51 protein-coding genes and 2 riboswitches are annotated in these 50,205 nt (G+C 54.0%); of the genes, 22 read left to right on the top strand and 29 right to left on the bottom strand.

Annotation, left to right across the window (positions count from 1 at the left end; all coding sequences use genetic code 11):
• Window positions 1-225 precede the first annotated feature (225 nt).
• From EVJ30_RS12350 to EVJ30_RS12325, 6 genes are all read left to right on the top strand, one after another.
• Complete coding sequence (locus EVJ30_RS12350; RefSeq protein WP_131440684.1) at window positions 226-1,197, top strand: DUF2268 domain-containing putative Zn-dependent protease; 972 nt, start codon at window positions 226-228, stop codon at window positions 1,195-1,197.
• Window positions 1,198-1,402: 205 nt separating this feature from the next.
• Window positions 1,403-1,912, top strand: a complete 510-nt coding sequence (locus EVJ30_RS12345) for a DUF58 domain-containing protein (RefSeq protein WP_236636089.1) — start codon at window positions 1,403-1,405, stop codon at window positions 1,910-1,912.
• Between the two features lie 14 nt (window positions 1,913-1,926).
• On the top strand, window positions 1,927-2,631 hold the full coding sequence (locus EVJ30_RS12340) for a hypothetical protein (protein WP_131469327.1): 705 nt from the start codon (window positions 1,927-1,929) through the stop codon (window positions 2,629-2,631).
• Window positions 2,632-2,633: 2 nt separating this feature from the next.
• Window positions 2,634-3,821: a hypothetical protein gene (locus EVJ30_RS12335; RefSeq protein ID WP_161568844.1), complete on the top strand. Its 1,188-nt coding sequence runs from the start codon at window positions 2,634-2,636 to the stop codon at window positions 3,819-3,821.
• 8 nt (window positions 3,822-3,829) lie between these two features.
• The gene (locus EVJ30_RS15455) at window positions 3,830-4,123 is read left to right on the top strand and encodes an NUDIX domain-containing protein (RefSeq protein ID WP_370250964.1); all 294 of its coding nucleotides are present in this window, start codon (window positions 3,830-3,832) and stop codon (window positions 4,121-4,123) included.
• 213 nt (window positions 4,124-4,336) lie between these two features.
• On the top strand, window positions 4,337-4,891 hold the full coding sequence (locus EVJ30_RS12325) for a suppressor of fused domain protein (RefSeq protein ID WP_070327260.1): 555 nt from the start codon (window positions 4,337-4,339) through the stop codon (window positions 4,889-4,891).
• 48 nt (window positions 4,892-4,939) lie between these two features.
• On the opposite strand, the gene EVJ30_RS12320 is transcribed toward EVJ30_RS12325, so the two are convergent.
• Window positions 4,940-5,650, bottom strand: a complete 711-nt coding sequence (locus EVJ30_RS12320; RefSeq protein WP_070327925.1) for a GntR family transcriptional regulator — start codon at window positions 5,648-5,650, stop codon at window positions 4,940-4,942.
• A 157-nt stretch (window positions 5,651-5,807) separates the two neighbouring features.
• Here EVJ30_RS12320 and bglA point away from each other — a divergent pair, with 157 nt between their 5' ends.
• Both bglA and EVJ30_RS12310 read left to right on the top strand, forming a co-directional pair.
• Complete coding sequence (bglA, locus tag EVJ30_RS12315; protein ID WP_131469323.1) at window positions 5,808-7,262, top strand: 6-phospho-beta-glucosidase BglA; 1,455 nt, start codon at window positions 5,808-5,810, stop codon at window positions 7,260-7,262.
• Between the two features lie 421 nt (window positions 7,263-7,683).
• Window positions 7,684-7,947, top strand: a complete 264-nt coding sequence (locus EVJ30_RS12310; protein ID WP_016508727.1) for an excalibur calcium-binding domain-containing protein — start codon at window positions 7,684-7,686, stop codon at window positions 7,945-7,947.
• A 32-nt stretch (window positions 7,948-7,979) separates the two neighbouring features.
• Here EVJ30_RS12310 and EVJ30_RS12305 read toward each other — a convergent pair whose 3' ends face one another.
• Entirely contained in the window at window positions 7,980-8,519 is a 540-nt protein-coding gene (locus tag EVJ30_RS12305; protein WP_131469321.1) for a hypothetical protein, read from the bottom strand.
• The gene (locus EVJ30_RS12300; RefSeq protein ID WP_131469319.1) at window positions 8,509-9,375 is read right to left on the bottom strand and encodes an alpha/beta hydrolase; all 867 of its coding nucleotides are present in this window, start codon (window positions 9,373-9,375) and stop codon (window positions 8,509-8,511) included. Before EVJ30_RS12300 ends, EVJ30_RS12305 begins: the two co-directional genes overlap by 11 nt.
• A 194-nt stretch (window positions 9,376-9,569) precedes the next feature.
• Between EVJ30_RS12300 and EVJ30_RS12295 the strand changes: the two genes are divergently transcribed.
• Window positions 9,570-10,328, top strand: a complete 759-nt coding sequence (locus EVJ30_RS12295; RefSeq protein WP_131469317.1) for a glucose 1-dehydrogenase — start codon at window positions 9,570-9,572, stop codon at window positions 10,326-10,328.
• Window positions 10,329-10,357: 29 nt separating this feature from the next.
• A complete protein-coding gene (locus EVJ30_RS12290; RefSeq protein WP_131469315.1) occupies window positions 10,358-11,278 on the top strand; it encodes an NAD(P)-dependent alcohol dehydrogenase in 921 nt (306 codons plus the stop codon).
• 85 nt (window positions 11,279-11,363) lie between these two features.
• On the opposite strand, the gene EVJ30_RS12285 is transcribed toward EVJ30_RS12290, so the two are convergent.
• Complete coding sequence (locus EVJ30_RS12285) at window positions 11,364-12,176, bottom strand: helix-turn-helix domain-containing protein (protein ID WP_161568843.1); 813 nt, start codon at window positions 12,174-12,176, stop codon at window positions 11,364-11,366.
• Window positions 12,177-12,341: 165 nt separating this feature from the next.
• The gene (locus EVJ30_RS12280; protein ID WP_236636088.1) at window positions 12,342-12,602 is read right to left on the bottom strand and encodes a DUF1294 domain-containing protein; all 261 of its coding nucleotides are present in this window, start codon (window positions 12,600-12,602) and stop codon (window positions 12,342-12,344) included.
• A 208-nt stretch (window positions 12,603-12,810) separates the two neighbouring features.
• Here EVJ30_RS12280 and EVJ30_RS12275 point away from each other — a divergent pair, with 208 nt between their 5' ends.
• Window positions 12,811-13,593: a LysM peptidoglycan-binding and 3D domain-containing protein gene (locus EVJ30_RS12275; RefSeq protein ID WP_131457695.1), complete on the top strand. Its 783-nt coding sequence runs from the start codon at window positions 12,811-12,813 to the stop codon at window positions 13,591-13,593.
• 170 nt (window positions 13,594-13,763) lie between these two features.
• Entirely contained in the window at window positions 13,764-15,230 is a 1,467-nt protein-coding gene (gene cls, locus EVJ30_RS12270; protein WP_131469311.1) for a cardiolipin synthase, read from the top strand.
• A gap of 49 nt (window positions 15,231-15,279) precedes the next feature.
• Here the strand turns inward: cls and EVJ30_RS12265 are convergent, their stop codons facing one another.
• The 6 genes from EVJ30_RS12265 to EVJ30_RS12245 form a co-directional block, all read right to left on the bottom strand.
• Window positions 15,280-16,257: a hypothetical protein gene (locus tag EVJ30_RS12265; RefSeq protein ID WP_131469309.1), complete on the bottom strand. Its 978-nt coding sequence runs from the start codon at window positions 16,255-16,257 to the stop codon at window positions 15,280-15,282.
• Window positions 16,254-17,282, bottom strand: coding sequence for a DUF58 domain-containing protein (locus tag EVJ30_RS12260; RefSeq protein WP_131457698.1), 1,029 nt, complete (start codon window positions 17,280-17,282; stop codon window positions 16,254-16,256). Before EVJ30_RS12260 ends, EVJ30_RS12265 begins: the two co-directional genes overlap by 4 nt.
• 1 nt (window position 17,283) lies before the next feature.
• Entirely contained in the window at window positions 17,284-18,192 is a 909-nt protein-coding gene (locus EVJ30_RS12255) for an AAA family ATPase (protein ID WP_070327249.1), read from the bottom strand.
• 110 nt (window positions 18,193-18,302) lie between these two features.
• The gene (locus tag EVJ30_RS15200; protein ID WP_161566967.1) at window positions 18,303-18,476 is read right to left on the bottom strand and encodes a hypothetical protein; all 174 of its coding nucleotides are present in this window, start codon (window positions 18,474-18,476) and stop codon (window positions 18,303-18,305) included.
• Window positions 18,477-18,586: 110 nt separating this feature from the next.
• A complete protein-coding gene (locus EVJ30_RS12250) occupies window positions 18,587-19,282 on the bottom strand; it encodes an amino acid ABC transporter permease (protein WP_016508715.1) in 696 nt (231 codons plus the stop codon).
• 6 nt (window positions 19,283-19,288) lie between these two features.
• On the bottom strand, window positions 19,289-20,137 hold the full coding sequence (locus EVJ30_RS12245) for a transporter substrate-binding domain-containing protein (RefSeq protein WP_131457699.1): 849 nt from the start codon (window positions 20,135-20,137) through the stop codon (window positions 19,289-19,291).
• 425 nt (window positions 20,138-20,562) lie between these two features.
• Here EVJ30_RS12245 and EVJ30_RS12240 point away from each other — a divergent pair, with 425 nt between their 5' ends.
• Entirely contained in the window at window positions 20,563-21,072 is a 510-nt protein-coding gene (locus tag EVJ30_RS12240) for a flavodoxin family protein (protein WP_131469307.1), read from the top strand.
• Between the two features lie 255 nt (window positions 21,073-21,327).
• Here EVJ30_RS12240 and EVJ30_RS12235 read toward each other — a convergent pair whose 3' ends face one another.
• Genes EVJ30_RS12235 through EVJ30_RS12225 form a run of 3 tightly spaced genes read right to left on the bottom strand, consistent with a single transcriptional unit; the run spans window position 21,328 to window position 23,139 of the window.
• Window positions 21,328-21,777 (bottom strand): GNAT family N-acetyltransferase, encoded by a 450-nt coding sequence (locus EVJ30_RS12235; protein ID WP_016508735.1) that lies wholly within the window; start codon window positions 21,775-21,777, stop codon window positions 21,328-21,330.
• Between the two features lie 18 nt (window positions 21,778-21,795).
• Window positions 21,796-22,512 carry an MBL fold metallo-hydrolase gene (locus EVJ30_RS12230; protein ID WP_070327246.1) on the bottom strand — a complete coding sequence of 239 codons (717 nt, stop codon included), beginning with the start codon at window positions 22,510-22,512 and terminating at the stop codon, window positions 21,796-21,798.
• Window positions 22,513-22,527: 15 nt separating this feature from the next.
• Window positions 22,528-23,139, bottom strand: coding sequence for an NUDIX hydrolase (locus tag EVJ30_RS12225; RefSeq protein WP_131469305.1), 612 nt, complete (start codon window positions 23,137-23,139; stop codon window positions 22,528-22,530).
• A gap of 90 nt (window positions 23,140-23,229) precedes the next feature.
• Here EVJ30_RS12225 and EVJ30_RS15305 point away from each other — a divergent pair, with 90 nt between their 5' ends.
• Both EVJ30_RS15305 and EVJ30_RS15300 read left to right on the top strand, forming a co-directional pair.
• Window positions 23,230-23,394, top strand: a complete 165-nt coding sequence (locus tag EVJ30_RS15305; RefSeq protein WP_201739081.1) for a hypothetical protein — start codon at window positions 23,230-23,232, stop codon at window positions 23,392-23,394.
• A gap of 54 nt (window positions 23,395-23,448) precedes the next feature.
• Complete coding sequence (locus EVJ30_RS15300; protein ID WP_370250967.1) at window positions 23,449-23,694, top strand: DinB family protein; 246 nt, start codon at window positions 23,449-23,451, stop codon at window positions 23,692-23,694.
• A 71-nt stretch (window positions 23,695-23,765) separates the two neighbouring features.
• Here the strand turns inward: EVJ30_RS15300 and parC are convergent, their stop codons facing one another.
• The 3 genes from parC to EVJ30_RS12205 form a co-directional block, all read right to left on the bottom strand.
• Entirely contained in the window at window positions 23,766-26,171 is a 2,406-nt protein-coding gene (gene parC / locus EVJ30_RS12215; protein WP_070327244.1) for a DNA topoisomerase IV subunit A, read from the bottom strand.
• Between the two features lie 2 nt (window positions 26,172-26,173).
• The gene (gene parE / locus EVJ30_RS12210) at window positions 26,174-28,141 is read right to left on the bottom strand and encodes a DNA topoisomerase IV subunit B (protein ID WP_131469303.1); all 1,968 of its coding nucleotides are present in this window, start codon (window positions 28,139-28,141) and stop codon (window positions 26,174-26,176) included.
• A 132-nt stretch (window positions 28,142-28,273) separates the two neighbouring features.
• Window positions 28,274-28,678, bottom strand: coding sequence for a CoA-binding protein (locus tag EVJ30_RS12205; RefSeq protein WP_016508698.1), 405 nt, complete (start codon window positions 28,676-28,678; stop codon window positions 28,274-28,276).
• Window positions 28,679-29,031: 353 nt separating this feature from the next.
• Between EVJ30_RS12205 and EVJ30_RS12200 the strand changes: the two genes are divergently transcribed.
• On the top strand, window positions 29,032-30,084 hold the full coding sequence (locus EVJ30_RS12200) for a GGDEF domain-containing protein (RefSeq protein ID WP_131469301.1): 1,053 nt from the start codon (window positions 29,032-29,034) through the stop codon (window positions 30,082-30,084).
• Window positions 30,085-30,100: 16 nt separating this feature from the next.
• Window positions 30,101-31,111, top strand: coding sequence for a tyrosine-type recombinase/integrase (locus tag EVJ30_RS12195; RefSeq protein WP_070327241.1), 1,011 nt, complete (start codon window positions 30,101-30,103; stop codon window positions 31,109-31,111).
• Window positions 31,112-31,169: 58 nt separating this feature from the next.
• Here EVJ30_RS12195 and EVJ30_RS12190 read toward each other — a convergent pair whose 3' ends face one another.
• The 3 genes from EVJ30_RS12190 to EVJ30_RS12180 form a co-directional block, all read right to left on the bottom strand.
• On the bottom strand, window positions 31,170-32,309 hold the full coding sequence (locus EVJ30_RS12190; RefSeq protein ID WP_131469299.1) for a hypothetical protein: 1,140 nt from the start codon (window positions 32,307-32,309) through the stop codon (window positions 31,170-31,172).
• On the bottom strand, window positions 32,306-33,517 hold the full coding sequence (locus EVJ30_RS12185) for a hypothetical protein (protein WP_131464974.1): 1,212 nt from the start codon (window positions 33,515-33,517) through the stop codon (window positions 32,306-32,308). Before EVJ30_RS12185 ends, EVJ30_RS12190 begins: the two co-directional genes overlap by 4 nt.
• Window positions 33,518-33,587: 70 nt before the next feature.
• Window positions 33,588-34,760 carry a MalY/PatB family protein gene (locus EVJ30_RS12180; protein ID WP_131469297.1) on the bottom strand — a complete coding sequence of 391 codons (1,173 nt, stop codon included), beginning with the start codon at window positions 34,758-34,760 and terminating at the stop codon, window positions 33,588-33,590.
• A 117-nt stretch (window positions 34,761-34,877) separates the two neighbouring features.
• On the opposite strand from EVJ30_RS12180, the gene EVJ30_RS12175 reads away from it, so the two are divergent.
• A complete protein-coding gene (locus EVJ30_RS12175; RefSeq protein ID WP_131469295.1) occupies window positions 34,878-35,534 on the top strand; it encodes a M48 family metallopeptidase in 657 nt (218 codons plus the stop codon).
• Window positions 35,535-35,583: 49 nt separating this feature from the next.
• Here EVJ30_RS12175 and EVJ30_RS12170 read toward each other — a convergent pair whose 3' ends face one another.
• The 4 genes from EVJ30_RS12170 to EVJ30_RS12155 all read right to left on the bottom strand — a co-directional run bounded on the left by EVJ30_RS12170 (window position 35,584) and on the right by EVJ30_RS12155 (window position 39,907).
• Window positions 35,584-36,489: a methyl-accepting chemotaxis protein gene (locus tag EVJ30_RS12170; RefSeq protein ID WP_167615645.1), complete on the bottom strand. Its 906-nt coding sequence runs from the start codon at window positions 36,487-36,489 to the stop codon at window positions 35,584-35,586.
• A gap of 367 nt (window positions 36,490-36,856) precedes the next feature.
• A complete protein-coding gene (locus EVJ30_RS12165) occupies window positions 36,857-38,107 on the bottom strand; it encodes a hypothetical protein (RefSeq protein WP_131458880.1) in 1,251 nt (416 codons plus the stop codon).
• Window positions 38,108-38,116: 9 nt separating this feature from the next.
• The gene (locus EVJ30_RS12160) at window positions 38,117-39,418 is read right to left on the bottom strand and encodes a hypothetical protein (RefSeq protein WP_131458879.1); all 1,302 of its coding nucleotides are present in this window, start codon (window positions 39,416-39,418) and stop codon (window positions 38,117-38,119) included.
• A gap of 105 nt (window positions 39,419-39,523) precedes the next feature.
• The gene (locus EVJ30_RS12155; RefSeq protein WP_131458878.1) at window positions 39,524-39,907 is read right to left on the bottom strand and encodes a DUF302 domain-containing protein; all 384 of its coding nucleotides are present in this window, start codon (window positions 39,905-39,907) and stop codon (window positions 39,524-39,526) included.
• 172 nt (window positions 39,908-40,079) lie between these two features.
• Between EVJ30_RS12155 and EVJ30_RS12150 the strand changes: the two genes are divergently transcribed.
• Window positions 40,080-40,475 (top strand): Spx/MgsR family RNA polymerase-binding regulatory protein, encoded by a 396-nt coding sequence (locus tag EVJ30_RS12150; protein ID WP_070327923.1) that lies wholly within the window; start codon window positions 40,080-40,082, stop codon window positions 40,473-40,475.
• Window positions 40,476-40,505: 30 nt separating this feature from the next.
• Here EVJ30_RS12150 and EVJ30_RS12145 read toward each other — a convergent pair whose 3' ends face one another.
• The 5 genes from EVJ30_RS12145 to EVJ30_RS12125 form a co-directional block, all read right to left on the bottom strand.
• Window positions 40,506-41,168, bottom strand: coding sequence for a methionine ABC transporter permease (locus EVJ30_RS12145; RefSeq protein WP_131469293.1), 663 nt, complete (start codon window positions 41,166-41,168; stop codon window positions 40,506-40,508).
• Window positions 41,140-42,174, bottom strand: a complete 1,035-nt coding sequence (locus EVJ30_RS12140; protein ID WP_131463525.1) for a methionine ABC transporter ATP-binding protein — start codon at window positions 42,172-42,174, stop codon at window positions 41,140-41,142. The genes EVJ30_RS12145 and EVJ30_RS12140 overlap by 29 nt, the downstream gene beginning before the upstream one ends.
• Window positions 42,175-42,183: 9 nt before the next feature.
• Window positions 42,184-43,005 carry a MetQ/NlpA family ABC transporter substrate-binding protein gene (locus EVJ30_RS12135; protein WP_131458876.1) on the bottom strand — a complete coding sequence of 274 codons (822 nt, stop codon included), beginning with the start codon at window positions 43,003-43,005 and terminating at the stop codon, window positions 42,184-42,186.
• A 77-nt stretch (window positions 43,006-43,082) separates the two neighbouring features.
• Window positions 43,083-43,186, bottom strand: a riboswitch (SAM riboswitch).
• A 44-nt stretch (window positions 43,187-43,230) separates the two neighbouring features.
• Complete coding sequence (locus EVJ30_RS12130) at window positions 43,231-44,244, bottom strand: iron-containing alcohol dehydrogenase (RefSeq protein ID WP_131458875.1); 1,014 nt, start codon at window positions 44,242-44,244, stop codon at window positions 43,231-43,233.
• A complete protein-coding gene (locus EVJ30_RS12125) occupies window positions 44,241-45,416 on the bottom strand; it encodes an aminotransferase class I/II-fold pyridoxal phosphate-dependent enzyme (RefSeq protein WP_131458874.1) in 1,176 nt (391 codons plus the stop codon). Before EVJ30_RS12125 ends, EVJ30_RS12130 begins: the two co-directional genes overlap by 4 nt.
• Before the next feature lie 76 nt (window positions 45,417-45,492).
• Window positions 45,493-45,593, bottom strand: a riboswitch (SAM riboswitch).
• A gap of 177 nt (window positions 45,594-45,770) precedes the next feature.
• Between EVJ30_RS12125 and EVJ30_RS12120 the strand changes: the two genes are divergently transcribed.
• From EVJ30_RS12120 to EVJ30_RS12110, 3 genes are all read left to right on the top strand, one after another.
• A complete protein-coding gene (locus EVJ30_RS12120; protein WP_131458873.1) occupies window positions 45,771-46,871 on the top strand; it encodes an AI-2E family transporter in 1,101 nt (366 codons plus the stop codon).
• A gap of 259 nt (window positions 46,872-47,130) precedes the next feature.
• Window positions 47,131-48,375 carry an MDR family MFS transporter gene (locus EVJ30_RS12115; protein ID WP_131469291.1) on the top strand — a complete coding sequence of 415 codons (1,245 nt, stop codon included), beginning with the start codon at window positions 47,131-47,133 and terminating at the stop codon, window positions 48,373-48,375.
• 141 nt (window positions 48,376-48,516) lie between these two features.
• Window positions 48,517-50,010, top strand: a complete 1,494-nt coding sequence (locus EVJ30_RS12110) for a peptide MFS transporter (RefSeq protein ID WP_131458871.1) — start codon at window positions 48,517-48,519, stop codon at window positions 50,008-50,010.
• Window positions 50,011-50,205: the final 195 nt, after the last annotated feature.

The following is a 50,205-nucleotide window of genomic DNA, read 5'->3' as shown; positions in this document are numbered from 1 at the left end:
TTCCTCCAAATCCATTCCCTCCAGATAAAATAGCTTCAACTACTCTATCGGAGTTCTGTTCTGATTCTTCGGCAATAGTGTAAAATCGTATCGAGCAAAAACTGTCAATTTTATTCTAGCGTTCACAAATCTTTACTACACAGTCTTTCGAAGAGAAAAAACATCATCATGATAAAAGCTCACGATAAATGCTTGATGGTTTAAAAAGAGACGGAGGTCGTTCAGTTGAAAAGATTCACACTTCTTCTACTTTGTATTCCTTTGATTCTGTTATCGGCATGCATTGGTGACAAAGAAAATGTCGAAGCTATAAAAGAGAACGTTAACGTGCAGCCTAAGACTATAAAAATAAGCGACGATAGTGAATTAAAAATCGTGCCACTTTACACACAGTATCAAAAGTATTTGGAGGCATCTCTAGAGACGAATGATTCAGAACAGAAAAAGAAATTTTTTAGAGAATTTGTTCTCGATTACATAGGGAAGATTGGAGAAGAGGAGAAGTTCGGAACAGCGGATTTGAAAGGCAACTTTTTGATGAAATCGACATCCTATGAGCAACAACTCCTAAATCGAATCGATGTGCTGATGAGCAAACATGGTGAGATTGAAGAAACGATTATAAAAACTTACATCGCTTCCCATCAGGCACTTCCTAAAAAGAAAAGTACGATTTTTCTCGTACCAATCAATTCAGAATTTGCATTTATCGGTGAGTCACTGGGTGGGATTAGTGGAAATGCATATAAAGATACTTTTGTCTTTTATCTGAATGAAGACTTCGATAAAGATATCCTTGCTTATGCGACTGCACATGAATATCATCACTTGATTCTTCGCGACACACCAAACTTTATGGTTAGTTCGGTTTTAAATTCTGTCATATTAGAAGGGAAAGCAGATGCTTTTGCAGATCGAATTGTCAAAGGCGTCTCACCTCCTTGGCATGAACCGATGGATGAGAAGACGAAGGAGCATGTAGCCAACCTTGTTAATGATTATGAAACAACATTTAACGATTTTGTTATCGGTAATGAGCAAAAGAATCTTCCTCGCTGGAGTAACTATATTTTAGGAAAAGATATTCTCAACCATTACTTAGAATCAAATCCAAAGCTTTCGATTCAAGATTGGACATTCAAAGAAGATCATGAAATCTTAGAGGGCTACAAATATCAAGAGATTCTTCAGCAATGACGAAACAAGTCACATGATTTTCCAGTATCGCAGTCGTGATACCCGGTCCCCAATCAGTTCGCTCTATTGATTGGGGGCTTTTATTTAAAGGAAGGATTACTGAGCTGTGATTATGAAGGGTGATGTTTGACGAAAATCAGCGCGTGCATTCCCTACAACTTCGTGACGAAGCGACCTATCTACTTCCGATTCACGCCTGGTAAGGATGGGGGACCGACTCGTCAAACATTCACCGCTCCACGACCCGTTGATGATTCAAAGCTCAAAACAATATGAGCAAGAGCCGGTGAAACAAATTGACTGGGTCGCTACAGCCAAGACAGGGAAGCTACAGGCGAAAGTATATGAGCGCCAAAACCTCGATACGTTCACATTGATGCTTGACTTGAGCGGTCCGCTCGGGAATGGTCTCCACGCCCGTTACGAAGAGTTGATTCAACAGGCCGCTTATCTGGTATCCTATTTGGTGAAGGAAGAGTGTAAAGTCGAGCTGTTCATCAATCGCCTAGATGCTGATAATAAAGTCGATCACCTTCGGATGAGTGACGGTCGTAAGCAGTTGCGCCTCGCACTCGTGCGCCTGGCGTGGATTAACGAGTCGAATCGATTCGTCGCCTCAAAACGGTTTGGCCGAATCATCGAGCGCCAAAAACATCCACATGCGGAACTGATTCGGATTGATGCGTCATTCCTAAAACAAATGTCTGTCGGTTGAAAGGAGAAAGAAACATGTTCCGCCTGATCACAACATTCGCTTTAGCCGGGGTCTTCACGCTCGGTGCTACGTCGGCAGCTGCGGCGCCGACAGAACGATCCGCGGAGCGTTTCGCTGAAGAACATTTCGAGTCAATCGTCCTCGACCATATCGAAGGAGACGACCCGAGTAACTATCACTTGACGGAAAGTCGCACCGTCTCGTTCGGTCCGCTCCATGAAGTATTGATTGCCGCGCAATCCTGTTATTCGTTGGACGAAATGTGTACGTTCGTCTCGAGCAAGGAGTACGTATCAGCCGTCCTACAAGATGGGGAGCCGAGAAACGTCATCGGTACGTGGGAGCAAGAACCGGGCATTTTCGCCTTCTCCACGTTCGGGTATGGCGACGAGTTGGCCATTGCCTTAGCTGATGTGTCCGGCTCACTCGTCCATTCCGCTCAAGAGAATGCCTGGTTTGACTTAAACGGGGAGACGTTGACCGCCATGACGACCGATGCGAAACGGTTCATCGGCGGAGACACGATCACGCTCGAGATGTATCAGAAACTCTTGGTCGAAACACATTCAAACGATCAAGGTTCTGTGGAGGATGCCCCTACTGGTGGTTCAGGTGACGTTCAGACGATAGAGCCGAAATCTTTTCGGATGATTGGACTCGCGTTGTTGACGGGACTCCCGCTCGGTTATCTTTTTTACCGGAGGCGATGGAAAAGATGAATGTGAAACGTCCGTGGTTACGTGAAGTTGACGCGACCACGGCTTTATTTGTGCGTCGACACGCAGTGGACACGGATAAATTTGAACAAAAGACGGAAAGGTTATCACGTTCGAACGATGGGACGTTATGGAAAATCGACCGTTATCAATTCGACCGAGTCTATGACCAAGCGCTTGATGACGTGTATCGCTCGATTCGTCGACAAGACACTGATATCTTTTCGTTTCATTCGGATGATATACAAATCGATGAGGATTTCACGGATGCAACGATGCTACGTTACCTCGTCTTGCATCCGTTCACTCAAGACGTCTATGTAGATGTCGCACCATCTGAGGTCGTTGAGACGGTGTATGTCTGGATGCATCCGATTGAGGTGTGTAAACAGAGAGACCAAATCACCCGTGTGACGCTAGACGTCTCGGACATCGCGACATGTTTTACGGACTACGAGAAAGAGCCGGACTTGAAACTTTGTCGAATCATCTATCATCAGACAGAGAGGCTGATTTTACCGAGCCATGCATTAAAAGAGGGAGAAGCAAATCGCCTAATTTACCGACATCTCACCGACACAGAGTTCCCGTTACGCGTGGAGCGGAAAACAAAGGTACTGTTGCCAAAGAGACATCGTTTCTCGTTTGAACGCTTAGAAGAGGAGTCTGTCACATCCGGGATTGTTCGCAATCGTGAGGAGATTGCCCCATGGCTGACACTTTCCCGTGACGAACATCGCCAAGGCGTCGTCACGTTCTCAAATAAAACGGATTGGTTGGTGATCTATACCCGTGAGGGGCTGACACTCCAAGGAACGACAATTGAATCCTTTGAATCGATTGACAGAGCAGATCATGAGACGTTCTTTTACCACGTGACACGTGGTGCGTATCCAATTGAATTGACGTTCTGTCTCGGAGGAACGTTTGGACCAAAAGAGAAAGTCTATCGATTGACGCTTCATGATGACGACTGGAAGAAGTTGATTGAAGACAAACTGCTACCCCAGCTCGGCATTCCGAAAGCAAACGGGTTTTGGCAGTCCCTCTCATCCCCTACGTCTGTACAGACACTTGAAACGTTCATGGGAGAGTATCATCCTCATATCTTCGGAAACTTCGCACTGGCGCATGATGCGCACGACGTGTATCACTTTCTCGACCATGTGAACGGAGTGATTAAGCGGTTTTGAAATTCATAATGAAAAGAGGAAATGGATTGAACTACATACAAGACATGCGGGACCTCATTGGAACTAACCTATTAATGACGGTCGGTTGTGGCGTCATAATCGAGCACAATAATCAAATTTTGCTTCAGCATCGTAAAAATTATGACGTTTGGGGAATCCCGGGTGGTGTCATGGAACCTGGTGAAACATTCGAGAGCGCAGCACAACGCGAAAGATTTGAAGAAACGGGTCTTACAGTCAGTCAACTAAGCTTGTTTGGGCTTTATTCAGGAAAAGAAGGATATGCTTCTTATGAAAATTGAGATCAAGTCTTTAGTGTTCAAATCATTTTTCATGCGACGGGATTTTCAGGAGAACTTACGCAGGAAGGAGAAGAGAGTCACGAGCATCGTTTTTTCTCACGCCATGAACTTCCAACATTGAACAGCCACCAAGAGAGGTTTATTATGGATTGGATGAATAGAGAACAGGGACCCATAGTAAAGTAAGAATCTATGAGGAAAGTTGGAAACATAATGAATTATTTAGAGCATTTAGAATCCCATTGTGGAGAATTCACGAATCAATTCGAAACAGAGGATTTGTTAGAGCAGGCCGTGCAGTTCTTGCAGTTCGATGATAGCCCTATAACCGATACGTTCACGATTTCGACGCTAGGCCTTCATTGGCATACGCTACAAAACGAGGACGGGACTCATACACATCAAGAGTTACAGTTGAGTTTTAAGCAAAAACGTTCGTATGAAGATGTGCTTGAGTTGTTGTGGCAATTAACGACGCATGCACTCGAGACACATCACGCTTTCAAACTCGGTGAGTATTTTGAACTCCCCCCGAACGTCTTCAAACGATTGAAATTCTCCTCGATTTATGTGACGACACCGTTTTATTTTGATGAATCGTTTCTCGTCTATGAAGGAGACGAACAGACCGTGTTACCGGTATGGTTTATTCCAATCTTCCCATCCGAAGAAGCGTTCATCGAAGCGCATGGTTCAGAACGATTCAACGAATTGCTTTACAAAACGGATGATACGTTACTGGATTTGAAACGTAAACCGCTCATCTGAACCCCACACAAACACCGCTCCACGCAAATTCGCGTAGGAGCGGTGTTTTCACATATAAGGTCCGTTCGCCTGAACGACGAACTGCGAGTGCTCGTAATGATAGGTGATGCGGGAGTAGTCGAACGGCTTCCCGTTCGTGAGATGAAAGATCGTCTCGATGCGAAGCGTCGGGTCGTCCGCCTGCAAGCCGAGGTATCCGGCTTCCGTCGCGTTCAACCGACCGACCTGCATGTACATGTCGGAGAAGCCGATCGTGACGCCGAGCGCGCTCTGGACATAGTCGAAGATCGAGTCGGCAACGATCTCCCTGTTCAAATACGGGACGATTTGCTTCACGTAATACGACTCCTCGTGACAAAGCACCTCGCCATCGACGAAGCGGACCCGTTCGACGTGATAGACGTCGTCCGTCACGTCGATCCCGAGGTTCTGCGCAACTGTCTCGTCAGGTTTTGTGACCGAGACGTCGAGCACGTCCGACGTCAAGACGCGGTCGCCGAGATTGCTCTTGAACCCTTGCGTCGAGAACAGGCTCATGTAGCCCGGGCGGTTATGACGCCGGACGAAGATGCCGCTCCCGCGAAGTTGGAAGACTACCCCACGCCGTTCGAGCAGTTCGAGCGCTTTCGTCACCGTGCTCTTACTGACGGCATATTGGCTCATCAACTGTTCGAGCACGGGCAGTTTATCGCCTTGTTTCAAATCATGTTGATTGATGTACTGTTCGATCTCTGCTGCAATCTGTTGGTATTTTAACATGCATATTCCTCGCTTCATATTCGGTAACTCGATTGTACCACGTCACCATTCCGACGAGCATCTAAATGTATCGTACTTGTATAATTGTATCGGTACAATTATACTTGGCGTGTATGATTCGATGTTGGTGATTTAGATTAGACGAGGAGGAATAAACATGAAGACATTACCGAAAGACTTTCTATGGGGTGGCGCCCTCGCCGCCCATCAATTTGAAGGCGGCTGGGACGCCGACGGCAAAGGCCCGAGCGTCGTCGACGTCTTGACGGCCGGCGCCCACGGCGTCGCGCGCCGGATCACGGACAAGGTCGAACCGGACGAGTTTTATCCGAACCATGAAGCGATCGATTTCTATCATCGCTATAAAGAGGACGTCGCCTTGTTTGCCGAGATGGGCTTGAAATGCCTGCGGACGTCGATCGGCTGGAGCCGCATCTTCCCGAACGGTGACGACGCCGAACCGAACGAGGCCGGGCTCAAGTTTTACGATGACTTGTTCGACGAGCTGTTGAAGCATGATATCGAGCCGATCATCACGTTGTCCCACTTCGAGATGCCGCTCCACCTCGCTCGCGAATACGGCGGGTTCCGTAACCGGGCCGTCGTCGACCATTTCGTCCGCTTCGCCGAGGCCTGTTTCGACCGTTACAAAGACAAGGTCAAATATTGGATGACGTTCAACGAGATCAACAACAAGATGGACGTCAACAACCCGCTCTTCCTCTGGACGAACTCAGGCGTCATCGTCGAGGACGGCGAGAACGCCCGTGAGGTCATGTATCAGACGGGGCACCATGAGTTGATCGCGAGCGCGCTTGCCGTCGCCAAAGGGAAAGCGATCAACCCGGACTTCGAGATCGGGGCGATGGTATCGCACGTGCCGATCTATCCGTATTCGTCGAACCCGGACGACGTCATGCTCGCCGAGGAGATGATGCGCCAGCGCTACTTCTTCCCGGACGTGCAAGTACGCGGGTTCTATCCGCGCTACGCCTTGAACGAGTTCGAGCGTGAAGGCTACAACATCCCGTTCCTGGACGGGGACGACGACATCTTGAAGAACGGGACTGTCGACTACCTCGGTTTCAGCTACTACATGTCGACGACCGTGAAGAGCGACGTCGTCGCCGACAACAGCGGCGACATCGTCAACGGCGGTCTGCCAAACGGTGTCGAGAACCCATATATCAAGTCGAGCGACTGGGGTTGGGCGATCGATCCGGTCGGTCTTCGCTATGTGCTCAACCGGTTGTATGACCGCTATCAGATCCCGCTCTTCATCGTCGAGAACGGATTCGGTGCCGTCGATGAGATCGTCGACGGAAAGATTCACGACGCGGCCCGCATCGATTACTTGAAAGCCCACATCGAGCAGTTGAAACAAGCGGTCGTCCATGACGGCGTCGACTTGATCGGCTACACGCCGTGGGGCATCATCGACATCGTCTCGTTCACGACGGGCGAGATGAAGAAGCGGTATGGCATGATTTACGTCGACCGTGACAATGAAGGTAACGGCTCGATGGAGCGGATGAAGAAAGACTCGTTCGATTGGTATAAGCACGTCATCGAGACGAACGGGGAAGCGTTGGAATACGAAGCGACAAAATAATTTTCCATAAATAAACCCACCTCTTTCAAAAAAAAGAGGTGGGTTTATTCCTTCTACAGATGTTGCGGCAATAGGAATTTGCAAAAGTCACTGATTATAGCCAATGAATAACGTAAATGTGATGAGCATGACGGATGAAATCATGAGAACCACAGCGAGTGAGCTGGCGAACAGCAAAAAAAGTTTTGAGAAGTTGATCCGTTTCTTCCAAACCCCTATTAGGAATGCAAGATTCAGTACCAAGAAAAATGTGAGCACGAGCAGAGGTACTGCGCGCTCTTGCATCAATATGAATAAGTCCATAATGTAATACTTCCTTTCTTCCGTCATGACATTTCCAAAAGAGGTATATTGCTCGTAATCAACCGTATAATGATGAAAACTGCTAGACGTATCGTCTGCTAATTTGGAGGAAATAAGAATGAAGAAACTGCTTCGTGCAACTGTGGCCTGTCTCGCTTTGTTTACGCTGAGCCTTGCTCCTGCAAATCCGGCTGATGCCGCTGCCAAAAAGTTTAAAAACTGTACCGAGCTCAACAAAACCTACAAGGGTGGTGTCGCGAAAAACAAGACCATCAAAAACAAAGGCGGCAAGACGCAGTATAAGCCGCTCGTCAACGCGGCACTCTACCAAGCAAACATTGGGAAAGACCGTGATAGAGACGGGATCGCCTGTGAACGTTAAGAGATTTGGGGACTACTCCCCGAATCTCTTTTTCATTGAGGATAGCGATACACGACGTCACCCGAGGCGTCATAACCCGTGATGGCGTCAATCGATTCGATTTGGTCGACGACGACGAACCAGACGTCATTCCCGGCTTTCGTTTCCATTAATTCCGGCTCGAAGCGGTCCCCGTCCAACTCGACGACGACACGTGTCGTCGTCCCATGATTCATCCCATATAAGATATCAAACGGAACACAGTCTGGCTCATCCCCGCACGTCCGTCCGTCGACCGACCAGGTGAGACCATCATCTGACAGCGAGCGGGACGTAACCGATTCGACACGGTCGTCGATGGTAATCTCTAAGCCGATGCCTTCGATGAACAGTTCATCGCTCAGCTCGTCCGTTGAGTAGCGTTCTGTGAAGAAACGGATTGTCATCTCAGGGTCAGCGATCTGATGGACCAGGATGGGCTCGGCCGTCGCTGATAATTCGGGTTGCCCGGTCGATTCCACTTGCCAGACAATCCCGGCAGAGAGTAGAAACACAACGACGATGATGAGCACAAGCTGTTGATTACGCTTCATAAGAACTCGCTCCTTGTGTTGATAATAAAAACTGACGCACCCGCTCGAGCGGGAACTCCGGACTCCAATGAACGAAGTGACCTCCGGGAACGGACTGATAGGTGACCGGAACTCGGTCTTGCTGAAGACTCGCAACGGCAGTCTTCGTCAATTCAGCTTCTTTCGTGTCCACGTCGATAAAGTCAGCGTAGACGAGAAGCGTTGGTACGCGGAGCATCCTCATGAGCTGGCTCATGTCCAAGTTATAGTAGCCGAACAGTAAGTTCATTCCACCGGGACTTAGTTTGGCAGGAGCATCCAAGGCCCGGCGTACTTCGTCCCGCTCAGGTGACCCCGTCTGCGTGCAGAACGCTTTGAACTGTTCCTCTGAAATCGATTCTGCCGCTTTGTCCGTTATGAACCTCGCCTCGATTTTCCGGACGGCTGTCGGCTTAAGCATGCGGTAGATCACGTTCAAGAGCGGGACGACGAGTCCAAACGCGCCATATTCTTGCAGTGGGACACGCGGGAACGGCTTATGTCCGGCGTCGAGCAAGACGAGCCGTTCCAGCTTTTCAGGGTAATGGGCGGCAAACGCGAGGGCGACCGCGCCCCCGAGCGAGTGACCGCTCACATGGACAAGGCCGAGTCCTGCTTCCACGATATAGCCGTTCACCCAATCCGCTAATTCCAAAGAAGTGACTCTCCCTTTGAGTCCTTCGCTACGCCCGAACCCTGGCAGATCGAGCAGATGGACCTCGAAGTCGTCGGCAAGCGCCTCGGCGAGCGTCAGTCCCTCGTTTCCTGAGAATCCCCCAGCCGGTAGGAACAACAGCGGAGACCCGCTCCCGATCACTTCCGCATCATGTCGTCCCAAGTCATCAACCCTTCCTCAAATCCTAATATATGTATTCCTTTCATTGTAAAGGAGATATCGTACGAAAAGAAGAACATTCTTCCATCAACAGCATGCAGGTCGCTTCAAATTCGGGTATAAACTACTGACACGTGTCCAGTCCGCACTTGTCGTTTTGCTGTGTCGTCTTCTACTTAGCCAAGGAGGAATGCTGTGTGAAACTATCAGGCAAGACAGCGCTCGTGACCGGTGCCGGTTCTGGCATGGGGCGGGCCATCGCCAAGCTATACGCCGCGGAAGGTGCTCGCATCGTCGCCGTCGATATGAACGGGGATACGGTCGAGGCGGTCGCAAGTGAGATCAAGTCGTCCGGCGGGGAAGCGGTCGGTATCGCCGCGAACGTGACGAAGCAAGCGGACATCGACAACATGGTCGCGACGGCGACGGGGCAGTTCGGCTCACTCGATATTTTAGTGAACAACGCCGGCATCATGGACAACTTCATGACGGTCGGTGAAGTGACCGACGACGTATGGGACCGTGTCATCGCCGTCAACTTGACCGGTCCGATGAAGATCGCCCGGGCCGCCATCAACGTGATGGAGAAACAGGAGTCGGGTGGGGTCATCATCAACATCGCCTCGGTCGGCGGTTTGTTCGGGACACGAGGCGGGGCCGCGTACGTCGCATCAAAACACGCGCTCATCGGCCTTACGAAAAACATCGCCGCGACGTATGGCACATTCGGCAAGATTCGGGCCAACGCCATCGCACCAGGCGGAGTCAATACGAACATCGGGGCGACGATCACGGCGCCGAGCGAGCTCGGGATGCGCGCCATTCAAGCGGCAGGAGAAGCACCGATTGGCGAACCGGACCAAATCGCAAGCGCCGCGTTGTTCCTCGCTTCAAGTGACTCAAGCTTCGTCAACGGGGACGTCTTGAAAGCAGACGGTGGTTGGACCGCCCGCTAAAAGACAAGCGACTTGTGAGGAGGTACACGATGAGAGCAGTGATTTGTACCGCATATGGTCCGCCGGATGTGTTACAGCTTCAAGAGATCGAAAAGCCTGTGCCAAAAGCAACCGAACTTCTGATTAAAGTACACGCATCAGCCGTTCAATCCGGGGACCGCCGGCTTCGTGCGTTAGATGTACCAACAGCAGGCAAGTTGCCGATGCGGGTCGTCGTCGGCTTTAAAGCGCCGAGACAGCCTGTCTTAGGTGTCGTCCTAGCAGGTGAAGTGGTGGAGACGGGCAGCCGCGTACAACACTTCAAGGTGGGAGATCGTGTCTATGCGCTGACCGGGATGCGATTTGGCGGCTATGCCGAATATGCATGCATCAAAGAGACGAAGTGTGTCGAACTCATGCCTCAACACGCAAGCTTTGCAGAAGCAGCCAGTCTTCCGTTCGGCGGAACGACAGCTCTTCATTTTTTGCGTAAAGTGAACATCGAACAGGCGAAGACCGTATTGATTTACGGAGCCTCCGGGGCGGTCGGTTCCATCGCGGTACAGATCGCCAAACATTTCGGTGCTCACGTGACAGCTGTCTGTCGGGAACGAAACTTCGAATTGGTCAAAAGCCTTGGCGCAGACGTCGTCATCGATTATACAAAAGAGGGCTATGACAGCGAACTGACAACGTACGACGCTGTGTTTGACGCGGCAGGGAAAATCGATAAACGGAAGGCTCGTAAACATGTCGGGGAAACAGGCCGGTTCAGTTCGGTTGCCGGACAGGGAGTAGCGAGTGAGCGGAAAGAAGATCTGAGCCTGTTGAATCAGATGTTTGAAGCCGGAGACCTGAAGGCCGTCATCGATTCGATCTATCCGATGGAGGAAATCGTCGCAGCGCACCGCTATGTGGACGCCGGTCAGAAAGTTGGAAATGTCATCGTGTCGGTCGTGCATGAGGAATGACATCGTCTCTCGTCCATCGAGAACGCAAAAAGAAGGAGTCTAGCCATCGAAACTCGGCGGCCAGACTCCTGTTTTCATTTCCTCTTCACTTGGTCTTCTTGCCCTTGCGGTAAGCGAGCGGGGTGACCTTATGTACTTTCTTGAACGTCTGGACGAAGTGACTGACGCTCGTGTAGCCGAAGCGACTCGCTATTGCGGCGACCGACTCCGTCGTCTCTTGTAACTGATGCGCCGCCGCTTCCATGCGGACGTCACATGCATAGGCGAGCGGGCTCGTGGCGGTCCACTTCGTGAAATAACGGCAACATTCCGCCCGGCTCAAGCCACCGGCCTCGGCAATCTGTTCGAGCGTCACGCGCTCCGTCACATGTTCATGGATATAAGCGAGCATCGCCTTCATCCGGTCTTGACCGACCAATCGCGGTTGCTCGTTTGTCTGTTGAATCCAGTAACGCCAGACGACCGCCATCTGGAGCGTGGCATCTAAGAGGGCGAACGATGAGTCGCCATGTAAACTTCGGGATACCTTGTCAATCGTATCTAACACGGCCTTCTCCGCGCGCTCGGTCGGCGTGAGGAGTTTTAGGGGCAACGTCGCCCCCGTCATGAACGGCGTGACGAACCTTTCGGCAAGCAACGGCGCGAACAAGTCGTACGGATCGACCCGGACGTCGACGAACCGAGTCGCTTCTTCGGACGAAACGACTTGATACAGTTGCCCCGGCGCTAACAAAAGGCCCGACCCGGTGCGAAGACTATGACGGTCCCCGTTGACCATCAAGTCGACGCGACCCGCCCTCACTATAAAGGCGTGGAAGTGATCGGTCACGTGGATCATAGCTGTCATGACCGCGCCTGTTGTCGATTCCACGCTCTGAAGTGAACTTTGTTCCAACATCTTCATCCCACCTCAATATTTGAACATTTGTTTCGGGATTACTCCGGGCTGACAGTCTTTAACCAGATGAATTAATGATTAATCCGACATTTATATATCTATTGTCACGAGACGTCTTATCACGTTCCTTCTATACAATGGAGCAGAAAAGATAGCCGGATCCACTCAGAAGATGAAAAGTGACGTGATCCCGGCGTGAACGAGAATCGCGACCGGGACCCCGATTCGAAACTTCGGCTTCAACGTCTTGTGACGGAAGAGGCGCATCGCGACATAAGACCCAAACGCTCCCCCGATCCAGACGAGAATGAGCAACGTTTGTTCCGAAATACGCCAAGCCCCGGATTTTGCACGTCGTTTATCAAGGAAAAATGACATAAACGCTAGTAAATTAGTCACAATGTAATACAGCAGTAATAGTTCCAAAGACTAAAACCTCCTTTCTCACCTTATCAGTATAGCTGAAAACGGCTCAACAAAGCCATTTTTATCTAGATTGTAAGAATTCAGACTCCTCTCATCTCCCTGAAAGCTTCTGTAACTGAACTGATATCACTCTCATATCAGCCTGTAACGGCAGTGAAATATAGAGGTGTTACAGTAAGGGAGCGTTAGAAAAGGGAGGAATATTCTTATGAAAAAACCACTATTGACACTAACGGCACTCGCTGGCCTTAGTTTAGGAGTCGCTGCTCCAGCTTCGGCAGCATCAACACACACGGTTCAGTCTGGAGATACTTTGTACCGTATCGCCGTGAACAACGGTGTATCTGTGAACGACATCAAACAAGCAAATAGCTTAAACTCGAATATGATTTATCCTAACCAAGTGTTGAAGCTTGCGAAGTCGGAAGCGAAAGCGACAGCTTCTTCAAACACTTACACAGTTAAATCAGGCGACACGTTGTATCGGATCGCGAAAAACAATGGTGTCTCTGTCAATCAATTGATGACATGGAACGGTCTTAAATCAGATCTCATTTTCCCTGGTCAACAATTCGCTGTGAAAGGTGCCAAAGCAGCATCGGTTGCGAACAGTGCACCAGCAGCTAAACCAAAAGCATCAACGTCTGCACCGGTGACAAAACAGTCTACGTCTACAACGCAAACTCAAGCTCCGGCTTCGGGTAAGACGATGACAGTTGAAGCAACGGCGTACACGCCATATTGTGCAGGTTGCTCTGGTATCACGGCAACAGGTATCGACGTTCGTTCGAACCCGAACCAAAAAGTCATCGCGGTTGACCCTTCAGTCATCCCACTCGGCTCTAAAGTATGGGTTGAAGGCTACGGCGAAGCAATCGCTGGAGACACTGGCGGCGCAATCAAAGGGAACAAAATTGACCTCTTGATGCCGACACGTGAACAAGCGCTCAACTTCGGTCGTAAATCAATCACAATCAAAGTCTTAAACTAATCGATCGACCCCAAAAACACCGCAGGCGCGGTGTTTTTTTGCGTTCTATTCGCTCAAACCTGCAAGCTCGTATACCTTTCTCCTTCGAAATCAGGCAAACTAGATATATCAGGTCTTGTCTGGTCAGAAAAACCGGGTATGTACCAAATCGTAAAAGGGGGGAGAACCTGATGCTCACGACAGAAATCATCATCAGCGTGTTCGGCATCCTGCTCGTCATCTTGAACATGACGTTCGCCATCACGATCATCTTCTTTGAACGGCGCGACATCGGCTCGACATGGGCCTGGCTGCTCGTCCTCTTCTTTTTGCCGCTCATCGGTTTCTTCATCTATATCTTCTTTGGTCGTTTGATCAAGTCGAACAACTTCTATCAAGTCGACGAAGAGCGGCGTAGTGAGTATGCGTTGCACGTTCAACAACAGCTCGATGAGTTGGATGGGAACCAGCTGATCTTCAAGCAAGACCCGCTGTTAGCAAAATACCGGCGTCTCGCCAGGTTGAACCTGTCGTCGACAAACGCGCTCGTCACGTATCATAACGACATCCAAGTCATCCATGACGGGAAACAGAAGTTCGCGGCCTTGTTCGACGATATCGAGGCGGCCAAACAAGAAATCAATATCCAATACTACATCATCCAGAACGATTCGCTCGGCCAGGCGTTGATCGCGGCGCTGACCAACCGGGCCCAAGCCGGTGTCCGGGTCCGGTTGCTCTATGACGCCGTCGGCTCGAGAGGGCTGAGACGTAAACATTTCAAAGAGCTGATCGAAAGCGGAGGCGAGGTCAAGTCGTTCTTCCCGTCGAGCCTCGGCATCAACTTCCGCGTCAACAATCGCAATCACCGCAAACTGTGTGTCATCGACGGCGACATCGGCTATATCGGCGGCTTCAACGTCGGCGACGAGTATATGGGGACGAACCAGCATTTCGGCTATTGGCGTGACGTCCATCTGCGGATGAACGGGGAGGCGGTCCAAGAGTTGCTTGAACGGTTCTTGCTCGATTGGAACCGTTCCGTCCCGACGAAACGAAAAGCGTTGAAAGAAGAGTTCATTTGGCCAAGCAAGACCCTCGAGGCGTTCAAGTCACCCGTCCAGATCGTCACGTCCGGTCCGAACTCGACGACGGAGCATTTAAAGAATATGCTCGTCAAGATGATCGGGGAAGCGAAAGAGACGATCTACATTCAGACACCATACTTCATCCCGGACGCGAGTTTCCTTGACGCCTGCCGGATCGCGCTCATGTCAGGGACGAAGATTCAACTGATGATCCCGAACAAACCGGATCACATGTTTGTCTACTGGGCGACATACGCCAATGCGGCCGAACTCGTCCGGTACGGGGCCGAGGTGTATACGTACGAGGGCGGTTTCTTGCATGCGAAGACGCTCGTCATCGACGGCGAGGTCGCTTCGATCGGGACGACGAACATCGACGCCCGCAGCTTCCACCTCAACTTCGAGATTTCAGCCCTCGTCTATGATGAGGCTGTCGCCCGGTCCGTCATCGACGCATTCGACCGCGACAAATCGTGCGCTGAGCTGTTGACGCTCGAACGTTATGAGACACGGACGAAATGGATTCGCTTCAAAGAGAGCGTGTCGCGTCTGTTGAGTCCAATCCTATAAAAAAACCAGTCAAGACGCCCGGGTTCAATCCCGAACATCTTGGCTGGTTTTATTTTTTCAACACGTGTTTGACGTGTCGTTCAAACGCCTCGACGACCGTGGTCGGCGCTTCTTTCTCACCGTACTCGGCCGCCTCGAGCCAACTTGCGAACAAGCTTCCGTCGGTAAAGTCGATCCGTTCCAACCACTCGTGCGCGGTCTCCTCGCGATGGCGAGGGTGCACCTGTTCGAGCCGGCGTCCGGCCTCGAGCAAGCGGACATCACGTGGCGTCCGCGTCAAGCGACGTTCCGTCCGTGCCGTCTGATGGGCCTTTTTCGGGACCGACAGCACTTCTTGGATGTCTTTTCGCTTTTGTAAATAGAAGAACAACAGGACACCGCCGACGAGCAGGACGATGAAGAAGATGACTAGCGCGGAAGACTGATTCTTCGCCGATTCGAGCAACGTCTCGTTCGCGATCGTCTCGGCATCGAGGTTCGGGTTGTCCGGTATCATGAATCGATTGACCCGGTCGGACGGGTCGAGCGTGATCCCATCGAACCAGCCGCCGATCCAAAGCAAGAACGGTCGGATCCAAGTGATGAGGTCGCCGAACAACAGCTCTTTGACCGTCCGGATGACAAAAGCCAGTCCGAGACCGACCGCTAGGCCGACGACGAGCGTCGACAACATCCGTTTATAGTCGCGACGGTAATACAGGCTCCGTTGCCAAAATAAAAACAGGAACGGGAACACGATCATGAGGAGCGGTTGCTCGGCCGGTGGGAACAGCCAATCCGTGATCAAGAACAACACGCTCGCGATCGCGTAACGGTCGGTCCAATCGAGCGTGCGGATGAAGGCGTGCGCATACGTGAACAACAGCAACGTGATGCTCATCTCATACGAGAACCAGAGCGCACCGATACTGAGCAAAGTCTGGACGCCGAGCTGCCAGTTCCGCGGCAGACGGAGCGTCAACAGGAAGACGAGCGGATAGACGTGACCGACATAAAATGCGGCGAACAACCACCAGAGCCAGTTCATTTGCCGTCACCTCCGAGCCGAAGAATCGATTGGCTGCCGCCATATTTGGCGACTTTCCGTTCGAACAATGACCGGGCCATCGGGAAGTCTCGTTCCGACAGACAAGCGAGCGTCGTCATGACCTTGCGGAAATGGGTCTCGCCGCTCCCAGGTGCGAGATCGTACGTGATCCCATCTTTCGTCAGCGTCGGGACGATCAGCCCATAGCTCGCGTTCTCTTTCTCGAAGTCACGGCACAGCGCCGCCGCTTGCGAGATCACCCGTTCCATCTGATGGGTGAGGGCGCGGCCGTCTTTCGTCAACAAGTCCAAGACGACGACGTACTCGTTCGCCTGGACGGGTTGCTCGGTCCGGGCCAGCAGTTCGCCCGTCTTCGCGTAAGCCGACCAGTACAGTTGACGCATCGGTTGACCGTGATACGGGGCGACCGACTGGAACGTCTCCGGGTCACGGTAGGCGCTATGCCGGACCATCTCCTCACCCGGTAGCGTCGGTGGGCGTTTCGGGATCGGATAAGGCAGGAACTCTGGGAAGACGTACCCGATCCTTGCGAGCGGTTCCTCTTTATAGAGCGAGAACATGCGGAGCGGGTCACGGATCTCCATGCCGATCGCCTCGACACGGATCGGACCTCGCTTGATGGCTTTGAGCGGTAAGTCATAGGAGACGACCGACTCGCCGCCGACATAATTCTCTTGGCGCCAGAAGGCGTGGTTTTCCACTTCGACGGTCGGGTGGAGATAACCCGACAAGCGGACGACACCGAGCGGGACTTTCGCAGTCGAGATGAGGCGGATGACGTACGACTCTTCGTCACCCGGGAACAGTTTCAGTTCGTCCGTCACTTCGACACGGACGTGTTCGGCCAGGCGGAACAACAGCTCGGGCATGACGAGCGCGTAGATGCTGACGCCGAGCAAGGCGCTCGCGAGGAACACGTTCCCGTAAAGCGCCGTGAAGACCCCGACGACGAACAAGAGCCACATGTAGGCGGATTCTAGATAGCGCGGGCTGACGAGTTGCATGTCACACCTCGGATGGGACCGCGATGGTCTCTAACACAGATTTGATCAGTTTCGACGGTTTCGTCTTGAGCGATGCCTCGACCGTCAAGACGATCCGGTGTCCGAGAATCGGCAAGGCGAGCGCCCGGATGTCTTCCGGTGCGACGTAGTCCCGTCCGTCCATGTAGGCGTGGGCCCGGGCCGCCATCGTGTAGGCGAGTGTCGCCCGTGGGCTCGGCCCGACCTCGATGTCCCGGTGGTGCCGAAGCGCCTCGACGAAGTCGAGCAGATAATCCTCCATCGCCTCGTGCAGCGTCACGTCACGGACGGCTTGCTGCATCACGGCGAGCTCTTCGTGTTTCAACGTGAACGGAGCGGCGCTCAAATGCTCGTTTCGGAGCAGCCGGCGCTCTGACTCCCGTGACAGCGGGGCGAGCGAGAGCTTGAACAAGAACCGGTCGAGCTGAGCCTGCGGAAGCGGGAACGTCCCTTGTCCGTCGAACGGATTCTGCGTCGCGATGACGAAGAACGGGTCCGGCAAACGGAGCGACACCTCACCGAGCGTCACTTGACGCTCTTGCATCGCCTCTAAGAGCGCCGACTGTGTCCGTGGTGTCGTCCGGTTGATCTCATCGACGAGTAAAATCGATGTGAAGATCGGTCCGGTCCGACGTTCGAACGCTCCTGTCGTCGGATTGAACAGTTCCATCCCTAAAATGTCACTCGGCAGCGTGTCCGGCGTACATTGCACGCGCTGGAACGCGGCCGATACGGAGGAGGCGAGGCTCCGGGCGAGCGTCGTCTTGCCCGTCCCCGGCCGGTCCTCGAGTAAGACATGTCCCCCTGAAAGCAAGGCGATCGTCGACAGCTTGATCGCTTTCGATTGCCCGATCACTAAACCGTTTAAATGTGTCGTCCATTGTTGCACCATAATAAAATTCCCCCGTCTATTTTCTGATAATTAAGAAAATCATAGCACACTCGTGGACCGAGGTGGCACGCTAAAGACTAGACGTTCCCGAATGCGTCCATTGCACACCGTTAATCCGGAGAGGAAGATTTCGCTTTTTTGCGATGATGAAACGTGACAAACACGTAATAGAGGACGATCATGCTGGTATATGGGTTTAAAGCACTGACCCATGCCGGCCCATCGAACAAAATATACGTGAGTGTGATGATGAGTGCCGAGAAAAATAAGAGTTTTGAGAACATATGTGATGCGTCTCCTTTGGATTGAATGATGGAATATGTTGACTATACCATGTCACTTTCTCAATAGCCGCCCGACGAAAAAACTGACCTGCCCGCATCAGGCAAGTCAGTCATCGTTTCGGTGTATCCAAATAGCGTTCGAAATGCCGCTCGAGCCAGTCTTGGAAGAACGACATGAACGTGCAGATGCCCCAGTAGATCAGAGCGACGACCAAATACACGGTCATATAGTCGAACTCACGACCACCGACGATCTTCGCCTTGTTGAAGATCTCAGGGACGGTGATCATCGCGGCGAGAGAGCTCGCCTTGATCAGATCAAGGAACACGTTCGAGAGCGGGGGCAGGGCGATCCGCGTCGCTTGAGGCAACGTGACCCCTTTCAACGTCAGCCACTTGTTCATGCCGAGCGAGCGGGCCGCTTCAATCTGTCCCTGATCGACGGCACGGATCGAGGCGCGGATGATCTCCGCGATATAGGCGGCCGAGTTCAAGCTGAAGCCGATAATCGCTGCCGTCAGCGCCGCGAACTCGATCCCGATGAACGGGAACCCCGAGTAGAGAATGAACAAGATGATCAAGATCGGGACGCCGCGCATGAACGAGACGTAAAACGTCGACGGATAACGCACTAGCCTTGACGGAGACAGCTTCCCGAGCGCGAGCACGAGCCCTAACACTAAACCGAAGAACATGCTGAGGAAGGAGATCCAGAGCGTGTTCGGTAGCCCACCTAGCAAGTATGGGAACGAGCGGATGGCGAGGTCGGCGTCAAAGATCGCTTCCCACTTCACACCTTCGAACATATCGCCTTAGTCCAATTCGACGATTGTCGCGTCGACGTCCGGTTCGACGGATACGTCAGCACCGTTATAGAACTGCTCGGACAGCTCCTTCACCGTGCCATCCTCAAGCATCTCTTCAAGGACGCGGTCGATGTTCTCTTGCAAGTCGACGTTGTCTTGATTCATCAAGAGTGCGACGTCTTGCGGGTTATAGGCGATATCCGGATGGATCGTGATATCGAATTCCGGGAAGAAGGCGAGGGCGAGCGTCTGGAGGTAGTAGTCGTTCAAGATGACGTCGGTCCGACCTGTCGACACGTCGCGAAGATATTGGTCGTTCGTCGCGTTGTCGTAGATGACTTCTTCAGCCCCATACTGGCGCGCCACGTCCATGAAGACGGTCGTCGCTTCACCAGCTGCCTTTTTACCTTTCAAGTCTTCGAGCGACTTGATGCCTGAAAGATCGCTCTTCCGGACGATTGCCGTCCCGTACGTGTGCTTATACGGTACGGAGAAGGCGAACTTCTCTTTCCGGTCTTCCGTCACCGAGATGTCGTTCGCCACGACATCGACTTGTCCGTTCTGGACGCTCGTCAACATGTTGTCGAACGCCATTTCTTTGAACTGGACCTCGAGGTCGAGACGTTTTCCGATCTCTTTCATGACCTCGACGTCAAACCCCGTCAAATCGTCACTTTCTTCTTCACGGAACGAGGCGGGATAGAGTGTTCCGGCCGTACCGACCGTGAGCGTACCTTCTTCTTTGATCTCATCCCAGCGTGTCGTATCGGCCTGATCGGTGCTAGAATCACCACACGCCGCGAGCGGGACAGCGAGCAAGATAACCGCTGCTAAACCTTTTGTCATACGTTTCATTCGTGTTCCTCCTTAAAGTATCGTCTGTCTAAAAATAGCATGATGAACGCCTACAGGCAACTGCGAAGAACATAGAAACAGCAGGTAAGATATTTTTGAAACGTTTATTCTAAAAGCGCTGTCATGTCATTGAATCAGGGTTTCATACAGGTAATACAGATAAGAATAATTTATGGAACAGCATGCGATTCACCAACCTTCAACCTCTAGAGAATCGACAGGTGCGCAAGTGGGAGATAGAGGCAAGATGAGTCCTCAGCTTTTTAAATTAGGTGAGAGGACTGTGCTACTAGGTCCCGAGAGGAAGGCCTATGCTACCCTGTCCAAGAACAGGCGAGGACAGTTAGGTTCTTTGCCATCGTTTAAGGGTATTTCCTCTGTAGATAGAGGGAGGAAAAGCTAAAAACGAGGTAAGGAGTGACATAATGAAGAATAGTAGCTTGATTGTATATTACTCATGGATCGGCAGTACAGAAGTAGTCGCGAAAGAAATTCAAAGGCTTACAGAGTTTGACATTCAAAGAATCGAAGATAAAAAGCAGCGAAAACTCGGTAACATCGCCGGTGCAGCAATGGGAGCGTTTGTTGGTCTGAGAGGCGTTATCATACCAATGGACTTTGCATTAAAAGAATATGAGCATCTATTCCTAGGAACCCCAGTCTGGGCAGGAAAGACGCCTCCGGCAATTAATAGTTACTTAAAAAAGACTTCTTTCAAAAACAAGAAAGTTTGGCTGTTCATAACTAAAGGTGATGAAAAAGTTCCCCAACAGGTTATCGATTCAATTACAAAAAGGATTGAGAAGAAAGGCGGAAAAGTGATGGGCAGTATTTCGATAACGACAAAATGGGATCCCAAGACGAACATTCCTATTGCGCTTGAGGATGTCCAGAAACCGATCTATGACTGGCTGAAAAGAGGATGCATTTTATAAAATCTGAACGAAATCAAGCTGTGCCAACGTCTGAGCGAGGAAAAACAAAACGAATCGGTGGCTAAGGGAAGCACGACCTGCCAACATAACTGATCACGTGAACGTGGGAAGCAGGTGAGTCCTGAAAACTATCAGGGAATCGGTTCAAATTTTATTAGTTTACATAACATATATTATCAGTAAAAATAAAACTCTGTCTCAATCCTTTAGTATACTTAAAGTAGTGAGACAGAATCTGAAATTATGAGATCGGGATCAAATTCGCGTAAACCGGATCAATGTGACACCTGGTTCCGGTTCGAACTCGGCGCTCGGCTCGAAGCCAAGCTTCGAATACAATCGTTTGGCCGGACCGTTATGTTTGCCGGTATGCACGTAGACAAGTTTGTCCTCGTGTAGACTGAGCACGTGTTCTAACAACGTCGTCGCGAGCCGCGCCCTGAAGTATGTCGGATCGATGCACAGCTTCGTGATCTCGACCGTGTTCTCGGCCGCCTCGATCGTCACAAACCCGATCATCCGCTCCTCGTTGTATAAGCCGTAGCTCAGACCCGGCAAGTTTTGAATGACCTCGACCGTCTCATATCGGGCCGGAATCTCGTCAAATCCGATCAGTTCGGCCTCGACCGCATAGGCGTTCCGTTGAATCTCGAGCATTTGCTCGGCTTGCCGGTAATCCGTCGTCCGAATCTCCCGTAACTCCATCTGTCATACCCCCAAAGATTATCGTGAAAAGCGACGGGCTTGCTTACGCTTAGCTCGTTTCAGTGCCAAATAGAGCCGATGTGTGCCTTCAAGCGCTTTGCCGTGGCCGACGAACGTATGACGCGGCGCCAAGTCAAGCAACCGCTCGGCATGGTCGACCGCGGCCCGCTTGTCCCATGTCGCCAGACCCGGGAGCGGGAACAACGGACGCGTGTCCCCTGCCACTGCGACTCCCCCATGTGATTGGAACGCGTCACCGGCGAACAACAGGCGATGCTGTTCATCGAAATAAGCAATCGAGCCCGGGGTGTGGCCGGCGGCGGCATAGACGCGAAGACCGAACAGCCGCTCACCCGGGTCGAGCAGCTTGTCCGGTAGCGACCGGATCGGCGGCAACGAGCCTCTTATGTTGAGTGGCCGCTCACCTGAGTCCGTCGTTCGGTCCCCTGCTAACAAGCGGGCGTCACGGCGTGAGACGTAAAGCTCGGCGTGTGGATGCGCCTTCAGGATCGTATCGACCCCACCGACGTGGTCCCCGTGGGCGTGGGTGAGCAAAATCGCGAGGAGGGGGCGGTCTTGTGCCTCGATATACGTTAAAATGTCAGCGGCGTTCTGCTTCAACCCGGTATCGATCAAGACGAGGCCGAGCTCTTTCTCGATCAATTGGACGTTGATCGGCAAGACGGGTGAATAGAACGTCAGCTGGTGGACATCTTCAATCCGTGTGACTTTCATAAGACCTCCCCTTTCCTAGTCGAACAGTGTGACCCAATCGTCCTGCCACCGGGCGTCAAAGCACATATGGAGCTGTTCGAGCGTGTTGCGGGCGAGCGACAACGGCGGCAAGGCGTCACGCGAGAAGAAGCCGATCTCGCTCGTCTCATGGCTGACTTGAGCTTCCCCGCCGATCAGCTCACACTCGATGAACAGTTTATAATAATGTTGTGACAACGGCGGGTGCGGGTGACGGTGCATATCGAACAAGGCGACGAGGCGCATCGGGGCGACATCAAAGCCTGCCGCTTCCCCGATTTCCTTGATGATATTGTCTGACGGTGACAGCCCGACCTCACAGAAGCCGCCTGGCAGCGTCCACAGCCCGTCCGACCGCTCACGCACGAGCAGCAACTCGTCGTCTCGGAAGACGACACCGCGTACGTCGAGCTTCGGTGTCGGGTAGCCGTTGACGTGCGTCAGTTCAGTGATCTCATGCAAGGCGAGGTTCGACTGTCGTTCGAACATATCGGTCGCAATCTCCTGGAGCTCGAGATAACGCTCGCGGTCGAACTCGTCCTTCGTGAACGTCAAGCCCGCTTGCGACAGTGCTTGTAGCCGTTTGGCCCAAGTGAGCCAGTCTGACATAGAAATCCCTCCATCGTTTGTCCTGCTTATCCCATTCGCCATCGGGCTTGATTGTTCCTTTTCATAATACCCGCTCCCGCAAGAAAGTATTTGTCGCGCCAGTCTGGAGTTTACGACACCCGGCTCACGGATGTTTGGTCGATCGGGCAGATGTATGACCATATCATCGTCGTCGCCCATGAGTATCTAGACGAGATGGAAGCATGTCTGACGAATGCTGAGCACCAACCGCTCGGGAAGACCGAGTTTGGGTAGCTGTTGTTTAGCGACGGTGGATTCCCCCCTATTAAAATCAAACTACCGGACGAAATGAACGCCCCGCCCGACAATACCGATAGCCGTGAAGCTTTGAAACGCCGTCTTGACGACCTCATCACACGGTTGGAGAAGTGTGCGCCGATGATTCACGCGGCCGACCCGAACTGTAAAGCGCTACATGGCGGCTTCGGCTGGTTGAACGCGCAAGAGTGGTACACGCTCATCGAGATGCACACCAGACACCATTTGCTTCAACAGACGGACTTGGAACGGTATCTTAGAGCGTTCCATGACTGACAAAGACGAATAGAGACAAAAAAAGCCTGCACACATGACATATACTGTCGCGTGTGCAGGCTTTTGCTGAATCAATCGAGATAGACGTCCTCGATGTCACCGAACGTCTCCTCGTCGAAGACGAATGAGCCGTTGGCGTAGCGGTCGAGCAGTGTCAGTTGTTTCGCGTTGACCGTCTTCGCGGTCTCTTTGCCGACGATGTGGATCGTTTCATCCCCATGCACCGGCAGCACGCGGCGGATCTGGTGCGGTTTTGATTTGACCTCACGGATGAGCATCGTGCCACGCAAGTTGCGGTTCGTGCAGTCGAATTGGTCTTCGAGCTTCATCTTCTTGACCGCTCCGCGTTGCGTCACGAGGACGAACAGAGGCGGTGTGAAGAAGGCGAACGCGTCGGCGACGACGTCACCGTCTTTCAAGTTCATCGCTTTGACACCGGCGGCACGCTGTCCGACGACCGGGACGTCGTCTTCTTTGAACCAAAGCCCGTATCCACGCTCAGAGACGAGGAAGAGTTGGCCTGGACCGTCACTGATGCCGGCGAAGACGACCTCGTCGTCCCCTTTCAGTTTCAGCGCCATGAGCGCCTTCGACTTGCGCTGGGCGTCATAGTCACGGAGCGGTGTCCGTTTGACCATGCCGTCTTTCGTGACGAACAGGCAGTGCGCGTCCGTCTCGAACGTCGAGACGACGTCGGCCGAGACGACTTGCTCGCCTTCGATCGGCACGAGGTTGGCCACGTGTTGGCCCGCGTCTTTCCATTTCGTCTCCGGGATCTGGTGGACCGGGATGAGCAGGTAGCTGCCTTTGTTCGTCCAGACGAGCAAGTGGTCGGTCGTCATCGCCTGTGTGAGGAGGACGGACCGGTCTTTTTGTTTCATCTCCGGCATATCCTCGCTCGAGGCGCCGTATGAGCGCATCGACGAACGTTTCACGTAGCCGTCGCGGCTGACGAACACCATCGTCTCTTCGACGGCGATCATGACCTCGGTCTTCAGTTTCAATTCTTCGACTTCGGCCTCGATGACCGAACGCCGCTCATCACCGAACTCGTCGCGGAGCGCCGTCAACTCTTTTGAGATGAGTTTCCGCTTCGTCGCGTCGACGTTCAAGATGTTGGCGAGGCGCGCGATCTCTTTTTGCAACACTTTCGCTTCTTTTTGGAGCTCGACGATGTCTGTGTTCGTCAAACGATACAATTGAAGCATGACGACCGCTTCGGCTTGACGGTCCGTGAACGAGAAGCGATCCATGAGCTTCTGCTTCGCCTCGGACTTGTCCTTGGCCGAACGGATCAGTTCGAGCGTCTCGTCAAGCACTGAGATGGCTTGTTCGAGCGCGTCGACGATCTCGGCGCGTTTCTTCGCCTGTTCGAGCTCGAACGTCGTCCGGCGGGTGACGACTTCCTCGACGTGTTTCAAATACGCATCGATGATCGGTAACAGACCGAGCTGTTTCGGTGTCCGCTGCACGATCGCGACCATGTTGTAGTTATAGGCGAGCTGCAGGTCGGTATGCTTCAAGAAGAAGTGGAGCACACCTTCCGCGTCCGCTTCTTTCTTCAATTCGATGACGACGCGGACCCCGGTCCGGTCGGTCTCGTCACGGACTTCGGCGACGCCTTCGACTTTCTTGTCGAGACGGAGCTCTTCCATCTTCTTGACGAGGTTGGCCTTGTTCACCTCATACGGGAGCTCGGTGATCGTGATCTGTTCACGGCCGCCCTTGAGTGGCTCGATGACCGATTTGGCGCGGATGATGATCTTGCCTTTACCGGTCTCGAACGCTTTCAAGATGCCGTCTTTGCCCATGACCGTGCCACCGGACGGGAAGTCGGGACCTTGCATGTAACGGAAGGCGTCATTCGGTGTCTCGACTTCGCCGGCGAGTCGGGCGATGGCGAGATTGAGCACCTCGGTCAAGTTGTGCGGTGGGATCTCGGTCGCATACCCCGCCGAGATCCCGGTCGTCCCGTTCATAAGCAGGTTCGGTAGGAGTGACGGCAAGACGAGCGGTTCCTCGGTCGAATCGTCAAAGTTCGGCGTATAGTCGACCGTGTTCTTCGCGATCGACGTCAGCATGACACCGGCGATCTTCGACAGCCGTGCCTCGGTATACCGCATCGCGGCAGCCGAGTCGCCGTCCATCGAGCCGTTGTTCCCGTGCATATCGATGAGCGGGTAGCGGAGCTTCCAGTCTTGCGACAGACGCACCATCGCCTCATAGACAGAAGAGTCACCGTGCGGGTGGTAGTTCCCGATGACATTCCCGACCGTCTTGGCCGATTTCCGGTACGCCTTGTCGTTCGTGTTGCCTTCATGGTGCATCGCATACAAGATCCGGCGCTGTACGGGCTTGAGCCCGTCGCGCGCGTCCGGGAGCGCCCGGTCTTGAATGATATATTTCGAGTAACGCCCGAAACGGTCTCCGACGACCTGTTCGAGCGACAAGTTTAAAATGTGTTGAATCGTCGACATCGTTACATCACTTCCTCAATCGCTTTAGTCACATGTTCATTGGCGATGATCGAATCATCTTCTTGGAGCCCGAAGGCGACGTTCTCCTCGATCCATTCGCGGCGGTGGGCAACGTTGTCCCCCATGAGCACCGAGACGCGCTTGTCGGCGACGGCAGCGTCATCGATCGTCACGCGGATGAGTGTCCGTGTGTCCGGGTTCATCGTCGTCTCCCACAGTTGATCGGCGTTCATCTCACCGAGACCTTTGTAGCGCTGGATGATATAGCCTTTTTTGTACACTTTGACGAGTTTCTCGAGCGCTTCCTCGTCCCAGGCGTATTCGAACTGCTCCGACTTGCCTTTCCCTTTCGAGATGCGATAGAGCGGCGGCAAGGCGACGAACACTTTGCCCGCCTCGACGAGCGGTCGCATGTAACGGAAGAAGAACGTCAGCAAGAGCACTTGGATATGGGCCCCGTCCGTATCGGCATCGGTCATGATGATGACTTTGTCGAAGTTGCAGTCACTGAGATCGAAATCGTGTCCGACCCCGGCGCCGATCGCGTGGATGATCGTGTTGATCTCCTCATTTTTCATGATGTCATTGAGTTTCGACTTCTCCGAGTTGATGACCTTCCCGCGGAGCGGCAAGATCGCCTGGATCGTCCGGTCACGGCCTTGTTTGGCCGAACCGCCGGCCGAGTCCCCCTCGACGAGGAACAGCTCGTTCTTGGCGGCGTTTTTTGATGTCGCCGGCGTCAGTTTCCCGTTCAAGATGCTCGAACGTTTCTTTTTCTTGCCGTTACGCGCCTCTTCACGCGCTTTCCGGGCCGCTTCACGGGCCTGGGCCGCGCGGATCGCTTTCTTGATGAGCATCGTCGCCATCTGCGGGTTCTCCTCGAGGAAAATCGTCAGCTGCTTGGCCATGACGGCGTCTGCGCTGGCACGGGCTTCAGGCGAGCCGAGTTTCGACTTCGTCTGTCCCTCGAACTGGAGGAACTCCTCCGGGATCCGGACCGAGACGATGAGCGTCAACCCTTCACGGACGTCGCCGCCGTCGAGGTTCTTGTCTTTTTCTTTCAACAAGCCGTTTTTGCGGGCGTACTCGTTCATGATCCGGGTCATCGCCGTCTTGGCGCCGACTTCATGCGTCCCGCCGTCCCGGGTGCGGACGTTGTTGACGAACGACAACACGTTCTCCGAGTAGGCGTCCGTGAACTGGAAGGCGAGTTCGAGCTCGATGTCGTTCTCGGTCCCTTCGAAGTAGACGGTCGGGTGGAGCGTCGCCTTGTCGTCATTCAAATAGTGGACGAACTCGGCGATCCCGTTCTCGTAATGGAACGTCTCTTGCTTGTCCGAGCGTTCGTCGGTCAACGTGATCGTCAACCTTTTCAATAGGAAAGCCGACTCTCGGAGCCGTTCGGCGAGCGTGTCGTAGTTATACGTCGTCGTCGAGAAGATGCTTGTGTCCGGCTTGAAGTAGACGCTCGTCCCGGTCTGGCGGGCTTTCCCCGTCTCGAGGAGCGTCGTCTGTGGCACACCGCCGTCAGCGAACGTCTGCTCGAACACCTTGCCGTCGCGATAGATCGTGACGAGCAGCTTGCTCGAGAGCGCGTTGACGACCGAGGCGCCGACACCGTGCAGTCCACCTGACGTCTTATAGCCGCCTTGTCCGAACTTACCGCCGGCATGGAGGACCGTGAAGATGACCTCCGGTGTCGGTTTTCCCGAGGCGTGCATCCCGGTCGGCATCCCGCGCCCGTGGTCACGGACCGTGATGGCATCGTCTTTATGGATCGTCACATCGATCTGGTCACCGAAACCGCCGAGCGCCTCGTCGATCGCGTTGTCGACGATCTCGTAGACGAGATGGTGCAGCCCGCGATGGTCGGTCGAGCCGATATACATCCCTGGTCGTTTCCGAACGGCAGCGAGCCCTTCGAGCACTTGGATGGCGTCTTCATTATAATTAAATAGTTTTGTTGACATGTCAGTCACCTCATATTCGAACACATGTTCGTTTTTCATACCTAATTGTATAGCTGTTTCGGGATTCTGGCAAGCCTTCCTCTCCGCGCCGTCGACGCGTGAAAAAAAGTAGACCTGCCGCAGGGGCAGGTCTCAGCCGAGGAGTCGAGCATGCTCGACGTAAATACACCGGTTCTCGATGTAGTCAAGTCCGGCAGCATGAACGATTCGTTCGGCGTCCTTGCTCGACAGACCGAGCTGGTTAAAGACGAGTCCGACATCCCCATGACGGACCGCGTCCTCGGCAACGCCGGCCAAATATTCGTTCCGGCGAAACACGTCGACGATATCGATTCGTCCCGGGATGCTCTCGACCGTCGGATACACCTTGCGGCCGTTCCACGTCTCGAGCGTCGGATTGACAGGGATGACCGTATACCCTTGCAGGAGCAAATACTCCGCAATCTGGTTGGCGGTCTTGTTCGGGTTCGATGACACACCGACGACAGCGATCGTCTTCGCTTCAGCGAGATGTTGTTTCAAACGTTGGTCGTCCATCCTGAAATCCCCCTTTTGTTTACGTTCTCAGTGTAACGTTACCTCGTTCCCCGTTTCAAGCTTTATTTTCGCTTAACGGATGAACGGCTGTCGAAACAAAAGTTTATATCCCTCATAGTGGTTTACATAATAATGTATTGTCACCCTGTTGATTCGCTTTTAAATCGAACGATGCCACCAACGTCTGTTTTAACGAATCAAACGACGCTTCTATAAACATTGCGTGAAATAGATATTTCACGCAATTATAACGTCCTTAAATCAACGTTTACAGAGAGTGGATTGACTTGATTCATGAACAGGCGTAGGCAAATCCTTACCGTTTCGGTATACTGGAACGAGGAGGTGTTCACGTGGGGACTGCCTATGAGGAACGTCGCGGTACACTGTATAATTACCGCATCACTTTTTACGGGAACGCGCTCGCATGGCTCATCCATGTCGTGTTCCTGATCACATTTTGGCGGCTCGACGTCACCGTGCTCGCCTGGTCGAACGTGTTCAGCGTTCTTTATTACACGCTCTCATTCTATTTCGTACATAAACGGTACTACCGGATATTCTTTACCGGACTGTTCGTCGAAGTCGTCTATAACGCCATCATCTCGACGATCGTCCTCGGGTGGGGCGCGAACGTCCATTACTTTATCATCATGGTGGCGTACGGGGTGTTCTTCATGCCGAACGTCAGTCGCTTGGTCCGTATCATGTCGACCGGACTCGCGATGGCGATCTACAGCTTCCTCTACTTGAACGTCACGGTCGGGACACAGCCGCTCGCCCCCATGATCGAGCAAGTGATCGGGCTGACTTGTCTGCTGTCGACGATCGCACTCATCGCCGGGCTGACGTTCGTGTTCGAGAACTCGGTCGTCGAGGTGACGACCGAGTTAGAACGGTCGAACGAACGATTGAACGTCCTCGCTTCACGGGACGGATTGACCGGGCTATATAACCGGATGACCGGCTATCAACGAATCGAGCAAGCCGTCATGGAAGCCGTCGCAGACGGCCGCCCATATGCCGTCGCACTCGCCGATATTGACCACTTCAAAGCGTTCAACGAGCGCCACGGCCATGATTGTGGCGACCTCGTCCTCAAACAAGTCGCCGCCGCCCTCGAGCGGACCGACGGGATCTGTGTCCGTTGGGGCGGAGAAGAGTTCTTGCTGTTTTTGAGCAATCAGACAGCAGATGAGGTCGCACAGACGCTCGACTGCCTCCGGGAACGAATCAAGGCGACCGAGACGATCTATGACGGGCGTCGCCTCAGCGTCACGATGACGTTCGGCGTCTCGTGCCGCGACGGATTGGAGGCCGTCGACACACTCGTCAAAGAAGCAGACGACCGCCTCCGGGCCGGGAAACAGGCCGGTAAGGACCGGATCGTCACATCGATCAGTTAACAAAAGGAGAGATTTTTTGAGTATATTCCGCCAGCTCGGGCAAGCGCCGGCACGTGTCACGACGCAGCGTTTCAAGCTGAACGGATACGAGCGCATGCCCGGCTTCATCCAACGTTTCTTGAACCATTTGGCCGCGAAACACTATTCAGAACAGACCGCCCAACGGTACTTATACGATTTCTTCGACTTCTTCCGGTGGGTCGAGGCCGCTAGCGCATCCGAGGTCGACCCAACCACGGTCGACCTCGCCTCGTTCGTCGAACTCGATTATGCGGGCGCGGATGCCTACGCGTCCTATCTTGCGCTCGAGCTCGACAACGCCCCGAGCGTCATCAACCGAAAGTTGTCGACGATGCAGTCGTTGTTCAACTTCTTGATCGAGTCCGGGATCGCATCGCACAATCCATTCCAAGCGGTCGAGCGTCCAAAGCGCGCCAAACGGAACCCGGTCTATTTGACGGAACACGAGTGGCTCGACTTCTCGACGCTCGTCCGCAGCAACGTCGGCATGTCCGACCGCGAGGCGAGCTGGTACGAACGGAACCGCGACCGTGATTTTCTGATCATCCAGCTGCTCGGACTGACCGGGATGCGCGTCTCCGAACTCGTCGGGCTCGACTGGAGCGACATCGACCTCGCGACCGGGACGATCCGTGTCATCGGGAAGGGGAACAAAGAGCGGGTCATCCCGCTCGCCTCCCCGCTCGAGCCGTTGCTGCTTGACCATCGTCAAGACGGGACCGGGCCGCTGTTCCGTTCCGAGAAAGGAAGACGCATCTCGGTCAGGACGGTGCAACACCTGCTCAAAGGACATATCGACCGGTTGAAACCGTACCTCCCGTTCTTGACCCACAAGCAGGTCACGCCCCACAAACTTCGCCACACGTTCGCTTCCCGGTTGGCGATGAGCGGGGTCGACGTCTTGACGATCCAACAACTGCTCGGTCACGAGTCGGTGGCGACGACGCAAGTCTATGCCCATATCGGTGACGAGAAGAAAAAACAAGCGCTATCTGGTTTACGATAATATGTTATGTAAACCATACTATAAAAGCACGGCCCTCTACGAATCGAGGGCCGTGCTTTTATAGTTGTTTCGTCGACAAGATGACGATCGTCTCGTCGAGTACCGTATAATAAGCGTCTTCGAACGCCTGTCGCTCGTTCGCCTCCAAGTTGAAGATGCTGACCCCGCCGGTGCGCCCATCGGCCGATTCGTGGATGAAGTAGTTCGCGTCGAGCACCCGTTCGAACGGTGCCGTGTCCAAAAATCTCGCCCCGGTCGTCGCATCGATCAACTCCGTATGCTCCCTCGATTCTTCGACCTTGATGAAGATGGTCGAACTGACGTCGTCATACGTGAAATCGATTGGTTCATAGGCACCCCAGTCGACGACGGCGAGCTCGTGCAGGACGTCCGGTGCCGCCAGTTCGTACACCGTCTCCTCATTGGCTGCGTCGATGAACGCCGCAAACCGGAGTTTTTTGTCACGCTCCCCGAGATACTGGACCGTGTCCCCCTCCCCTTGCAACCGGATCAAATCATCGAACGGGATCTCGTCCGCTTTCGACCAAACGGCCTCGACCGCCTCGTCGAGCGGACAGATGAGAATCGCTTCGGAATGGTCGATCGGGTCATCGGGTGAGATGCGTCCCGATTCGAGCGCGTCATAGTAATCAAACTCGTCCAACCGTGCGTTACATACGATGTAAGACACACCTTCGAGCTCTGTCGTGAACAAATACAGTTCACGGAAGCGCCCGGCATGGCCGACGAGCCGCTCGTCACGGATACGTTCTTCGCGGGACGTCTCGGCGTCGAACAGCCACGCCTCGTCCGTCGCCTCGAAACTCGTCAAAAAGAGGAAGTAACGGTCGGCGAGCACCCAGTATAACGTGCTGTTGCCCCGTTTCTCGAACGTCGTCAGCACTTCTTCATCACCTGTACGATAGTCGAACGCGATCAGTTCCGTGCTCACGACCCCGGTCCGGTCCGGGGTCTCGTTCAAAAAGTAGACACGGTCGGCGCTGATGAACAGTTTTGATATGCCATAGTCTTCGAAGACGCGGCGATTGATTTGCGTGATGGTGCCATCCGCTTCATCGTACCGAAAGATGGAAAAGCTCGTCTCCCCCGTCTTCTCACGGTAGTACACGGACGACTCGGTGACGGCGATCAAGTCTTCGTGGCTGATTGACATGGCGCGTGCATCGACGATTCTCATAGAGCACCTCTTTCATAAGTGGATTCGATCGGTTCGACGGTGACGATACCGGGAGGACGTTTCGGGAACGAGATCCGAAGATGGGCGTACTCGATGATCGACTGGTGAGAGTCTGCCTTCTCGACCCAGCGGATCCGTTGCTGGTTCGCAAGCGCGTGGCCGATCTTCTCTTCGATTTGAAACTTGGATATGCCGCGATAAGCGACTTCTTGAATATAGGTCGACTCATCGGACTCGAACTGCTGCCACACTCCCATGACGAGCTGTCCGAGGGCCGAGACCCGGTTCTCGGGCAAACGGACCGTGCGCAACGTCTGCTCGACTTCTTTCAGACAAACGACCGGGTCGTCGGCGACTGCGAACAGCCGCTTCGCCGAGTTGTTCATGACCCGGTAACGGCGCTTCCCGCTCTCGAGCCGAAGCACTTGGGCGTACGGTTCGACCGGTACGCCGTGGAAGAACGTGTCCGTCCCGCCCCAGGCGAACCCGAACGACGGGTCGAACTTCCGGATCGTTCGCATGAACGCGAGCATGAAGTCTTCGACTTCCCTGCGCTCGAGCCGGAGCCATTCGGCGAGCGCCAACGGTCCGTGCTGTTTCGAGATCCGGTCGACCGGAAAGAACAGGTCCCCTTCGGCGAGACGGTGGGGGCGCAGTTCGACCCCATCGGCCCGGTAGTCGGTCGCTTGACGGCCGCTGCGCCCCGCGTAGATGATCCACTCGTCGTCCGTGCTCTCGATGGCGTACGCCTGATGCGCCCAAGGCGGTGTCACATATAGCGCCGGGAACTCCTCATACGTCTCGAGATGCAGGTACGAGCGGTCGTTCCAGATTTGGGCGAGCAATCGGACGATCTCCCCCGTATCCGAGTCTTTCGGGGCGATATAGTTGCCGGTGTTCCCGATATAGGTCAAGACGTGGAAGTCGTAGGCGTGGTAGAGGTGCCGGACGATCCGTTCGAACACCGCTGCGATCATCCGCTCGAACAACGGGTGGTCCTCGCTCCGGTCGACCGTCGTCGCATCGACGGTACACATGAGCCAGCCCATGCGCACATACAGCCGGATACGGAGCGGATAAGAGATCAACGGCGACGAGGACGCGTGGATCTCCGTCATTCCGATGTTGGCCATATTCTCAACCTCTAGCGTAAACCCGCTACGCCTCAGCTGCTCCTCCATCTTCTTCTTCCAATTGATCGTCTCCATCTGCCTCACTCGCTTTCTGTCGCCACGTCATCTTGACTGACTCGTTCTGAAATTTTTCCCGTTTCTCGTTTCATACAAACGCTTTTCCGTCGGAATGGGTCTTGATCCGTCCGAGCGCCTCGTCAACGATCGTCCGGGATGTACCGAAATTGAGACGCTCGAACGTCGACGCCGCCCCCCCGAACGGAACACCCGGTGACAAGAAGACCCGCACCTCCTCGTGGAGCCATTTCTTCCGAGCTTCGGGCTCAAGGCCGAGCGCGGCGAAATCGATCCATAACAAGTAACTCGCCTCCGGCATGAAGCACGTCAGCCGGGGTAACTCGGCATTCAGGCGCTCGACGACATAGGTGGCTTGTTCCTCGAGCTCGGCCGTCAGCTGGTCGAGCCATCGTTCCGCCCGGACGTCTGTGTAGGCGGCGATGATGGCCGTATTGGCGAACGGTGTCGGTAGGACGTGGTGTTTGTTTTGGACTTGGATGATCCGTTTGCGCCAGGCGTCATCCGGACAGATGATGTACGACGCGAACAAACCGGCGATGTTGAACGCCTTCGACGGGGCGCTCACCGTGATGACCCGGTCGTCGAGTCGGTTGATCGCCGTATGGTGCTGCGACGGATACGTCAGATCGGCATGGATCTCGTCGGCGACGATGATGACGTCGTACGTTCTCGCCAACTCGACGACGCGCGCGAGCTCGGACTCTGTCCAGACGCGACCGACCGGATTATGCGGTGAACAGAGCAAAAACAGTTTCGCCTGTCGCATTGCGTGTTCGAGGGCGTCAAAATCCATCTCATACTTGCCATCGACTTGTTTGAGCGGGGCGTCACGCACAACGCGTTTCAACCCGGTCACGAGTTCATGGAATGGTGGATAGACCGGTGATTGGATGACGATCCCGTCCCCTTCCTTCGTCAACGCCTCGACGATGTGGGTCAGTCCGGGCACGACCCCGCTCGAGAACAGCACATGTTCGGGGGTGACGTCGAGTCCGTGTCTCCGCCCGTACCAAGAGCTGACGGCTTCCTGGGCTTCTTTCGCGAACATCGTATAGCCGAACTCTCCTGTCGCCGCACGCGCCGCGAGCGCTTCCGAGATCGAAGGTGCCGTGCGGATATCGATATCGGCCACCCAGAGCGGCAGTACGTCAGACTTCACATGGAACCAGCGCTCGAGGCCGTCCCATTTCACCGAGTCGGTGCCGACCCGGTCAAGCGGTTGATGTAAGATTGATTTCATAGTGATCCCTCCTGTCCCTACTGTAACAAAAATTGAAGCCACTGGTCGTCAAAAGCGTGGCGGATTTTCGAGACGTCGGCTATAATCGACCGAGAACAGTGTTTGGAGGTGACAATGATGAGCGTAAGTATCATCCGCCATAAACGGCGAAAGAAAGCGGCTTTCTACATAACGGCCGAAGGGATCGAGCTCCGCATCCCGGCCCGGTTGTCGAACCGGGTCGTCGAGACGATCTTAAGCGAGCATGCGGACTGGATAAACGACCGGCTCGCGGCATTACCTAAAACCCCGTCGTTGCCGAACGACCGGCTCCGTTATCGAGGTGAGACCGTGCCGCTCATGCGCACGAACGCCGTTGACGCCTTCGACTACGACGGGACAGCTTTCCGGTGCCCGGACCGGTGGGACGAGTCCAGGATAGGGGCCGCATACGAGGCGTGGCTCCGCGACGAGGCGCTCACTTATGTCACCAAGCGGGCGCCCCACTATGAACGTCTGCTCGGGGTGAGCGCTGCGAAAGTCCGCATCGGCCATCAAAAGACGCGCTGGGGCTCGTGCAGCTCGCGCGGAACGATCTCGATCAACGTCCGGCTCATGCTCGCGCCGATCGAAGTGATGGATTATGTCATCGCCCACGAATGGACACATCTCGTCCATTTCGACCACTCCAAATCGTTTTGGTCGACTTTATCCTCTGTTTATCCGGACGTCGATGGGGTGATGGCGTGGTTGAGACAACACGGTCATACGCTCATCGTCAAAAAAACCAATTGAGTGGACTCGCCACCGACGACGGTGGCGGTTCCTTCAATTGGTTTTTTCGTCAGATCGCCGAAGTGAACTGTTCGGCCGTCCCGTTCAATGACTGGGCCGACTGCTCGATCTTCCCGAAGCGTTCGAGCGTCGCTTCCATGATGTTGACACTCGCATGAATGTCTTCGTTCGATCGTGAGACGCCGTCGACAATCGAGGCGAGCTCTTTGTTCATCCCCTCGGTGTTGGCCCGGACCTCGATGACGGCGCGCTCGACGAGACGAGACAAGTTACGAACCTCGGTCGCGACGACGTTGAAGCCGAGGCCGTGTTCACCTGCCCGTGCCGCCTCGATGGCGGCGTTCAGTGACAACAGGTTCGTCTGGGCCGCGATCTCTTTGATCGTACTGGCGATTTTCGTGATCTCTGCCGCTTGGTCTTGAAGGTTGCCGAGCGTCTTCAAGTTTACCGATGCGTCCGACTCGAGCCGCTCAATCGTCCGCTTCAAATGTAGGCTCTCCTCCATGCCACGGCGGGCCCGGTCATCAAGATTCTCGGCCATATCACGGAACGTGCGGGCGTATCGTTCGATCGTCTGTTGCCGCTCGGTGATGTCCGAGGCGATCTTGACGACACCGATGACGTCATCCCCCTCATAGATTGGCATATACGTCGCCTCGAGCCAAATCGAGTCGCCCCGGGCGTCGATGCGTTCGATCTTGTCGGCCGAGCTGAACCCGTCGAACAACTTGTTCCAAAACGCTTGATAGTCCGTACTGTTGACGAAGTTCGGCGTACAGAACAGATGGTGCTGCATCCCGACCATCTCATCGCGTTTGTATTTCATCGCCTTGGCGAAGGCGTCGTTCACATCGACGACACGGCGCTGGCGGTCAAATCGAATCATCGCCATGTTCGCTTCGATGGCGCGAAGCACGTCTGGTGACGATAGGCTGACATCTCTCGTTTCAATCATTCCGATAATTCCCACCTTTATAATTTGAGTTATTTCAGGACATTTTTCCTTTGTTAGTACAATCGAATTCAAGTGTAACTTGTGATAAAAGTCCTGACTAGCGCCGTTTTTAACAGTAAGTCAATATCTTGAGTTTGAAGTATTTACCAACTTCATCACAGGTCATCAGACAATGAATCGCAAAAAAAGAACTCCTCGTTTACAGGAGTCCCATTCGACCTTTTCGTGAAACTGACGGTGCTAATCTTGTAAAAAGATTTGCTTCTACGTAGTTGTCGATTCTTCGGTCAGTTGCGCGCGATTGGCGGATTCATCGACACCGCCAATCGTCGCTGCAGCCGAAGTCTCATCAAACCAAACGTTCTGCTTACTCCACGGCACTGGGAAAAAGTTCATGGAATATTTTCGCACCTTCACTCGACAACTTGAACTGTTCGTCCGTGTTCATATCTTTCACGAAGACATCAACTTTCTGCGAACGTTTGTGGTAACTCAACTCGAACTGTTGACCACGATTTCCTTTCAGCAGCGTCAAATACATGTACTCGCCTGCTTCCCCACTTTTGGTCGAAGGTGTCCCCGTCTCGAGCGCCTCGGTCAATCGTTCATAGCCTTGCCCCTCGATGCTGACTGCGTCCGGATAGTAAAACGGGACACTGGGATGGTACGGGTATTTATGGACATAACCGATCGAGACGGCATCGGTATCGGTCGGCTCCGTGATGAATGGATTCGGTTTGAATCGAATCGAGATCGTCTTCGTCATCTTTTGACCGTTTGACTCGTAGGTTAATTCGTATAACGGAAACGGTTCGAGCGGTTCGAGCGTACCGCCTTCAAGAAGCGTCCGGACATTTAAGTTGTCGACTCCGACCAGTAATTCGCCATCGTTCAACGAATGCTGGCCATAGTGAATCCCGTCACTCGACATTAACATGTATGGCGTCTTCGTCTTCGTGCCATATCCTAACGCAACATGAGTGTCCTCCCTGACCACGTAAGGAGCAAAATCTAAATACGGTGTGAAGACCCCGTCGTCCCCGATTCCAAACTCGATGGACCCGTTGAAACCGGGCGAGATCGTATAAAGACTGTTCATGAACGGTCGAATGGTGAGGTCTTGCCTGTAAGAATGAATCGCTTCTTCCCGTGATAACCTTTCCCGAATTTCTTCTGTCCCGCTTACTACGCTAGGTAGCAACGAGATCTCGCGTGCGGTCTCGTCTTTCAAAAACTCCGGTCTTTCCTCCAGCTTGACCGCCCGATATCCCTCGACATGGTCCGACTTACACAGCGCGTAAACGGCATCACCTTCGACGAACGATGCCTCATTGAAGGCGTATGTTTCAGTATCGGGCTCAGTGAACGGCATTCGGCTTGCAAACGTCACGCCAAGCAAGGATAGATGGTCCTCCTCGATATCGTTGAGTAACTCGCCTTGTTCACAATAGGTCAACATGTCCTTGGCCTTGATTGCCTGCACTTCAAGGTCATGTGTGATGTGCTCTGCCGTCCAATGGGCCTCGACAACATCATATCGGACTACTTCTTGGTCCCGGGCGCACCCTGCGGCCAAAACGAATAGCGATAGACCGATTCCTAATCCGAACTTTTTCATCAGTTCACCTCAATTCTTCGGTGTCTTCTTCAAGTCGGGGAAGTAGGACAAGAACGTCTCCGCCCCTTCGCTCGTCAGTTTGTACGTTTCGCCGGTCAGTTTATCCGTCAAGAAGATGTCTATCTTTTTTGAGCGCTGTTTATACGTCACTTCAAACTCTTGGCCTTTCAGCCCATCGAGAATCGTCAACTGATGATACTCGCCCGCATCCCCACTGCGATTGACCGATTCTGCCGCGTCTATGGTGTCGATCAAGTCGGTCATGTCGGTCCCGGCCGCCTTGAGGACATCCGGATAAGCAAGAGGCTGTTCATGGCTGAACGGTTTCTTATGTAAATAGACGAACGGTTCATCAGATTGCCACATAGACTGCATGTCGGTATGCTCCTGCTGAAGATCACGTTCTTCTTCCGTGATGAACGTCTCTTCCCGATACGTGATCGTCACCGTGTCGGTGATCGGCGCTCCGTCTTTCATGTACGTGAACGTAAAGATCGGGTAGCTCTTGCCGGACTCAAGTACTTGTTCGGTGAGCGGAATCCGTTCAATTTTTAATGATTCATATCTCGGGGCCGCCTCGGTCGCGTCAAACGTGACTTCAATCGGTTGAGACGAGAAAGAACCGTTCTGATGCCCCATCAACACGTACGGAAGCTTCTCTTCTGGACTGAAGGCCATCATCATTTGGACGTCACCCATCGACGACGTCGCCGGTTCGAACGTATTGATCGGGAACAGCGTCGGCCAACCTTCGACAGCGATCTCCATCTCCCCATACAGCGCCTGTGAGAAGCTGAATAACGAATCTGGAAACAATTCAAGTTCATGGTCATATCCGCTCTTTACCTCTGATTGAAGGAACATCGCTCCGTCCGAGGCTTTCGTCTGTAACACGGCAGGAGCACGGCCGATCGAAGTTCCTGTCGACGCGCTTATCTCTTCTGGGAAAGACGGAATCACTTCCGCTTGGAGACGATGAGAGACCATATCGCGGCAAATTGCATAAGATTTATCCCCTTTGACGTATGTCACACTTTTGAACATGTAATCTTCCCCTGAGTTCGTCAAAGGGGGCCGGCTCGCCACGACCGTGTCGAAGACCGTTAACTCCCCGTCTAGCGACGTCGTCAAGTCACCCGTGCACGCCGCTAACGTCTCATCGATATCGGTGACCGGCTCTGCCTCAAGCGAATATTTATTCACGGTCCAATGGTGATCGATATAATCCAATTTCAACGCGCTCGTCTCGTCTTTTCCGCATCCGGAAAGTAAAACCGCGCTCAACAGCATCCATTTGACAGATTGTTTCAACGTTTCCGCCCCTCGTCTTCTTGATGACCCAATTTTACCATTATCTTACTTATTAAAGAACATAAAAAAACCCGTCCACTTACTTGGACGGGTTCGACGCTTCGATTAGATGCTGTTATCGATGGCGCGTGTCAGTCTCGTCTCGACATCCAGTGCGATGGACTGGAGCGACTCGTCCTCGATCAATTCGATCAGTTTCGTCGGTTTCGGCATCCCGACGTGGGTCGCCCCGTCTTTTGTGAAGACGGCGAGCTTGCAGGGCAGGAAGTAGCCACCCTCCCGGTGCGCCGTGATGACTTTCTTGGCCTCTTTCGGGTTGCACACTTCGAGGATATGATAGTCCCCGTCGATGGCTTCCCCTTTCTCTTTGAGCGTATCACTCAAGTCGAAATCCCACAGCACGCCGAACGCTTCGTCCTTGAGCGTCGCTTTCAACTTCTCGACCACTGCTTCGACCGACTGATCCGTCTTCACCGTATAATCAAACATATAAGCCCCTCCTTGTTTGTTGTCTCTCTCGTCATGTACCCGAACTAGTCTGAAACAAATCGTATCGTCGTTTTGAAAAAGTATATGTGATTTGAAACATATTCCGCGTTCGACTCGTAGTAATGAGAGAAAATAAAAGAGTCCATACTTACGCAAAGGAGAAGTGGTTGTCGTGACGGTCACCGTATTCACGCATACAAGCTGCAGTTCTTCCCGCAAGACGCTCGATTGGTTACGCGAACAGAATATCCCGTTCATCGAGAAGAAATTGACCGACCAAGGAATGTCGTTCACCGAGTTCAAGGAGATGCTCCGGCTCACCGAAAACGGGACGACCGATCTCTTGTCTGTCCAAAAAAGTGTCTACAAACAAGCGGCCGACCAGCTCGACGAGATGTCGCTCCGCGAACTGTACAGTTTTGTCGCGACGCATCCACAGATCTTGAAGAGTCCGATCGTCGTCGATGACAACCGGATCCAGATCGGGTTCAGCGAGAAAGAAATCCGGACGTTCATCCCGCGGCATAACCGGATCGCCGACTTGAAACGACTATTAGACAAACAGTAAGAGCGCCGCAAATTTTGCGACGCTCTTTTGTCAGGCTTTCTTTAGTCGGGCCGCCAAACGGTTGCCGAATGATTGGATCGACTGCACGAGCAGGATCAAGACGAAGATCGTCACGTACATGACTTCCGGCTCGAACCGGAGATGCCCGTACTGATAGGCGATATCGCCGAGTCCACCCGCACCGACGAGACCCGCCATCGCCGTCGCACCGATCAGACCGATCGTCGCGATCGTCAGACCGAGCACGATTGACGACCGCGCCTCACGGATCAATACGTACCAGATGATCTTACGCGTCGAGATGCCCATCGCCTCGTACGCCTCGACGACGCCGCGATCGACTTCGAGCAGTGCCGACTCCATCAAACGGGCGATGTATGGCGCCGTGAAGACGATGAGCGGCAACAGCACGCCTTGGACGCCGATCGTCGTCCCCATGATGAAACGGGTGAACGGCAAGATGAAGAATAGCAGAATGATGAACGGGATCGAGCGGACGACGTTGATCACGCTCGACAATGCCCCGTAAAAGTAACGGTTCGCGAGCCGGCCATTCGGCCGCGTCAAGACGAGGAGCGTCCCGAGCGGCAAGCCGATCAGTGTCGAGATGACGAGCGCGACGCTGGTCATCGTCAGCGTCTGGATCGTGCCCGTCCAAATCAAGTCACCCCAATTTTCCCAAAACTGTAGCATGGTTCGTCACCTCCTTCACTTTGACGCCGCTCGCTTCAAGGTAGCGGACGGCTTGGTCGGTCTGTGCCTGGTCCCCGTCGAGATGGACGAGCAAGTTGCCGACGAGACCGCCTTTCAGCTTTTTGATCCCGCCCCCGATGATGTTCGGCAGCAGGCCGAACCGTTTCGTCAGCTCGGCGAGGACGGCCTGTTCGGTCTGGTGACCGATGAACGACAAGTTGACGAGCGTCCCGTGCGAGCTCAACACGTCGACGACTTCTTTCGGCACGTCGAGGTTCGCTTTCAAGAAGCGGCGCGTCGTCGGATGTTGCGGGTCTGAGAAGACGTCGAGGACGTCGCCTTCCTCGACGATCTTGCCGGCGTCGATGACGGCGACCCGGTCACAGATCCGCTCGATGACTTCCATCTCATGGGTGATCAAGAAGATCGTCAGACCGAGCTCGCGGTTGATCTCGAGCAACAGATCGAGGATTGACTCGGTCGTCTCCGGGTCGAGCGCGCTCGTCGCCTCGTCGCTGAGCAGGATGTCCGGCTCGTGCGCCAACGCCCGGGCGATGGCGACGCGCTGTTTCTGGCCGCCCGAGAGTTGCTCCGGGTAATGTTTACGGTGATCGGTCAGTCCGACGATGTCGAGATACTTGTCGACCCGCTCGCTGATCGAGCGTTTATCGAGTCCTTCTAGGCGGAGCGGGATGGCGACGTTGTCTTCGACGGTCGCCGTCTTCAACAGGTTATAGTGCTGGAAGATCATCCCGATGCGGTGACGGAGCTTCGATAACCCTTTTTTGTCGAGCGTCGTGATGTCTTGCCCTTCGATCTCGACTTGACCTGACGTCGGCCGTTCGAGCAGATTGATCATGCGGATGAGCGTGCTCTTGCCGGCGCCGCTCCGACCGATGATGCCGAAGATCTCGCCCTTTTCAATCGTCAGCGAGACGTCGTCGAGCGCAGTGACGGTCCCTTTGTTTACCGTGAACGTTTTTGAGATCTGTTTGAGTGCGATCATAGTGCCTCCTTAAAACGCTGGGACGATCGAGCCGTTGAACGTCTCTTCGATGAACGTCCGGACCTCGTCCGAGTGGTAGTAAGATTTGAGTGTCTCGACGACTTCATCGTCCTTGTTGTCGGTACGGACGACGACGTAGTTCGGGTACGGGTTGTCGACCGTGTCTTCATGGAACAAGGCGTCCTCATTGATCGATAGGCCGGCACCCATCGCGAAGTTCGTGTTGATGGCCGCGAGCGCGACTTCCGGGAGCTGGGTCGGGAGCTGTGACGCCTCGAGCTCGATGAATTCGAGGTTGAGCGGGTTCTCGGCGATGTCACGTTTCGTCGCCTTGTCCGTCAATCCTTCTTTCAAGGTGATGAGTCCGGCCGTCTCATACAGGCGCAGCGCTCGAAGTTCGTTCGCCGGGTCGTTCGGGACGGCGACTTTATCGCCTTCCTTCAACTCCTTGATGTCCGTCAGCTTATCCGAATAGAGCCCCATCGGGAAAGCGACCGTCTTGAACACGTCGTCGATCTTATAGCCTTTGTCCGACTTCTGCAGCTCGAGGAACGACAGCGTCTGGTAACTGTTCACGTCAAGGCTGCCTTCGTCGAGCGCCGTGTTCGGCGTGTTGTAGTCGTTGAACACTTTGATGTCGAGCTCGAGGCCATCCTCGGCTGCGAGTTCTTTTACTTTCTCGGCGATCTGCTGGTGCGGTCCGCCTGTCACGCCGATCGTGAGGGATTCTGTGCTGAGCGCTTCGCTCGCGTCCGATTGGCCGCACGCCGACAAGGCGATGGCCGCGAGTAGAGATGTTCCTGCGAGTACTGTTTTCTGTTTGATGTTCATGAATGATTCCTCCTCCAAAATAAAAGCCCGCTACTCATAAAGAGTGGCGGGCACGACAAGTCAAAGACAGTCGGACACGCTCATCTCCCAGACGTTTCGTCTGTTGGAATTAGCACCATGATCGTTACGATCTGGTTGCCGGGTTTCATAGGGCCAGTCCCTCCACCACTCTTGATAAGCTATCGGTCTTATTTAATTGTTATCATCTTACTTTTAATCCTTTTATTAGTAAACAGAAAATACTGAATTTTCAAAAATTATTTTCAAATAGTCAATATCGAGCGGGACGGGTGATCGTTGCAATTCAGTCTCGGCCCGGACCGCGTCGACCAGTTGCGGGATGTCGGCCGGAACGAGTCCGAGCGTCTCAAGTGACGTCGGCGCGCCGATCCTGGCGAGCCACGCCTCTAAATACGGGGCGTCAGACGAGCCACGCAACCGTTCTTGGACAAGGAGGCCGAAGCCGACCTTGTCGCCATGTAAGAACGGATGGGTCGACTCGAAGCGGCTGAGCGCGTTGTGGACGGCGTGGGCGACGGCGACGCGTGTCCCGGCGTCACCGAAACCACCGACGGCACCGCCGACGGCGAGGATGTGATCGACCGCGAACCGGGTCTCTGGCCCATACGCGGTGAAACTGGACTCACTCAAGTCGAGTTCGACGAGCCGGCCGCATTGTTCGGCCAAGGCGAGACCGGTATTGACGCCGGCATCAGGCGAACTGTCGCCGCTCAAATAGCGGGCCTCGTAAAACTTGGCGACCGTGTCGATGACGCCGGCTCGGAAGTAGTCGTACGGCGAGTCCGTCACGACCCTCGCGTCGACGATGACCCGCTCGATGACGACGCGGAACACGTCGTAGCGGTCATAGGCACCCTGCTCGTCATAGATGACGCTGAGCGGTGTGAAGGCGGCACAGTTCGAGGCGAGCGTCGGGATGACGATCAGCGGGACACCTTGCCGGTAAGCGACGAGTTTCGCCGTGTCGACGAGCTTGCCCCCACCGACGGCAAGGAGGACATCCACATCCTTCAAACGGAGCCGTTCGACCTCCGCGTCCGTGCATTCGCCACGGAACAGCGATGTCGGATAGGCAGTGATCGCTGGCAGGACGCGCTTGACGACGTCAAAACCGTTCTGCCCGCGCAGCACGTGAGCACGACGGCCAGCGATCAATTCATCGAGCCGCTCGAGCGCATCATCCGCATGGTCGTACTCGAGCACGGCTTGGCGGATCATGCCCGGACCTCTTCATACGTCGCGAACAGTTTCTCGATCCGCTCGACGGCCTCGTCGATCTTCGGCTCGGCGGAGACGAGCCCGAACCGGACGTACCGCTCGCCTTCTGAGCCGAAGAAATAGCCAGGCGTCACGGCGACCCCTGCCTCGTGGAGCAGCTTATGCGAGAACGATTTGGCGTCCCCGTCCGGCACTTTCGCCCAGACGAAGAACGAGCCGCTCGGGGCCGTGATGTCCCATCCGGCCTGACGTAACCCGTCGACGAGCCGGTCGCGGCGGGCCTCATACAACCGTGACAAGTCGTCCCGGAGCGAACGCGGTGACTCGAGCGCGGCGATGGCCGCCTCTTGGATGGCCGAGAACACGCTCACATGGACGTGGTCCTGATACGTGTTGATCGCCTCGATGATGTCGCGGTTGCCGACGGCGAAAGCGACCCGCCAGCCGGACATGTTGAACGCCTTCGACATCGTATACACCTCGATGCCGATGTCTTTCGCTCCCGGCGTCTGCAGGAAGCTCGGCGGGACGTGACCGTCGAAACCGATGCTGCCGTAGGCGAAGTCGTGGACGACCATGAGGTCATGCTTATTCGCGAAACGGACCGTGTCGTCAAAGAACGCGGGCGACGCGACGGCACCGGTCGGATTGCTCGGGTAGTTCAAATACATGAGTCGCGCTCCCTGCGGATCGAGCGTCTCATAATCAGGAAGATAACCGTTCTCTTCCCGGAGGACGAGGTCGTGGACGACCGCGCCGGCGAGACGCGCCCCCGAGATGTAGTCCGGGTAGCCCGGGTTCGGGAGCAACATGCCGTCACCTGGCTCGAGCACACATTGCGGGAGCGTGATGAGTCCCGACTTGCTGCCGATCAAGATGGCCACTTCGGTCTCGGCATCGAGCGCGACGCCGTATTCGGTCTGGTAGAACGTCGCGACCGCTTGCTTCAGGCGCGTCTGTCCCCGGAACGGGCCGTATTGGTGTGTCGCCGGGTCGAGCAGGGCCGTCTGCAACGCCTCGCAGATCGGGGCTGGTGTCGGCAAGTCGGGCGTCCCTTGGCCGAGCCGGATGACGTCGCGGCCTGAACGCTCGAGTGCGGCGACTTCAGCGGCGAGTCCGACGAAATGCTGGGGTGGTAACGTTTTAAGTAACTTCGAGCGTCTGTCTGTCATGAATAGTCCTCCTATGCAAAAACACCCCTTTCCGAGGAAAGGGGTGTCGAGATACGGACGTATTCAAACAACCACCTTTCCATCTCTCAAGGTCACCTTGCTGGAATTAGCACAGTATTGAAACAATCTGTTGCTGAAGCTTCATCGGGCCAGTCCCTCCGCTTCTCTTGATAGAAAGTGTTTTTATATGCAATTGATAATTTCTGTAATATGTCATTTAGTAAACCAAACGTTACCAACCTTGTCAATCCTTATTTCAAAAATTCCTTACCGCTATTGAATCCCAGTAAAAAAACGTTCATAGTAAAAGATGAACGTTATTCTGCAAAATTTACAGCATGAGGGGATAGACCATTGGAACTAAACCGTCAATTGATATGGAAGTTAAGCGTGATCGGGCTGATTCTGCTCGTCCTATGGAAAGTCATCAGTGAGCCGGACACGATCTCTCGGGTCCTGCAATATGCGTTTCAGCTGTTGACGCCGATCATCATGGGAATCGCCATCGCGCTGCTCCTCAACACCGTCCTGTCCTACATAGAAGAACGGTTCCACTTGAAGCGCTACCAAGGCTTGTTGATCGTCTACGTCACGTTCATCGGGATCCTTGTCGTGTCAGCGGTGACGCTGTTCCCTCGCATCTATTCGAGTGTCGCGTCTCTCATCGAGGAGCTCCCGTTTTATATTCGCCAAATCGATAGCTTCCTCGGTCAACTCAACACGTATTTGAGAGAATACAACGAGACGATCGCCCAAGCCATCGACTTGAACCGGTTCGAGGAGCGGTATTCCGGATGGGTCGAGACGGCCGTCGTGTCTTCGGTCGGTTACGTGTCGAGCTTCACGATGACGTTGATCAACTTGTTGATCGGGATCGTCATCTCGATCTACTTGTTGAAAGACAAGGAAGTGTTCGCCCGGATGTTCAAACGTCTGCTGTATGCGATGTTCCCGGTCGCCTCAGCGAAGACGACGATCGACATCTTCCAAGAGATGGACTATATCTTTAAACGCTACATCATCGGAAAGTCGCTCGACTGTCTCATCATCGGCGTGATGGCCGTCATCGGGCTCTTGATCATCGGCGCGCCGTACGCGCTCTTGCTCGGTGTCATCATCGGGGTGCTGAACTTCATCCCATACGTCGGGCCGCTCTTAGGGATGATCCCGGCGTTCATCATCACCTACTTCTACGATCCGTTCACGGCCCTGCTCGTCTTGTTGTTCATCTTCTTGCTGCAACAGTTCGACGGACTCTGGCTCGGCCCGAAAATTCTCGGCGACAGCGTCGGGATCACCCCGTTCTGGGTCATCACATCGATCATCATCGGGGGGAGCCTGTTCGGCCTCGTCGGGATGTTTATCAGCGTACCCGTGACCGCGATGATTCAGGTCGTCTTGTCCCGGTTGATCGATTATCGGCTCACCCGCAAGAATTTAAATGAACTGTTATGACGCAAGTCAAAATATGTTGACACATTTCAAGAATCTGTCATACAGTTGAAATGAAGAGTAAACTTTCAGAAAGGAGGACCCGCCATGTCAGTCATGACGCAGCCACATCGTATCCAATTTCATACTGACGGGTCGGGGTCTTCCGTTTCATGAACTGAAGTCACCCGCCTGTCTTCCGAGGCGTACATAGGTTAAGTAGGGACGAGTATGCCTCCGTGCATCCTTCGTCCCTTTTATTTTGTAGAAGCAGGTGAAACGTATGATTCAATCACTCAAACGGCTCGACCGTAACATTTGGATTCGTTTCCTCGGCGAGACGATCACCGGTGTCATGATGTTCATGATCGCCCCGTTCCTCGTCCTCTATTACAGCGACAAGCTCGACAGCTACGTCCAAGTCGGTGTCATCTTGGCGACCGGACCGATCATGGCGCTCATCGGCTCGGTCGTCGGCGGACGTCTCGCCGACCTGTATGGCCGAAAGCCGGTCATGATGACCGCCATCCTCGGTGATGCGGTCGCCCTCATCGGTTTCGCTTTCGCGGAAACGTTTTGGCCGCTCCTGCTCTTGAACGCCATGCTCGGCTTGACGAACTCGTTGTTCCACCCGGCCGCGAGCGCGATGGTCGCCGACGTGACCGAGCCGGAACAGATGAACGAGGCGTTCGGTCTCTTACGGATGGGACATAATATCGGCGCGGCGTTCGGTCCCCTGCTCGGGAGTGCCGTCTTGTTCATCGACCGACAGTACATCTTCTTCACGGCAGCGTTCGTCTTCGCCTTGTACGCGCTCGTTCTCGGACGCTTCATCCGCGAGTCGCTCCCAGAGACGACCGGGCAGGACAAACCGTCGAACCGTGACGTCTTGCGCGTCTTTTACAACGACAAAGTCTTTCTCGTCTTCATCTTCGCCGGCGTCTTCATCTCGATGGGCTTCTCGCTGATCGAGAGCATGTTGCCGCTGTTCTTGAAAGAGTCGATGCCGTCGTTCACCGACCGCGAGAACCCGTTCGCCTATCTGCTCGCCTTGAACGGCATCATGGTCGTCTTGTTCCAATTCCCGATCGCCTCAAAACTCGGGCGCAAACCGTTCGGCAACGTCATGCTGGTCGGGGCGACGATTTTCGGGATCGGGATGATGTTGATCGCGGTCGTGCCGCGGCTCCTCTATACGCTCGGCACCCCGTACCTCGTCCTCGTCGGTATCCTGCTCGCCGTATACGCGTTCTATACGCTCGGCGAGATGATCATGTCGCCCGTCCAACAGACGTTCATCGCCATGATCGCCCCCGAGAACATGCGCGGTGCCTATAACGGGGCCGCCAGCATCCAATGGTTGATCGGCGGTGTGACCGCGCCGCTCATGGCCAGCCTGTTCCTCGACCAGCGTGCCGGGCACATCGCCCTCATCCTCGTCGGGGCGGCGAGTTGTCTGTCGGGTTTCATCTATTGGCGCCTCGGGAGATACGTCAGCGCGGAAGAAGCTAAACAAAAGACTGCTTAGTTCATCAATCCACCTAAACAACTTGGTTTAGGTGGATTTTAGTTTCGTTTCAAACCTGTTAAAATTTGAACTTCACTTTCATTTTTCCTTTACAAACATAATGATTCTTCTTATGATAATACGGTCAAGGAGGGATCTTTCATGGAAAGGATCGATAAACAGAAAATTGTGGACAGTGTGCCACAAAAAGGATTTTTCGGACAGCCGAAAGGCTTGTTCACGTTGTTCTTCACTGAATTTTGGGAACGTTTCTCGTACTACGGGATGCGGGCCATCCTCGTCTTCTACATGTATTACGAGGTATCGGAAGGCGGTCTCGGGCTCGACCAGAACGTCGCCTTGTCGATCATGTCCGTGTACGGCGCGCTCGTCTACATGTCAGGAGTCATCGGGGGATGGCTCGCCGACCGCGTCTTCGGGACGTCCCGGGCCGTATTTTTCGGTGGTGTGTTCATCATGCTCGGTCATATCGTCTTGTCGATCCCGGGCAGCCTCACGTTCTTGTTCATCTCGATGGGTCTCATCGTCATCGGGACCGGACTGTTGAAGCCGAACGTGTCGAGTATCGTCGGTGACCTGTACCACGAGACGGACCGTCGCCGTGACGCCGGGTTCAGTATCTTCTACATGGGGATCAACCTCGGGGCCTTCATCTCGCCTTTGATCGTCGGCGGCGTCCAAAAGAGCTACGGCTTCCATTGGGGCTTCGCCCTCGCCGCGGTCGGGATGTTCATCGGTCTCGTCGTCTTCGTCCTCACGAAAAAAGGCAACCTCGGCCTCGCCGGGTCTTACGTGCCGAACCCGTTGACGGCGTCTGAAAAGAAGAATGCGATCAAGTACACGACATTGGCCGTCATCCTCATCGGAGGATTACTGGCCATCCTGATCCCACAAGGCTTGTTCACGATCAACACGTTCATCGGACTCGTCGGTGTGTTCGGAATCGCCATCCCGACGATCTACTTCATCGTCATGTACCGGAGCCCGAAAACGACAGAAGTCGAGCGGTCACGCATCATCGCCTACATCCCGCTCTTCATCGCCTCGGTCATGTTCTGGGCGATTCAAGAACAGGGCGCGACGATTTTGGCAAGCTATGCCGATAAGCGGACCGATCTTGAATTTTTAGGGTTCACGCTGTCGCCGGCCTGGTTCCAATCACTGAATCCGTTGTTCATCATCCTGCTCGCCCCTGTGTTCGCCTGGTTATGGGTGCGGCTCGGTGATCGTGAGCCGAGCATCCCGACGAAGTTCGCTTTCGGGATCTTGTTCGCCGGTTTGAGCTTCCTCGTGATCTTGCTGCCGGCCTACTTCGGTGGACCGGACACGCTCGTCAATCCGCTCTGGCTCGTCCTCAGTTACTTCATCATCGTCCTCGGTGAGCTCAGTCTGTCTCCGGTCGGTCTGTCGGCGACGACGAAACTCGCCCCGGCCGCCTTCTCGGCCCAGACGATGTCGCTTTGGTTCTTGTCGAATGCGGCGGCACAAGGGATCAACGCCCAGCTCGTCCGGTTCTACTCGCCAGAGAACGAGATGCTCTACTTCGGGATCATCGGCGGAGTAGCGATCGTGCTCAGCATGATCTTGTTCGCGCTGGCCCCGGTCATCAAAAAGTATATGCGCGGTATCCATTAAGTCAAAAAAACGCCATTCCTCGCGCGTGAACTGAACCCTGAATGATAGACACTTGATAAAAAGTGCTCATTCAGGGTTTTTTGTGTGCGGTCGAATCGATATAATGAACCTATTCATTCAGACGGGGGAACGCATCCATGAGTAAAATCATCTTCAACGAACATCAAATCAGGCAGCTCGAGTCGAATCCGAACG

The sequence above is a fragment of the Exiguobacterium sp. SH5S13 genome (assembly GCF_004337085.1).
Taxonomy (GTDB): domain Bacteria; phylum Bacillota; class Bacilli; order Exiguobacteriales; family Exiguobacteriaceae; genus Exiguobacterium; species Exiguobacterium aurantiacum_A.
Note: the sequence above shows the minus strand (reverse complement) of the source record. Positions and strands in the feature narration are given on the sequence as shown.

Excerpts from the sequence above, each read along its gene's own strand:
- EVJ30_RS12225 (WP_131469305.1), bottom strand. The coding sequence starts at position 23,139 with ATGTCAGACTGGCTCACTTGGGCCAAACGGCTACAAGCACTGTCGCAA.
- EVJ30_RS12290 (WP_131469315.1), top strand. The coding sequence starts at position 10,358 with ATGAGAGCAGTGATTTGTACCGCATATGGTCCGCCGGATGTGTTACAG.
- EVJ30_RS12250 (WP_016508715.1), bottom strand. The coding sequence starts at position 19,282 with ATGTTCGAAGGTGTGAAGTGGGAAGCGATCTTTGACGCCGACCTCGCC.
- EVJ30_RS12180 (WP_131469297.1), bottom strand. The coding sequence starts at position 34,760 with ATGAAATCAATCTTACATCAACCGCTTGACCGGGTCGGCACCGACTCG.
- EVJ30_RS12340 (WP_131469327.1), top strand. The coding sequence starts at position 1,927 with ATGTTCCGCCTGATCACAACATTCGCTTTAGCCGGGGTCTTCACGCTC.
- EVJ30_RS12310 (WP_016508727.1), top strand. The coding sequence starts at position 7,684 with ATGAAGAAACTGCTTCGTGCAACTGTGGCCTGTCTCGCTTTGTTTACG.
- EVJ30_RS12170 (WP_167615645.1), bottom strand. The coding sequence starts at position 36,489 with ATGATTGAAACGAGAGATGTCAGCCTATCGTCACCAGACGTGCTTCGC.
- EVJ30_RS12205 (WP_016508698.1), bottom strand. The coding sequence starts at position 28,678 with ATGGACGACCAACGTTTGAAACAACATCTCGCTGAAGCGAAGACGATC.
- EVJ30_RS12155 (WP_131458878.1), bottom strand. The coding sequence starts at position 39,907 with ATGTTTGATTATACGGTGAAGACGGATCAGTCGGTCGAAGCAGTGGTC.
- bglA (WP_131469323.1), top strand. The coding sequence starts at position 5,808 with ATGAAGACATTACCGAAAGACTTTCTATGGGGTGGCGCCCTCGCCGCC.
- EVJ30_RS12235 (WP_016508735.1), bottom strand. The coding sequence starts at position 21,777 with ATGGAGTTACGGGAGATTCGGACGACGGATTACCGGCAAGCCGAGCAA.
- EVJ30_RS12230 (WP_070327246.1), bottom strand. The coding sequence starts at position 22,512 with ATGAAAGTCACACGGATTGAAGATGTCCACCAGCTGACGTTCTATTCA.
- EVJ30_RS15200 (WP_161566967.1), bottom strand. The coding sequence starts at position 18,476 with ATGTTCTCAAAACTCTTATTTTTCTCGGCACTCATCATCACACTCACG.
- EVJ30_RS12285 (WP_161568843.1), bottom strand. The coding sequence starts at position 12,176 with ATGTTGGAACAAAGTTCACTTCAGAGCGTGGAATCGACAACAGGCGCG.
- EVJ30_RS15300 (WP_370250967.1), top strand. The coding sequence starts at position 23,449 with ATGAACGCCCCGCCCGACAATACCGATAGCCGTGAAGCTTTGAAACGC.
- EVJ30_RS12165 (WP_131458880.1), bottom strand. The coding sequence starts at position 38,107 with ATGAAAAAGTTCGGATTAGGAATCGGTCTATCGCTATTCGTTTTGGCC.
- EVJ30_RS12110 (WP_131458871.1), top strand. The coding sequence starts at position 48,517 with ATGGAAAGGATCGATAAACAGAAAATTGTGGACAGTGTGCCACAAAAA.
- parE (WP_131469303.1), bottom strand. The coding sequence starts at position 28,141 with ATGTCAACAAAACTATTTAATTATAATGAAGACGCCATCCAAGTGCTC.
- EVJ30_RS12245 (WP_131457699.1), bottom strand. The coding sequence starts at position 20,137 with ATGAAACGTATGACAAAAGGTTTAGCAGCGGTTATCTTGCTCGCTGTC.
- EVJ30_RS12260 (WP_131457698.1), bottom strand. The coding sequence starts at position 17,282 with ATGCAACTCGTCAGCCCGCGCTATCTAGAATCCGCCTACATGTGGCTC.
- EVJ30_RS15455 (WP_370250964.1), top strand. The coding sequence starts at position 3,830 with ATGAAAAGAGGAAATGGATTGAACTACATACAAGACATGCGGGACCTC.
- EVJ30_RS12140 (WP_131463525.1), bottom strand. The coding sequence starts at position 42,174 with ATGATCGCACTCAAACAGATCTCAAAAACGTTCACGGTAAACAAAGGG.
- EVJ30_RS12175 (WP_131469295.1), top strand. The coding sequence starts at position 34,878 with ATGAGCGTAAGTATCATCCGCCATAAACGGCGAAAGAAAGCGGCTTTC.
- EVJ30_RS12190 (WP_131469299.1), bottom strand. The coding sequence starts at position 32,309 with ATGAGAATCGTCGATGCACGCGCCATGTCAATCAGCCACGAAGACTTG.
- EVJ30_RS12135 (WP_131458876.1), bottom strand. The coding sequence starts at position 43,005 with ATGAACATCAAACAGAAAACAGTACTCGCAGGAACATCTCTACTCGCG.
- EVJ30_RS12240 (WP_131469307.1), top strand. The coding sequence starts at position 20,563 with ATGAAGAATAGTAGCTTGATTGTATATTACTCATGGATCGGCAGTACA.
- EVJ30_RS12345 (WP_236636089.1), top strand. The coding sequence starts at position 1,403 with ATGGGGGACCGACTCGTCAAACATTCACCGCTCCACGACCCGTTGATG.
- EVJ30_RS12115 (WP_131469291.1), top strand. The coding sequence starts at position 47,131 with ATGATTCAATCACTCAAACGGCTCGACCGTAACATTTGGATTCGTTTC.
- EVJ30_RS12185 (WP_131464974.1), bottom strand. The coding sequence starts at position 33,517 with ATGGAGACGATCAATTGGAAGAAGAAGATGGAGGAGCAGCTGAGGCGT.
- parC (WP_070327244.1), bottom strand. The coding sequence starts at position 26,171 with ATGTCGACGATTCAACACATTTTAAACTTGTCGCTCGAACAGGTCGTC.
- EVJ30_RS12125 (WP_131458874.1), bottom strand. The coding sequence starts at position 45,416 with ATGACAGACAGACGCTCGAAGTTACTTAAAACGTTACCACCCCAGCAT.
- EVJ30_RS12255 (WP_070327249.1), bottom strand. The coding sequence starts at position 18,192 with ATGGTGCAACAATGGACGACACATTTAAACGGTTTAGTGATCGGGCAA.
- EVJ30_RS12325 (WP_070327260.1), top strand. The coding sequence starts at position 4,337 with ATGAATTATTTAGAGCATTTAGAATCCCATTGTGGAGAATTCACGAAT.
- EVJ30_RS12145 (WP_131469293.1), bottom strand. The coding sequence starts at position 41,168 with ATGCTACAGTTTTGGGAAAATTGGGGTGACTTGATTTGGACGGGCACG.
- EVJ30_RS12275 (WP_131457695.1), top strand. The coding sequence starts at position 12,811 with ATGAAAAAACCACTATTGACACTAACGGCACTCGCTGGCCTTAGTTTA.
- EVJ30_RS12305 (WP_131469321.1), bottom strand. The coding sequence starts at position 8,519 with ATGAAGCGTAATCAACAGCTTGTGCTCATCATCGTCGTTGTGTTTCTA.
- EVJ30_RS12265 (WP_131469309.1), bottom strand. The coding sequence starts at position 16,257 with ATGAACTGGCTCTGGTGGTTGTTCGCCGCATTTTATGTCGGTCACGTC.
- EVJ30_RS12130 (WP_131458875.1), bottom strand. The coding sequence starts at position 44,244 with ATGATCCGCCAAGCCGTGCTCGAGTACGACCATGCGGATGATGCGCTC.
- cls (WP_131469311.1), top strand. The coding sequence starts at position 13,764 with ATGCTCACGACAGAAATCATCATCAGCGTGTTCGGCATCCTGCTCGTC.
- EVJ30_RS12320 (WP_070327925.1), bottom strand. The coding sequence starts at position 5,650 with ATGTTAAAATACCAACAGATTGCAGCAGAGATCGAACAGTACATCAAT.